At 69.5% G+C, this 57671-nt stretch carries 51 protein-coding genes (1 of these 51 running past the window's edge); 38 read left to right on the forward strand and 13 right to left on the reverse strand.

Annotated elements, in window-relative coordinates:
• Positions 1-184 precede the first annotated feature (184 nt).
• The 8 genes from B0293_RS10890 (at position 185) to B0293_RS10925 (ending at position 9339) form a co-directional block, all read left to right on the forward strand.
• Entirely contained in the window at positions 185-2080 is a 1896-nt protein-coding gene (locus B0293_RS10890; protein WP_005153426.1) for a hypothetical protein, read from the forward strand.
• On the forward strand, positions 2073-3062 hold the full coding sequence (locus B0293_RS10895; RefSeq protein WP_005153428.1) for an HAD-IIA family hydrolase: 990 nt from the start codon (positions 2073-2075) through the stop codon (positions 3060-3062). Before B0293_RS10890 ends, B0293_RS10895 begins: the two co-directional genes overlap by 8 nt.
• 76 nt (positions 3063-3138) lie before the next feature.
• Complete coding sequence (locus tag B0293_RS10900) at positions 3139-3318, forward strand: hypothetical protein (RefSeq protein ID WP_005153430.1); 180 nt, start codon at positions 3139-3141, stop codon at positions 3316-3318.
• Between the two features lie 4 nt (positions 3319-3322).
• Positions 3323-4138 (forward strand): TlyA family RNA methyltransferase, encoded by an 816-nt coding sequence (locus B0293_RS10905; protein ID WP_005153432.1) that lies wholly within the window; start codon positions 3323-3325, stop codon positions 4136-4138.
• A complete protein-coding gene (locus B0293_RS10910; protein ID WP_005153433.1) occupies positions 4135-5046 on the forward strand; it encodes an NAD kinase in 912 nt (303 codons plus the stop codon). Before B0293_RS10905 ends, B0293_RS10910 begins: the two co-directional genes overlap by 4 nt.
• A gap of 54 nt (positions 5047-5100) precedes the next feature.
• Positions 5101-6948 carry a DNA repair protein RecN gene (gene recN, locus B0293_RS10915; protein WP_085939611.1) on the forward strand — a complete coding sequence of 616 codons (1848 nt, stop codon included), beginning with the start codon at positions 5101-5103 and terminating at the stop codon, positions 6946-6948.
• Between the two features lie 262 nt (positions 6949-7210).
• The gene (gene steA / locus B0293_RS10920) at positions 7211-8395 is read left to right on the forward strand and encodes a putative cytokinetic ring protein SteA (RefSeq protein WP_005153437.1); all 1185 of its coding nucleotides are present in this window, start codon (positions 7211-7213) and stop codon (positions 8393-8395) included.
• Positions 8392-9339: a copper transporter gene (locus tag B0293_RS10925; protein WP_005153439.1), complete on the forward strand. Its 948-nt coding sequence runs from the start codon at positions 8392-8394 to the stop codon at positions 9337-9339. Before steA ends, B0293_RS10925 begins: the two co-directional genes overlap by 4 nt.
• Positions 9340-9400: 61 nt before the next feature.
• Here the strand turns inward: B0293_RS10925 and B0293_RS10930 are convergent, their stop codons facing one another.
• Both B0293_RS10930 and B0293_RS10935 read right to left on the reverse strand, forming a co-directional pair.
• A complete protein-coding gene (locus B0293_RS10930; protein WP_039916306.1) occupies positions 9401-10123 on the reverse strand; it encodes an aspartate/glutamate racemase family protein in 723 nt (240 codons plus the stop codon).
• On the reverse strand, positions 10123-11565 hold the full coding sequence (locus tag B0293_RS10935) for an NCS1 family nucleobase:cation symporter-1 (protein WP_005153443.1): 1443 nt from the start codon (positions 11563-11565) through the stop codon (positions 10123-10125). The genes B0293_RS10930 and B0293_RS10935 overlap by 1 nt, the downstream gene beginning before the upstream one ends.
• 149 nt (positions 11566-11714) lie before the next feature.
• Between B0293_RS10935 and B0293_RS10940 the strand changes: the two genes are divergently transcribed.
• Both B0293_RS10940 and B0293_RS10945 read left to right on the forward strand, forming a co-directional pair.
• A complete protein-coding gene (locus B0293_RS10940) occupies positions 11715-12392 on the forward strand; it encodes a GntR family transcriptional regulator (protein ID WP_005153445.1) in 678 nt (225 codons plus the stop codon).
• A gap of 23 nt (positions 12393-12415) precedes the next feature.
• Positions 12416-13351, forward strand: coding sequence for an aminoglycoside phosphotransferase/kinase family protein (locus tag B0293_RS10945; RefSeq protein WP_005153448.1), 936 nt, complete (start codon positions 12416-12418; stop codon positions 13349-13351).
• Here the strand turns inward: B0293_RS10945 and aroA are convergent.
• Positions 13348-14634, reverse strand: a complete 1287-nt coding sequence (gene aroA / locus B0293_RS10950; protein WP_039916308.1) for a 3-phosphoshikimate 1-carboxyvinyltransferase — start codon at positions 14632-14634, stop codon at positions 13348-13350. The two genes, B0293_RS10945 and aroA, sit on opposite strands and share 4 nt — an antisense overlap.
• Positions 14635-14722: 88 nt before the next feature.
• Here aroA and B0293_RS10955 point away from each other — a divergent pair, with 88 nt between their 5' ends.
• Complete coding sequence (locus tag B0293_RS10955) at positions 14723-16423, forward strand: CTP synthase (protein WP_077241294.1); 1701 nt, start codon at positions 14723-14725, stop codon at positions 16421-16423.
• Complete coding sequence (locus tag B0293_RS10960) at positions 16420-17046, forward strand: NUDIX domain-containing protein (RefSeq protein ID WP_005153455.1); 627 nt, start codon at positions 16420-16422, stop codon at positions 17044-17046. Before B0293_RS10955 ends, B0293_RS10960 begins: the two co-directional genes overlap by 4 nt.
• Before the next feature lie 72 nt (positions 17047-17118).
• Here the strand turns inward: B0293_RS10960 and B0293_RS10965 are convergent, their stop codons facing one another.
• Positions 17119-17610 (reverse strand): DUF1707 domain-containing protein, encoded by a 492-nt coding sequence (locus B0293_RS10965; protein WP_005153457.1) that lies wholly within the window; start codon positions 17608-17610, stop codon positions 17119-17121.
• A gap of 118 nt (positions 17611-17728) precedes the next feature.
• Between B0293_RS10965 and xerD the strand changes: the two genes are divergently transcribed.
• The 7 genes from xerD to B0293_RS11000 all read left to right on the forward strand — a co-directional run bounded on the left by xerD (position 17729) and on the right by B0293_RS11000 (position 24539).
• Positions 17729-18631 (forward strand): site-specific tyrosine recombinase XerD, encoded by a 903-nt coding sequence (xerD, locus tag B0293_RS10970; protein ID WP_005153460.1) that lies wholly within the window; start codon positions 17729-17731, stop codon positions 18629-18631.
• A gap of 92 nt (positions 18632-18723) precedes the next feature.
• Positions 18724-19758 (forward strand): ParA family protein, encoded by a 1035-nt coding sequence (locus tag B0293_RS10975; RefSeq protein ID WP_005153462.1) that lies wholly within the window; start codon positions 18724-18726, stop codon positions 19756-19758.
• Positions 19755-20180, forward strand: coding sequence for a hypothetical protein (locus B0293_RS10980; protein ID WP_005153468.1), 426 nt, complete (start codon positions 19755-19757; stop codon positions 20178-20180). Before B0293_RS10975 ends, B0293_RS10980 begins: the two co-directional genes overlap by 4 nt.
• Entirely contained in the window at positions 20180-21115 is a 936-nt protein-coding gene (locus B0293_RS10985; RefSeq protein WP_005153471.1) for a segregation and condensation protein A, read from the forward strand. The genes B0293_RS10980 and B0293_RS10985 overlap by 1 nt, the downstream gene beginning before the upstream one ends.
• Positions 21112-21831, forward strand: coding sequence for an SMC-Scp complex subunit ScpB (gene scpB / locus B0293_RS10990; RefSeq protein ID WP_005153473.1), 720 nt, complete (start codon positions 21112-21114; stop codon positions 21829-21831). The genes B0293_RS10985 and scpB overlap by 4 nt, the downstream gene beginning before the upstream one ends.
• Complete coding sequence (locus tag B0293_RS10995) at positions 21821-22573, forward strand: pseudouridine synthase (protein WP_005153474.1); 753 nt, start codon at positions 21821-21823, stop codon at positions 22571-22573. Before scpB ends, B0293_RS10995 begins: the two co-directional genes overlap by 11 nt.
• 97 nt (positions 22574-22670) lie before the next feature.
• The gene (locus B0293_RS11000; RefSeq protein ID WP_039916309.1) at positions 22671-24539 is read left to right on the forward strand and encodes a Xaa-Pro dipeptidyl-peptidase; all 1869 of its coding nucleotides are present in this window, start codon (positions 22671-22673) and stop codon (positions 24537-24539) included.
• A 188-nt stretch (positions 24540-24727) separates the two neighbouring features.
• On the opposite strand, the gene B0293_RS11005 is transcribed toward B0293_RS11000, so the two are convergent.
• From B0293_RS11005 to B0293_RS11015, 3 genes are read right to left on the reverse strand one after another with little or no spacing between them, the layout of a single operon-like run.
• A complete protein-coding gene (locus B0293_RS11005; protein ID WP_005153477.1) occupies positions 24728-25924 on the reverse strand; it encodes a cation:proton antiporter in 1197 nt (398 codons plus the stop codon).
• A gap of 6 nt (positions 25925-25930) precedes the next feature.
• Positions 25931-26413: a cation:proton antiporter regulatory subunit gene (locus B0293_RS11010; RefSeq protein WP_005153480.1), complete on the reverse strand. Its 483-nt coding sequence runs from the start codon at positions 26411-26413 to the stop codon at positions 25931-25933.
• Between the two features lie 15 nt (positions 26414-26428).
• Entirely contained in the window at positions 26429-26821 is a 393-nt protein-coding gene (locus tag B0293_RS11015; protein WP_005153481.1) for a DUF4267 domain-containing protein, read from the reverse strand.
• Positions 26822-27030: 209 nt separating this feature from the next.
• Here B0293_RS11015 and cmk point away from each other — a divergent pair, with 209 nt between their 5' ends.
• The 12 genes from cmk (at position 27031) to B0293_RS11075 (ending at position 44954) form a co-directional block, all read left to right on the forward strand.
• On the forward strand, positions 27031-27735 hold the full coding sequence (gene cmk, locus B0293_RS11020; RefSeq protein WP_039916310.1) for a (d)CMP kinase: 705 nt from the start codon (positions 27031-27033) through the stop codon (positions 27733-27735).
• On the forward strand, positions 27732-28406 hold the full coding sequence (locus B0293_RS11025; protein ID WP_005153484.1) for a lysophospholipid acyltransferase family protein: 675 nt from the start codon (positions 27732-27734) through the stop codon (positions 28404-28406). The genes cmk and B0293_RS11025 overlap by 4 nt, the downstream gene beginning before the upstream one ends.
• A gap of 3 nt (positions 28407-28409) precedes the next feature.
• Positions 28410-29879, forward strand: a complete 1470-nt coding sequence (der, locus tag B0293_RS11030; RefSeq protein ID WP_005153485.1) for a ribosome biogenesis GTPase Der — start codon at positions 28410-28412, stop codon at positions 29877-29879.
• A gap of 260 nt (positions 29880-30139) precedes the next feature.
• Positions 30140-34042 (forward strand): Pls/PosA family non-ribosomal peptide synthetase, encoded by a 3903-nt coding sequence (locus B0293_RS11035; protein WP_005153488.1) that lies wholly within the window; start codon positions 30140-30142, stop codon positions 34040-34042.
• A 198-nt stretch (positions 34043-34240) separates the two neighbouring features.
• Complete coding sequence (locus tag B0293_RS11040) at positions 34241-35650, forward strand: M1 family metallopeptidase (protein ID WP_005153494.1); 1410 nt, start codon at positions 34241-34243, stop codon at positions 35648-35650.
• Positions 35651-36120: 470 nt separating this feature from the next.
• Positions 36121-36834 carry a hypothetical protein gene (locus B0293_RS11045; protein ID WP_005153498.1) on the forward strand — a complete coding sequence of 238 codons (714 nt, stop codon included), beginning with the start codon at positions 36121-36123 and terminating at the stop codon, positions 36832-36834.
• Positions 36797-37651, forward strand: a complete 855-nt coding sequence (locus B0293_RS11050; RefSeq protein ID WP_005153500.1) for a tyrosine-type recombinase/integrase — start codon at positions 36797-36799, stop codon at positions 37649-37651. The genes B0293_RS11045 and B0293_RS11050 overlap by 38 nt, the downstream gene beginning before the upstream one ends.
• 91 nt (positions 37652-37742) lie before the next feature.
• On the forward strand, positions 37743-40037 hold the full coding sequence (locus tag B0293_RS11055; protein WP_005153503.1) for a glycosyl hydrolase family 95 catalytic domain-containing protein: 2295 nt from the start codon (positions 37743-37745) through the stop codon (positions 40035-40037).
• Positions 40034-42328: a glycosyl hydrolase family 95 catalytic domain-containing protein gene (locus tag B0293_RS11060; protein WP_005153505.1), complete on the forward strand. Its 2295-nt coding sequence runs from the start codon at positions 40034-40036 to the stop codon at positions 42326-42328. The genes B0293_RS11055 and B0293_RS11060 overlap by 4 nt, the downstream gene beginning before the upstream one ends.
• Positions 42329-42387: 59 nt before the next feature.
• Positions 42388-43371, forward strand: a complete 984-nt coding sequence (locus B0293_RS11065) for a peptidylprolyl isomerase (protein ID WP_005153507.1) — start codon at positions 42388-42390, stop codon at positions 43369-43371.
• Positions 43372-43381: 10 nt separating this feature from the next.
• Positions 43382-44218 (forward strand): 8-oxoguanine DNA glycosylase OGG fold protein, encoded by an 837-nt coding sequence (locus B0293_RS11070; protein WP_005153509.1) that lies wholly within the window; start codon positions 43382-43384, stop codon positions 44216-44218.
• Between the two features lie 10 nt (positions 44219-44228).
• Positions 44229-44954 carry a hypothetical protein gene (locus tag B0293_RS11075; protein ID WP_005153510.1) on the forward strand — a complete coding sequence of 242 codons (726 nt, stop codon included), beginning with the start codon at positions 44229-44231 and terminating at the stop codon, positions 44952-44954.
• Here the strand turns inward: B0293_RS11075 and B0293_RS11080 are convergent.
• Together B0293_RS11080 and B0293_RS11085 are read right to left on the reverse strand one after the other, a co-directional pair.
• Positions 44909-45883, reverse strand: coding sequence for an amidohydrolase family protein (locus B0293_RS11080; protein WP_005153512.1), 975 nt, complete (start codon positions 45881-45883; stop codon positions 44909-44911). The genes B0293_RS11075 and B0293_RS11080 overlap by 46 nt on opposite strands.
• Positions 45880-47073 carry a multidrug effflux MFS transporter gene (locus B0293_RS11085; RefSeq protein ID WP_005153514.1) on the reverse strand — a complete coding sequence of 398 codons (1194 nt, stop codon included), beginning with the start codon at positions 47071-47073 and terminating at the stop codon, positions 45880-45882. The genes B0293_RS11080 and B0293_RS11085 overlap by 4 nt, the downstream gene beginning before the upstream one ends.
• A 54-nt stretch (positions 47074-47127) precedes the next feature.
• Here B0293_RS11085 and B0293_RS11090 point away from each other — a divergent pair, with 54 nt between their 5' ends.
• A complete protein-coding gene (locus B0293_RS11090) occupies positions 47128-47607 on the forward strand; it encodes a MarR family winged helix-turn-helix transcriptional regulator (protein WP_005153515.1) in 480 nt (159 codons plus the stop codon).
• Positions 47608-47613: 6 nt separating this feature from the next.
• On the opposite strand, the gene B0293_RS11095 is transcribed toward B0293_RS11090, so the two are convergent.
• Positions 47614-48642, reverse strand: coding sequence for a sensor histidine kinase (locus B0293_RS11095; protein ID WP_005153516.1), 1029 nt, complete (start codon positions 48640-48642; stop codon positions 47614-47616).
• A gap of 17 nt (positions 48643-48659) precedes the next feature.
• Complete coding sequence (locus tag B0293_RS11100; protein ID WP_005153517.1) at positions 48660-49319, reverse strand: response regulator transcription factor; 660 nt, start codon at positions 49317-49319, stop codon at positions 48660-48662.
• A 100-nt stretch (positions 49320-49419) separates the two neighbouring features.
• Between B0293_RS11100 and mptB the strand changes: the two genes are divergently transcribed.
• On the forward strand, positions 49420-50790 hold the full coding sequence (mptB, locus tag B0293_RS11105; RefSeq protein WP_005153518.1) for a polyprenol phosphomannose-dependent alpha 1,6 mannosyltransferase MptB: 1371 nt from the start codon (positions 49420-49422) through the stop codon (positions 50788-50790).
• A gap of 52 nt (positions 50791-50842) precedes the next feature.
• On the opposite strand, the gene B0293_RS11110 is transcribed toward mptB, so the two are convergent.
• Together B0293_RS11110 and B0293_RS11115 are read right to left on the reverse strand one after the other, a co-directional pair.
• The gene (locus tag B0293_RS11110) at positions 50843-51667 is read right to left on the reverse strand and encodes an NAD-dependent epimerase/dehydratase family protein (RefSeq protein ID WP_005153519.1); all 825 of its coding nucleotides are present in this window, start codon (positions 51665-51667) and stop codon (positions 50843-50845) included.
• 35 nt (positions 51668-51702) lie between these two features.
• Positions 51703-52521 carry an IclR family transcriptional regulator gene (locus B0293_RS11115; RefSeq protein ID WP_005153520.1) on the reverse strand — a complete coding sequence of 273 codons (819 nt, stop codon included), beginning with the start codon at positions 52519-52521 and terminating at the stop codon, positions 51703-51705.
• Positions 52522-52675: 154 nt separating this feature from the next.
• On the opposite strand from B0293_RS11115, the gene B0293_RS11120 reads away from it, so the two are divergent.
• The 5 genes in view from B0293_RS11120 to B0293_RS11140 are tightly spaced (at most 47 nt apart) and all read left to right on the forward strand, a layout consistent with a single transcriptional unit that may run on beyond the window.
• Positions 52676-54187 carry a sodium:solute symporter family protein gene (locus B0293_RS11120; RefSeq protein WP_005153522.1) on the forward strand — a complete coding sequence of 504 codons (1512 nt, stop codon included), beginning with the start codon at positions 52676-52678 and terminating at the stop codon, positions 54185-54187.
• 47 nt (positions 54188-54234) lie between these two features.
• On the forward strand, positions 54235-55218 hold the full coding sequence (locus B0293_RS11125) for a 5-dehydro-4-deoxyglucarate dehydratase (protein ID WP_005153524.1): 984 nt from the start codon (positions 54235-54237) through the stop codon (positions 55216-55218).
• A 2-nt stretch (positions 55219-55220) separates the two neighbouring features.
• Positions 55221-56477 carry a glucarate dehydratase family protein gene (locus tag B0293_RS11130; RefSeq protein ID WP_005153525.1) on the forward strand — a complete coding sequence of 419 codons (1257 nt, stop codon included), beginning with the start codon at positions 55221-55223 and terminating at the stop codon, positions 56475-56477.
• 4 nt (positions 56478-56481) lie between these two features.
• Complete coding sequence (locus B0293_RS11135) at positions 56482-57630, forward strand: hypothetical protein (protein ID WP_005153526.1); 1149 nt, start codon at positions 56482-56484, stop codon at positions 57628-57630.
• A 14-nt stretch (positions 57631-57644) separates the two neighbouring features.
• On the forward strand, positions 57645-57671 hold the beginning of the coding sequence (locus B0293_RS11140) for an aldehyde dehydrogenase (NADP(+)) (protein WP_005153541.1). It continues 1431 nt past the right edge of the window; only the first 27 of its 1458 coding nucleotides appear in the window; it begins with the start codon at positions 57645-57647; the stop codon falls past the right edge of the window.

The raw sequence follows: 57671 nt of genomic DNA on the forward strand, positions 1-57671 counted from the left end.
AGTAGGACACCGCCGGACTAACTTCAGGACAGGGTCCTGACCAGGGTCGAGAACCCCTAACAGGTTCTCCCCGGTCAGGGCCCTGTCTCTTTTCATGTCCATGGACGGACTAGAATGGTCCGTTGGCTCGCCCGACGGGTGGGCGCAAGTGTCGAAAACTTTTTCAATAGTGGCAGGAGGCCAGGTGTCCGAGTTCGGTCGACGTGACTCAGATGATGGCGCGTCCGGCCGGTCGGGTCGCCGGGACGACAGTCCCCGCGGAGGCCGGTCTGACGCGCAGCGAGGTGACCGGCGTGGTTCCGCCGGCGGCAGGCAGGACCGGGGCGGCCGCGACGGCGGCTACCAGGGCCGCCCGCGCCGTGACGACCGCGGTGCCCGCGGCACGAGCAGCTATTCCGGCAAGCCCGGCCGCGGCGGCGACGGTCCCCGTGACCAGCGCTCCGGTGGCAGCCGCTTCGGTGGCCAGGGCCGCGACGAGAACCGTCCGCGCTACAACGACGACCGGTCCGGCGGCCGCGACAGCCGTGACAACCGCGGTGGCGGTTACCGGTCCGACGATCGCCGTGACAGCCGGGGAAGCGACCGCGGTGGTTACCGATCCGACAACCGGGACAGCCGTGACAACCGGGGCGGTGGCTACCGCTCGGACGACCGTCGCGACAACCGTGGCGGCGACAACCGTGGTGGTTTCCGGTCCGACAACCGCGACAACCGCGACAGCAGGGACAACCGCGGGGGCTACCGTTCGGACAGCCGCGGCGGTGACAGTCGCGGTGGTTACCGCTCCTCCGACAGCCGTCCCGAGCGTCGCTACGACAACCGGTCCGACAATCGTTCGGACAGCCGCTCGGACAGCCGCTCCGAAGGCCGGTACGAGAAGCGTTCCGACAGCCGCCCGGCTCGTTCCGGCCACGGCTCGGACAACCGCGGTCGTTCCGACGACCGCCCGTCCGGCAACCGGTACGAAGGACGCCCCCAGGGCAAGTCCTATGGCGACCGCGACAACCGGGGCGGCGACGACCGTCGTCCGTCTTACCGCGACCGCGACGACCGCGGCGGTTCCCGTTCCGGTGGCTACAACGGCGACCGCCGTGGTCCGTCCTCGGGCGACCGTCGTCCCAGCAGCGGCGGCTACGAGCGCAAGTCCTACGGCGACCGCGACACCCGTGACAACAGGGGTGACCGGGACAACCGCGGTGACGACCGTCGTGGCGGCTACCGCCCTTCGGGAGACCGCCCGGAGAAGCGGTACGACGACAGGCGAAGCGATTCCCGCGGCGGCGAAGGCCGGTTCGAGCGCAAGCGCGACGACCGTCCCCAGCGCGACCGTTCCGAGGGCCGCAAGGACTTCCGCTCCTCGCCGCGCACCGAGGACAAGCCGGTCGACGACGAGACCTTGGCGCGCGAGCTGCTCGAGGCCCCGGAGCTTCCCGAGGGCATCGAGTTCTCCGACCTCGACGAGGAGGTCCGCCGGGAACTCCGCACGCTGCCCAAGGCGCTCGCGGAGACCGTCGGCAAGCACCTCGTGGCCGCCGGTGGCCTCGTCGACGAAGACCCCGAAGCCGCGATGGAGCACGCCAAGTACGCGAAGGCCAAGGCGTCGCGGGTCCCGATCGTCCGTGAGGCGCTCGGCCTGGTCGCCTACCACGCGGGCAACTGGTCCGAGGCCCTGTCCGAGCTGCGGGCCGTCCGCCGGATGACGCGGGCGGACGACCACATCGCGATCATCGCCGACGCGGAGCGGGCCATCGGCCGTCCGGAGCGGGCTCTCGATCTCGCGAAGGAGGTCGACAAGGAGCGCCTGTCCAAGGCGACCCAGATCGAACTCGCGATCGTCGCGGCCGGCGCGCGGCGCGACCTCGGCCAGCTCGACGCCGCCGTCGTCTCCCTCCAGGGTGACGACCTCAAGGCGGAGAAGCGGGATCCGTGGAGCGCCAGGCTGTTCTACGCCTACGCCGACAACCTCGCCGCCGCCGACCGCAAGGACGAGGCGATCCGATGGTTCCTGAACGCGGCAGAGGCCGACGAGGAGGACGAGACCGACGCCGCCGAGCGCGCCGCGGAGCTCACGAATGGCTGACGCCCTCTCGGCCGGGTACGACGCGGTCCTGTTCGACCTCGACGGCACGGTCTATCACGGCAGCAAGGTGGTCCCGGGCGCGCCGGAAGCACTCCGGGCGCTCCGGGACCACGGCACCGCCGTCCGCTGGGTGACGAACAACGCCTCCAAGGCGCCCGCGGAGGTCTCCGCGCATCTGGAGGCACTCGGACTCCCCGCGACCCCCGACGAGGTCCACACGAGCTCTCAGGCCGCCGCCGCCCTGCTGGGTGAGCGGCTGCCTCAGGGCGCCGTGGTCCTCGTCGTGGGCACGGAGTCCCTGGCCTCCCAGATCGAGTCCGTCGGCCACAAGACGGTCCGGGAAGCCGGTCCGGACGTGGCGGCCGTGGTGCAGGGGCACTCCCCGGAGAACACCTGGGCCGCGCTCGCGGAGGCGTGCCTCGCCATCCGCGCGGGCGCGCTGTGGGTGGCGACCAACGTCGACGCCACCTTGCCGACCGAACGCGGTCTGCTGCCGGGCAACGGCTCGATGGTGGCCGCCCTGCGCACCGCCACCGGCGTCGAACCGCTGGTGGCTGGCAAGCCGGCACCGCTGCTGTTCACCACGGCGGCGCGGGACGCGGGTGCGGAGCGCTCGCTCGTCGTGGGCGACCGGCTGGACACCGACATCGAGGGCGCGGTCGCGGCCGGGATCGACGCGCTCTGCGTCCTGACCGGTGTCGCGGACGCGAAATCCCTGGTCGAGGCGAGGCCGGAGGAGCGTCCGCGGTACCTCGCGGCCGACCTGTCCGGGCTGAGCAGCCGGGCGGAGCTGCTCGAAATCGGGCCCAAGGACGGCTGGCGGGTCACCGCACAGGGTGACGTGCTCGAAGCCGAAGGTGAAGGCGACGCCCTGGACCTGTTGCGCGCGGTGTGCGCGGTGGCCTGGGAGTCGGGGATCACCGAGGTCCGCGGTGTGGGCGACACCGCCCGCGCCGCGCTCGGCGAGCTGCGCCTCGCCTGACCAGCGCTGCTAACTTGGTGGGGTGCAAGACCACTTCCACCCCGTTCCGCGACCCCCGGTCCCCGGCCCGCCGCCGGTGCCGGGGCCGCCGCCTGACCAGTTCGCGCAGCAGGACACGGATCCCCGCGCCGGGATCGACGAAGCCGTCGCGGGTCTCGACGACCTCGCCGCGCTTCCGCTCTCGGAACACGTCGAGCGTTTCGAAGCCGTGCACACCGAACTGACGGTGGCGCTGTCCACCATCGACAAGGTCTGACCGCGTGCCCAAACGCGCCCGCCTGGACGCGGAGCTCGTCCGGCGGGGTCTCGCCCGGTCCCGCGAGCAGGCGTCAGCGCTGATCGCCGAGGGCAAGGTCACCGTGCGCGGGATGGTGGCCACCAAACCCGCGACCGGGGTCGAATCCGGCGCGCCGATCGTGGTGCGCGACGGCGACGACCCCGGCTGGGCCTCCCGCGGCGCGCACAAACTGCTCGGCGCGCTCGAAGCCTTCACCCCGCAAGGTCTTTCCACCGAAGGAAAGCGCTGTCTCGACGCGGGCGCGTCGACCGGTGGCTTCACCGATGTCCTGCTGCGCAACGGCGCCGCCACGGTGATCGCCGCCGACGTCGGCCGAGGCCTGCTGGACTGGCGCCTGCGCACCGACGACCGCGTGGTCGTCCTCGACAAGACGAACGTCCGCAACCTGACCCCGGAGGACCTCGGCGGCCAGGTCGACCTCGTGGTCGGCGACCTCTCGTTCATCTCGCTCAAACTCGTGCTGCCCGCGCTGGCCGCCTGCGCGCGGGACGGCGCCGATCTGGTGCCGATGGTGAAACCGCAGTTCGAGGTGGGCAAGGACCGGCTCGGCAGCGGCGGCGTCGTCCGTGACCCGGAGCTGCGGGCCGAATCGGTGCTGGGCGTGCTCGCCGAGGCCGAGAAGCTGGACCTGCGCCTGCGCGGCGTCGTGGCGAGCCCGCTTCCCGGGCCGTCCGGGAACGTCGAATACTTCGTCTGGCTTACCCGCGGGGCGGGGGAGACCCTCGGCACCGACGCCGAGCGGCTCGTCCGGACCGCAGTCCTGGAGGGACCCCAATGAGCGATCGCGAGGTGCTGCTGGTCGTGCACCCGGACCGGGACGCGACCCGGGACGCGGCACGCGAGGTGTCGGCCCGGTTCGCCAAGGCCGGGGTGCGGCTTCGGGTGCTCGACGAGGATGTCCGGGAGATGCTGGAGGCAGACGGCGGGATCGGCGCGCCCTGCACGGTCATGGCGCCGGAGCAGGACCCGGCCGCCGGCACCGAGCTGGTGTTCGTGCTCGGCGGCGACGGCACGCTGCTGCGGGCCGCGGAACTGGCGAGGCCGAACGGCGTCCCGGTCCTCGGGGTGAACCTGGGCCGGGTCGGCTTCCTCGCCGAGGCCGATTCGGACAAGCTCGCCGACACCGTCCAGCGGGCCGTCGACGGTGACTACCAGGTCGAAGAGCGGATGACCGTCGACGTCGTGGTCAGCGTCGACGGCGAGGAGACCGTCAGGACCTGGGCGCTCAACGAGGCCAGCGTGGAGAAGAGCTCGCGTGAGCGCGTGCTGGACGCGCTCATCGAGGTCGACGGAAGGCCCGTGTCGTCCTTCGGCTGCGACGGCGTCCTGTGCGCCACTCCGACCGGCTCGACGGCGTACGCGTTCTCCGCGGGCGGGCCGATCATCTGGCCGGACGTCCAGGCGTTGCTGGTGGTCCCGAGCAACGCGCACGCGATGTTCTCCCGGCCGCTGGTCGTCTCGCGCGACTCGGAGATCACCGTCGCCATCGATCCGGACGGCTCGCCCGCCGTCCTGACCTGCGACGGATCGCGGACCTTCGATCTTCCCGCCGGCGCGGCCGTGCGGGTCACCTGCGGCCGGGTGCCGGTGCGCCTGATCCGGTTGTGGGAAGGCCCGTTCACCGACCGGCTGGTGCACAAGTTCTCGTTGCCGATCAAGGGCTGGCGGGAGCGACACGCCCGCTGACGAGATGTCGTGAAAGGGCCTTTGAGGACAACTTTCGTCGTCAAGGCCCCGTTCATGACGTGGCGGGTGCGGGAATGGTCGGGGTGGGCCGCTACGGTGGGCGTCGTGCTGGCCGAGATGCGCATCCAGGGCCTCGGAGTCATCGAGGACGCCCTGCTGGAACTGCACGCGGGCTTCACCGTGGTCACCGGTGAGACGGGTGCGGGCAAGACGATGGTCGTCAGCGGGTTGCACCTGCTCTCCGGCGGCCGAGCCGAAGTGTCCAAGGTGCGGACGGGAATGCTGAAGGCCTTCGTGGAAGGCCGGTTCGAGCTGGGCGGTGCCGAGGGCGCCACCCGGATCGTCACCGACGCCGGGGCGGAGGTCGACGAGGACGGCAGCGTCATCGCGCTGCGCGCGGTCTCGGTCGACGGCCGGTCCCGCGCCCACCTCGGTGGCCGTTCGGTGCCGGTCGGCGTGCTCGCCGACCTGTCCGAGCAGCTGATCGCGGTCCACGGGCAGAACGATCAGCTGCGGCTGCTGCGGCCCGCCGAGCAGCGAGCGGTGATCGACCGGTTCGCCGGTGAGGCCGTCGCCGAACCGCTCGAGCAGTATCGAGCCGTGCGGGACGAATGGCTCGCCGTCGTCGCCGAACTGACCGAGCGCTCCACCCGCTCCCGTGAGATGGCCCAGCAGGCGGATCTGCTGCGCCACGGGCTCACCGAGATCGACGCCGTCGCGCCCGAACCCGGCGAGGACACCGAGCTCACCGAGCAGATCAAGCGGCTCGCCGCGGTCGACGAGCTGCGCGGTGCGGCCAGTGCGGCGCACGCCGCCGTCGCCGGTTCGCCGGACGGGGACCCGGACGTGCCGGGCGCGCTGGGGCTGATCGGCGAGGCGACCCGGCACCTGACCGGTTCCGAGGACGCCGTGCTGCGTGACCTGGGGCCCAGGCTGGACGAAGCCTCGGTGCTGCTGTCCGAAGTGGGCGCCGAGCTGGGCAGCTACCTCGAAACGCTCGACGCCGACCCCGCGCTGCTGGAGAAGGTGCTCGCGCGCCAGGCCGACCTGAAGCGCCTCACGCGCAAGTACGCGGCCGATGTGGACGGTGTGCTCGCGTGGGCGGACGACGCCCGCCGCCGGATGTCCACGATGGACACCTCGGAGGAGGCGCTGGCCGAACTGGCCAAACGCCGCGACGAACTCGCCGTCACCCTGGCGGAACACGCCCTCACCTTGTCGGAAGCGCGGATCGAGGCCGCCGCCGAGCTGGCCGAGGCGATCACCGCCGAGATGTCCGGGCTCGCCATGGGCCAGGCGGAGATCGAGATCACCGTCGAGCGCCGCACCGTCGACGAGAGCGACGCGCACGCGGTGAAGGTCGACGGCAGGCTGGTGCACGCCGGTCCCGACGGGGTCGACGACGTCGAACTGCTGCTGCGGGCGCACAACGGCGCTCCGCCCCTTCCGGTGCACAAGGCCGCTTCCGGCGGTGAGCTTTCCCGCGTGATGCTGGCGATCGAGGTCGTCCTCGCGCATGCGGACACCGTGCAGACGCTGGTGTTCGACGAGGTCGACGCCGGGGTCGGCGGCCGTGCGGCGGTCGAGATCGGCAGGCGGCTGGCGCGGCTGGCGCGCAGCCACCAGGTCCTGGTGGTCACGCACCTGCCGCAGGTGGCCGCGTTCGCCGATCAGCATCTGGTGGTGGACAAGGGCACCAGCGGCGGGGTGACCCGCAGTGGCGTGCGCGTGCTCAAGCAGTCGGAGCGCGTCGTCGAACTCGCCCGGATGCTCGCCGGAATGGAAAGCACCGAGACCGGCCGGGCGCACGCGGAGGAATTGCTCGCCGTGGCGGAGGCCGACAAGAGCGCGCCGGACAAGCCCAAGGCCCGTCGCGGCGGAAAGCGAAAGAAGTCGAAGTAAGCTCCACCTGCGTGAGTCCGTGAAGGCCTCCTTCCCTACCTTCAGGGTAGTGAAGGAGGCCTTCATTGCTTCTCTCGCTCTGGCCGGGTCGAGGTACTCGGTAAGTGTTGCGAAAGCCCCTTTCGCAACCTTCAACGTTGTGAAAGTGGCTTTCGCAACGTTCGTGGCGGGAGGCCGCGGCCGGACCGGTGTGGGTTAATCGGTGTGTCTTCATCGGCGTGGCGGACGCAGAAGGCCGCGCGGATTTGTCACTATCGGTCGCATGAAGCTCACCGGCTTGCTCACGCGTAACCAAGAGACCCTCCCCGGGATCATTGGCGTCGCCAGGGTCGACAGGCGCACGCGTGAGCTGCTCCGCCGGCTGAGCCCGGGTGACATCGTGGTCCTCGACCAGCTGGATCTCGACCGCTCGACGGCCGATGCCTTGGTGGAGGCCGAAGTCGCCGCGGTGGTGAACGCTTCGCCGTCGATCTCCGGCCGGTTCCCCAACCTGGGCCCGGAGATCCTGCTCGAAGCGGGCATCCCGCTGGTCGATTCGGTCGGCGGCGAACTGCTGCGCAAGGTGAAGGACGGCACGAAACTCCGCGTGCACGAGGGCGTCGTCTACATCGGCGAGCGGCAGATCGGATCGGGGATCCAGCAGACGCGCGAGAGCGTCGCGGACCAGATGATCGAGGCCAAGGCCGGGATGTCGACCCAGCTGGAGGCGTTCTCCGCGAACACGATCGAATTCCTGCGCCGGGAACGCAGCCTCATCCTCGACGGCGTCGGCGTTCCGGAGATCCGGGTCCCGCTGCGGGACCGGCACGCGCTCGTGGTGGCGGGCGGCAACGGGCACGCCGAAGACCTCAAGAAGCTGAAGAAGTACATCTCCGAGCACCGGCCGGTGCTGATCGGTGTCGACGCCGGGGCCGACACCCTGCGCGCGCAGGGCTACCAGCCGGATGTCATCGTCGGCGACCCGCACGGGATCGGCGCGGAAACGCTGCGCAGCGGCGGCGAGGTCGTGGTCCCGGCGCAGCCGGACGGGCACGCGCCGGGTGTCGAGCGCATCCAGGACCTCGGGATCGGCGCGGTCACCTTCCCCGCGACGGGCAACGCCGAGGACCTGGCGCTGCTGCTGGCCGACGCGCACGAGGCGAGCCTGGTGGTCACCGTCGGTTTCCAGGCGACGCTGCGGGAATTCCTCGACCACGGCCGGTCCGGGTCGAACCCGTCGACGTTCCTCACCCGGCTCAAGCTCGGTACGAAACTGGTCGACGGCAAGGCCGTCGCGACGCTGCACCGCAGCCGGGTGTCCATCGGCGCCATCGTCCTGCTGGTCGTCGCGACCTTGGTGGCCGTCGCGGCCGCGCTGCTGGTCTCCGACGTGGGTTCGGTCTATCTCGACTGGATCCGTGAGACCTGGAACTCGTTCATCGCCTGGGGCAAGGGACTCTTCACGTGATTTCTCTGCGGTACCACATCGTTTCCATCGCCGCCTGCTTTCTGGCGCTCGCGCTCGGGGTGGTGCTCGGCTCGACCGCGCTGAACGGTTCGCTGCTTTCGGGCCTCGCCAGCCAGAAGGAGGATCTGGGTTCCCAGGTCGCGGATCTGGAGGCGCAGCGCAATTCCCTCAACGCCCGGCTCAGCGACGCGGACACCTTCGCCGGCGCGATGGGGCCGAAGGTCGTCGCCGGTCAGCTGGACAAGCGTTCCGTGGTGCTGGTGACCACAGAGGACGCGAAGCCCGCGGACCGCGACGCGCTCAAGCAGCTCGTCGGGCAGTCTGGTGCCGCCGTCACCGGCGAGATCCAGCTGACCGAGGCGTTCTCCGACCCGATGCGGTCCGACCAGCTGCGTGACGTCGTGACGCGGTTGCAGCCCGCCGGGGTCCAGTTCCCGACCGCGGGCGACCCGGGCACCCTCGCCGGCGCCCTGCTCGGCTCGGTGGCGTTGCTGAACAAGGACAACGCGCAGCCGCAGTCCACGCCGGTGGAACTGGCGGCCGCTCTCGGCGGGCTCACCGACGGCGGTTTCCTCAAGACCGGTGGCGACGTGAAGCCCGCGCAGCTCGCGATCGTGCTCACCGGCTCCAAGTACACCGGTGACGGCGCCGGTGACCGCGCCTCGACCGTCGCGCGGTTCGCCGCGCAGCTCGACCGTTCCGGCGCGGGCACCGTCCTGGCGGGCGACGCGGGATCCGCCGACGGCACCGGCGCGATCGGCGTCGTCCGCGCCGACACCTCGTCGACCTCGATCCTGTCCACTGTGGACAACGCGGAGACCGCCGCCGGCCGGGTCGCCACGATCATGGCGCTGCGCGAGCAGCTCGAAGGCGGCGCCGGCCGCTACGGCATCGCGGGCAACGCCCAGGCTCCCGCTCCCGGGATCGCCGCCGACGGCAACTGACGCTTCCGCATTCAGTCCTCTGGACGCGGTACTTGCGTGTGCAAGGACCGCGTCCAGAGGACTAAATGCGTGGAGGGGGAGTGGGCCAGACGCGGGACTTGGGGAGCGGGCGGGCGTAGGAGCCGGCCCGGCTGGTCTTGAGATCGAGGGCGACCAGGGATTCGGCCAGGCGGACCGCGGCGGCGACGCCGTCGATCACCGGGATGTCGAGCATCGCGGAGATCCGCCGGTCCAGTCCGGTCATCCCGGCGCAGCCGAGGACCAGGACCTCCGCGCCCGCGTCCCTGGCCCGGCGCCCGGCGGTCAGGAGCGCCGATTCCGTCCGGCGTTCGTCGGTCAGTTCGAGGACGCCGAGCCCGGCGCCGACGACGCCGACACAGTTCTGGGCGACACCGGACGCGTGCAGACTGTCTTCGATCAGCCCGCAGGTTCTGTCCAATGTGGTCACCACGCCGTAGCGTCTTCCCAGCAGACAGGCCAGATGCGCGGCCGCCTCGGTGATGTCGACGACGGGGACGTCGAGGAGTTCCCTGGCGCCTTCCCGGCCGTGCTCGCCGAAACCGGCCATCACGAGCGCGTCGAAGGGTTCGTCCAGCCCGTTCAGGAGGTCGAGGACGGCCGCGGCGCTCAGGAAGCTGTCCAGCCAGCCTTCCGCGGATTCCGGGCCCCACGACGGCGTTCTGGCCAGGATTTCGGTGCCGGGGCTCGCCGCGGCACGGGCGCCCGCCTCGATCTCCTTGGTCATCGCCTCGGTGGTGTTGCAGTTGGTGACCAGGATCCGCATCACGCGACCCGCTGTTTCCGAGAAACGGCGAAGTACAGCGCGGCCGCTGAAGCGGTGCCGATGAACCACGAGTACGGCGCGGCGGGGGCGAAGAACGGCACGAGGGCGATGACCGCGGACAACGCCGCCGTCGGCAGGAACGTGACCATCGCCCGCGGGTTGAACCCGCGGTTGTAGTGGTACGGCGAATCGGGCCCGGCGACGAACAGCTTGCCGACGTCGATCCGGCCGCGCTTCACCAGGTAGTAGTCCACGATCATGATGCCGAACAGCGGACCGAGGAAGGCGCCGAGGCCGCCGAGGAAGTAGTTGACCACTGCGGGGGAGGAGTACAGCTTCCACGGCAGCACGCACAGCGCCGCGACCGCGCTGATCATCCCGCCGATGGTGAAGGTGATCCGTTTCGGCCAGATGTTGGCCAGGTCGTAGGCGGGGGAGACGAAGTTCGCGACGATGTTCACGCCCATGGTGGCGATCGCGAAGGTCAGCGCGCCGATGATCAGCACCGGTGTGTTGTCGATGCGGGCCAGTAGTTCGGCCGGCTCGGTGATGGCCTCACCGAACACCTGGAGGCTGCCGGCGGTGACGAGCACGGACAGCAGCGCGAACGCCGTCGAGTTGATCGGGAGGCCCCAGAAGTTGCCGCGTCGCACCGTCTTCTGGTTCGGGGCGAACCGGGAGAAGTCGCAGAAGTTGAGCATCAGGGTGCCGTAGATCGACAGGATCAGGCCCACCGCGCCGAACCACTGCCGTACTTGCTCCCCTGTGGACAGTGCCTTCGGGTTGCCGGTCAAGGAGATGTTCCAGTCCGCGGCGGCCAGGACCCACACCGCGAGGGCGATCATCACGATCCAGATGCCCGGACCGCACCAGTCCTGGAACTTGCGCACCGCTTCCATGCCGCGGGTGAGCACCAGCGCCTGCGCGAGCCACAGCGCGATGAAGCAGATCCAGCCGAGCGCGTGCAGGCCGAGGAAACCCACCTCTGTCAACGGTTTCAGTCCGGGATCGATCGCGAGCACGAGCAGCGTGATGGCCACGGAGGCGAGGTAGGTCTGGATGCCGTACCAGAAGATCGCGATGATCGCGCGGATCAGCGCGGGCAGGTTCGCGCCGAAGGTGCCGAAACTGATGCGGGCGACGACGGGGAAGGGGACGCCGGTCCGCTGTCCGATCCGGCCCATCAGGTTCATGCCGAAGTAGATGAGCACGAAGCCGGTCAGCAGCGCGGTGAACACCTGCCAGGCCGAGAGACCGAGGACGAACAGGCCCGCCGCGAAGGTGTAGTTGCCGAGGTTGTGCACGTCCGACATCCACAGCGCGAAGATGTCGTAGACCTTCCAGCGCCGGTCTTTCGCCGGGGCGAGATCCTCGTTCCAAAGGCGGGGATCGGGCTGATCCGCGGCGGTCGCTTCGGTCCGGGTGGCTGGGGCGGCGGTCATGCGGGCCTCCGATCGACGGGCAGCTCCGGTCGATTTGGTATCCCAAAATTTGGCATCCCAAATATCACCCCGCGGTGGCCCGTCGTCAAGGTTTCTGCCGATAAACTCGGGTTACGGGCTGTTACGGCAGTGTTGAAAGAGGGGGTCGAGTGGCCGAGGAAGGACCGCGGCAGCCGCTGGCCGCGACCCGGCAGCGGGTCCGGGACGAGCTGCGCGAACGGATCCTCACCGGACGGCTGAAGCCGGGGGACCGGCTGGTCGAACGGGAGCTCGCCGAGGACCTCGGCGTCTCGCGGGTCCCGGTGCGCGAGGCCATCCGCAGCCTGGAGGCGGAAGGGTTCCTCGCCGTCCAGTCACCCCGGCGCATCGTCGTGCGCCGGCTGGCCAAGGCCGACGTCGAGGAGCTGTTCGACGTCCGGGAGGCGCTCGAAGGGCTCGCCGCCGGGCTGGCCGCCGAACGGGCGGGCAAAGCGGGACTCCGCGCGCTCGAACGTCTCCTCACCGACGCCGCCCGCGCCACCGAAAGCGGCGACCCGGCCCGCATCACCGCGCTCAACACCCGCTTCCACGACGAGATAGTCGCGCTGGCGGGCAACGGCCTGCTGCACGAGATCCTCCGCCCGCTCGAAGGCAGGCTGCGCTGGCTCACCAGTCAGAACGAGCACTGGGGCGAGCTGCTCGACGAGCACCGCCGCCTCTACGACGCGATCGCTTCGGGCGACGCGGACCGCGCGCGGGCCCACGCCGTCGAGCATGTGCGGGTCAACCGGCAGGTCACGCTGAAGACGCTGTTCCCGGAGGACGACGGAGAACGCTCCACCGGCTGAATCGGACATGCCAGACTTCCGGTATGATCACCGACGAACAACGGGCCGCCCGCACCGCGCGGGCGGTGGCCGCCGCGGTCTCCGCGGGTCGCGACCTCGGCGTCGCCGTCACCGAACCCGAGGTCCTGTACGACGTCTTCTCCGTCATCGTGCGGCTGGCGCCTTCGCCGGTCGTGGTCCGCGTGCCGACCGTGCTGCCGCGCACGACCACACTGGAGACGCAACTGATCGACCAGCGGCGTGAGCTCGCCGTCGCCACCTGGCTCGGCGAAAAGGGGCTTCCGGTCGTCAAGCCGAGCCCGCTGATCCCGGCGGAACCCGTCCAACGCGACGGGTTCTCGATGACGTTCTGGGAACTCGTCGAGTTCGTCGAGGACGCGAACCTGGCCGTGGCGTACACGGCGAAGCTCGTCGCGCAGCTGCACGCCGCGCTCCGCGACTACCCCGGCGAGCTGGCGTTCCTGGACGGCCTCGACCCGTTCATCCCCGACGGTCTCGCGCAGCTCGAAGGCCGGCCGGATCTGCTCGACCCCGCCGATCTCGACCGCGCCCGTCGTGAATGGGAAGTCCTCCGGCCGCTGCTCGAATCGGAGGAGGCGTTCGCGAAGGCGTTCCCCGGCGTCACCGTGCAGCCCATCCACGGCGACTCGCCGGGCTACAACCTGATCGTCACCACCGAAGGCGATCTTTACTCCGACTTCGAACTGGTCAAGCGAGGCCCGGTCGAGCGCGACCTCACCTTCAACGGGCCCGAGAGCATCGAGGCGTACAACGCCGCCGCCGGAGAACTCGGCCTGCGCGAGGTCGACGAACGCGCGCTGCGGGCCCTCGAAGCGGTGGGCCTGCTCCAGGTCGTCGCCTGCCTCTCGATGGCGCCGGATCTGCCGATGCTGGTGGACGGCATGAAACCGATGCTCGACCTGTGGCGTGCCGCGCCCTTCGCGGGCGGGCTCGGTTAGCCGAGCATCGAGGTCCAGGCTTCGGAGAATCCGGGGAAGGTCTTCCCGACCGTCTCCGGGTTCTCCACCTCGACGCCTTCGACGCGCAGCCCCAGGACGGCCGCCGCCATCACCAGGCGATGGTCGTCGTAGGTGTGGAACTTCCCGCCGTGCAGCGGTGCCGGCGTGATCCGGAGCCCGTCCTCGGTCTCGCGGACGTCGGCGCCGAGCGACGAGAGTTCGGTGGCCAGCGCGGTCAGCCGGTCGGTTTCGTGGCCGCGCAGATGCGCGACCCCGGAGATGATCGAGGGTCCCTCGGCGAAGCACAGCAGCGCCGCGATCACCGGCGTCAGTTCGCCGACGTCGTGCAGATCCAGTTCGACACCGGGAATCGTGCCGCTGCCGGTGACCGTCAGGCCGCCCTCGTCGAGCTCCGCGGTCGCGCCGAGGACGGGCATCAGGCCGCGGAGCCAGTCACCGGGCTGCGTCGTGCGCTGCGGCCAGCCCGCGATCCGCACCGTGCCGCCGGTCGCGACCGCCGCGGCGACGAACGGCGCCGCCGTCGAGAGATCCGGCTCGACGATGTACTCGGGGCAGGAAAGCCTTGTCGGGGCGACATGGAACTCGGCGCCCTCACGGTCCACAGTGGCCCCGAAGCGGCGGAGCATCTCGGCGGTCATCGCGATGTGCGGCTCGCTCGGCACCGCGCCGCCGACGAGGCGCACGGTGACGCCCTGCTGGAACGACGGTCCCGCGAGCAGCAGCGCGGACAGGAACTGGCTCGACGCCGACGAGTCCAGGTCGACCTTGCCGCCCCGCAAGCCGCCTTCGCCGTGGACGGTGAACGGCGGCGCCTCGCGACGGTCGTCATCGATGCGGGCGCCGAGGCCGCGCAACGCCTTCAGCAGCGGCCCGATCGGACGACGGCGAATCGCCTCGTCGCCGTCGAACAGCGCCGGGCCGGTGCCCAGCGCGGCGAGCGCGGGGGTGAACCGGGCGACCGTGCCCGCGTTGCCGAGTTCCACCCGGACGGTCTCCTCGGGATGGACGCGGCCGGGGCCGAGCGGGTGCACGAGGTAGCCGCCGATGCTGCCCTGCGAATGGGCGCCGAGGGCGTAGATGGCGCCGAGCATCAGCCGCGCGTCCCGGGAGTCGAGCGGGGTCCGCACCCGCGTCGGCGCGCTGGCGAGCGCGGCGAGGACATAGGCCCGGTTGGTGATCGACTTCGAACCGGGGACGCGGATGTCGGCGTCCAGCGGGCCTTCCGCGACCGGTGCGGTCCAGGTGTCGTGCGCGTCTGTCACGTCGCGAGGGTAGCGGTTTTCCACTCCATCGGACGCTTGCGGCGTGGCCGGTGAGCGCTTCGGCGGGCGTGCGATAAGGTGGAAGCCCGTGGGACTTCAGTCGCGGGCTACCAAGTATGTCTTTGTCACCGGAGGCGTTGCCTCCTCTCTGGGTAAGGGACTCACGGCTTCCAGCCTGGGTCAGCTCCTTACCGCACGTGGGCTCCGGGTCACGATGCAGAAGCTGGATCCGTACCTCAATGTCGATCCAGGCACCATGAACCCGTTCCAGCACGGTGAGGTGTTCGTCACCGACGACGGCGCCGAGACCGATCTGGACATCGGGCACTACGAGCGTTTCCTCGACCGGGCTCTCGACGGCAAGGCCAACGTCACCACCGGGCAGGTGTACTCCGAGGTGATCGCCAAGGAGCGCCGCGGTGAGTACCTCGGCGACACCGTGCAGGTCATCCCGCACATCACCGACGAGATCAAGGCCAGGATCACCGCCGCCGCGGGCGCGGACGAGGACGGGAACAGCCCGGACGTCGTGATCACCGAGGTCGGCGGCACCGTGGGCGACATCGAGTCGCTGCCGTTCCTGGAGGCCTGCCGTCAGGTCCGCCACGACGTCGGCCGCGACCAGTGCTTCTTCCTCCACGTCTCGCTGGTCCCGTACCTCGCCCCGTCGGGCGAGCTGAAGACCAAGCCGACCCAGCACTCGGTCGCCGCGCTGCGCAACATCGGTATCCAGCCCGACGCGCTCGTCTGCCGCGCCGACCGTGAGCTGCCGGAGGACCTCAAGCGCAAGATCGGCCTGATGTGCGACGTCGACACCGAGGCCGTCATCGCCTGCCCCGACGCGCCGTCGATCTACGACATCCCGAAGGTGCTGCACCGTGAGGCGCTCGACGCCTACGTGGTGCGCCGCCTCGGGCTGCCGTTCCGCGACGTCGACTGGACCGTGTGGGGCGACCTGCTCGACCGCGTGCACAACCCGTCGGAGACGGTGCGGGTCGCGCTCGTCGGCAAGTACATCGACCTGCCGGACGCGTACCTGTCGGTGACCGAGGCCCTGCGCGCGGGCGGGTTCGCCCACCGCGCCAAGGTCCAGATCTCCTGGGTCCCCTCGGATTCCTGCGAGACCCCGGCAGGTGCGGCCGCCGCGCTGTCCGATGTGGACGGTGTGCTGGTGCCCGGCGGATTCGGTGTCCGCGGCATCGAGGGCAAGGTCGGCGCCATCGCCTACGCCCGGACGCACGGGCTGCCGCTGCTGGGGCTCTGCCTCGGCCTGCAGTGCATGGTGATCGACGCGGCTCGGAACCTGGCGGGCATCAAGGACGCGAACTCGGCCGAGTTCGAGGACGGCCCGAACCCGGTCATCTCCACGATGGCCGACCAGCGTGACGTCGTCGCGGGTGAGCGCGACATGGGCGGCACGATGCGGCTCGGCGCCTACGTCGCCAAGCTCAAGCCGGGCTCGCAGGTCGCGAAGGCGTACGGCACCACCGAGGTCTCCGAGCGGCACCGTCACCGCTACGAGGTCAACAACGCCTACCGCAAGCGCCTTTCCGACGCCGGTCTGGTGTTCTCGGGTACCTCGCCCGACGACCACCTGGTCGAGTTCGTGGAGCTGCCAGCCGACAAGCACCCGTTCTTCGTCGGCACCCAGGCGCACCCGGAGCTCAAGAGCCGCCCGACCCGTCCGCACCCGCTGTTCAGCGCGTTCGTGAAGGCCGTCGTGGACCGCAAGGTCGCCGAGCGGCTGCCTGTCGAGCTGCCCGAAGCCGCTCAGACGGGAGCCCGGTGACCGAGCCCGGCAAGCACGAATTCACCGTCGCGTCCACAAGGGACGTCCACATCGGACGTGTCGTGGGGCTGCGGGTCGACGAGGTCGTGATGCCCGGCGGCGGCACCGCCCGGCGTGAGGTCGTCGAGCACCTCGGCGCGGTCGCCGTCGTCGCACTGGACGCGGACGGCGCAGTCACGCTGATCCACCAGTACCGCCATCCGGTCGGGCGGCGGCTGTGGGAACTGCCCGCCGGCCTGATCGACAAGGCGGGGGAGGACCCCGTCGGGGCGGCCAAACGCGAGCTGGTCGAGGAGGTCGGGCTCAGCGCCGAGCGCTGGGAGACCCTGGTCGACGTCGCGGCGTCGCCCGGCTTCACCGACGAGGTCGTCCGCGTCTATCTCGCCCGCGAACTGTCCGAAGTGGACAGGGAGGTCCTCGGCGAGGAGGAGGCCGACCTCGTCATGCGGAAGTTCCCGCTCGCCGAGGCGGTCCGGATGGCGCTGGCGGGCGAGCTGGTGAACGGGGCGACCGTCGGCGGCGTGCTGGCCGCGCACACGGTGCTTTCGGGGGCGGCTTCGACGCGGCCTTCGGACGCTCCTTGGGAGACCAGGCCGACGAAGTTCGCTTCACGAGGTCTCTGAACCTCGCCGAAGTACATGAAGGCCCCCTTCCTTGCGCCTATCGCAAGGAAGGGGGCCTTCATGTACCGCAAGTCAGTCGCGGAGACGGCGGCCCTGTGCGTCGGTGCCGCCGTTCGCCAGCAGCACGATCCCGTCGACCACCGGCCAGACCACCCCGATGCCGCAGGTGAACGCCACAACCGCCAGCTGGGCGAGCGCGAGCCCGATGTGGCCGGTGTAGAAGCGCCCGATCCCGAACGGCAGCACGATCTGGAGCACCCCGGCGGCGACCTTCGACTTCGGTGAGTACGGCAGGATCGCGACGGGCTGCTGGTAGGCGGGCACGAACGGCGGCGGCTCGAACCGCGGCGGAGGTGCCAGGTACGCGGGATGCGGCGCGGGCAGGTCCTGGAACAGCGGCCGGAGTTCGCCGAGCGTCACGGCCTCGTACGCGGCGAGGACACGACCCTCGTATTCGTCCGGCGTGATCCTCCCCTGGCTGTAGTGGTCGCCGAGCAGACGCGCCGCCTCTTCGCGCTCGGCGGTGCCGACGCGCATCTCCTCCGGGTCCGGTTGCTGGGACATGCTCCCAAGGTAGCCCGTTTCACACCCGCGACGCGGTACGCGCGCTTGCCACCAAGAAGTTCTCGGTGGGCTCTAGAGTGTCCGTGTGTCACGGGCTGGCGGTGCCGGAGTCGCCCAGGTGGTCGCCGCTTACCTCGACCATCTGGTGGTCGAGCGCGGAACCGCGAGGAACACCCTCGACAGTTACTCCCGCGACCTGCGCCGGTACACCGCCTATCTCGGCGGCGCCGACGTCGAACGCTTCACCGACGTCACCTCGGCGCACATCACCTCGTTCGGCGCCGCACTGCGTGAAGGCGATGAGGAGCATCAGCCGCTGGCCGCGTCTTCGGCGGCTCGCGCGCTGGTCGCGGTGCGGGGGCTGCACAAGTTCGCGCACGCCGACGGCATCACCGAGAACGACCCGGCCCGCGAGGTCCGCCCGCCCGCGGCGGCCAAGCGGCTGCCCAAGGCGCTGCCGGTCGACGACGTGCTGAAACTGCTGGAAACCCCGCCACCCGAGGGCGAACGGCCGCTGCGGGACCGGGCACTGCTGGAACTGCTCTACTCCACCGGGGCGCGGATCTCCGAGGCCGTCGGGCTCGACGTCGACGACATCGACGACGCCGAACGGACCGTGCTGCTCGATGGCAAGGGCGGCAAACAGCGCATCGTGCCGATCGGCCGTCCTGCGCTCGAAGCGGTGCACGCGTACCTTGTCCGCGCGCGGCCGGCGCTCGCCGTCCACGGCAGGGGGACACCGGCGATGTTCCTGAACGCGCGCGGCTCCCGGCTTTCCCGGCAGAGCGCGTGGCAGGTCCTCAAGGACACCGCGGAATCCGCGGGCGTCACGGCGGGCGTTTCCCCGCATACGTTGCGCCATTCCTTCGCGACGCATCTTCTCGAAGGCGGCGCCGACGTCCGCGTCGTCCAGGAACTGCTCGGCCACGCCTCGGTGACCACCACCCAGGTGTACACGCTGGTCACGGTCAACACGCTCCGCGAGGTCTACGCCACGGCACACCCCCGCGCACTCGGCTAAACGACCCGGTCGATCCCGGCGTGCCTCGTTGGCTCGACTCGTGAATCGCGCATAGGCTGCCGAGGATCCTGCCGAAGAGGAGCTTTCGCGTTATGTCGACACCGAACGAGCCGGCGAAGCCGTCCGCGTCCGCCGGTTCGGCTGCCGCGAGCCTCAGCCAGGTGACCATCGCAACCCCCGCCGAACACGACGGCGACGAACCGTCGGAGGACACGATCTCTTCCCGCGGCCGCAAGGCCAAGCGCGCCAAAGATGCCAAAGATGCCAAAGACGCCAAGCAGCAAGAACGCGACGTCGACGCCATCGGCCCGACCGGCCGTCCGTATCGCGAGATCCCCGATCCGCCGCCGCTGGAACGGCACGGCCCCGCACTGGTGATGGCCATGTGCAACCAGAAGGGCGGGGTCGGCAAGACCACCTCGACCATCAACCTCGGCGCGGCGCTGGCCGAATGCGGCCGCCGGGTACTGCTGGTCGACTTCGATCCCCAGGGCGCGCTTTCGGTCGGCCTCGGCATTCAGCCGCACGAGCTGGACCAGACGGTCTACAACGTCATCATGGAGCGCTCGGTCAGCATCACCGACGTCATCCGGAAGACCCGGGTGGACGGCGTCGACCTGCTGCCGAGCAACATCGACCTGTCCGCGGCCGAGGTCCAGTTGGTCGCAGAGGTAGGGCGCGAACACACTTTGTTACGGGTCCTTCGTCCGGTCATGAACGACTACGACTATGTTCTTGTCGACTGCCAGCCCTCGCTAGGCCTGCTGACGGTGAACGCACTGACCGCCGCGGACGGTGTGATCATCCCGCTGGAGTGCGAGTTCTTCAGTCTGCGAGGCGTAGCGCTCCTGATCGACACGATCGAGAAGGTGCAGGAACGCCTCAACCCCAAACTGGACATCACCGGGATTCTCGCCACCATGTACGACCCGAGAACCCTGCACTCGAAGGAGGTCATGGCGAGAGTGGTGGAGGCATTCGGCGACACCGTGTTCGACACGGTGATCAACCGCACCGTGCGGTTCCCCGAGACGACGGTCGCGGGCGAGCCGATCACGACCTGGGCTCCCAAATCAGCCGGCGCGGCGGCCTATCGCGCGCTGGCACGCGAGGTGATCGCTCGGTGAGCAGGCGAGCTTCCCTGCCCGGAGCGTCCGAACTCTTCAGGATCACCTCCAGCCCGGCCCTCGATCTCCCGCCCGCGCCCGCGCAGCCCGCCCCCTCGACGGGGAACGGCAACGGGAACGGTTCCGGGGACGAAGCCGGGCACGCGCACAAGGACCGGCTGACCCATGCCGCGCGCAGCGGATCGGGACGGACCAAGCACGACGCGAAGATCACCGTCTACGTCTCCGGCGACGAACTGCTGGCGATGGAGCAGGCCAGGCTGAACCTCCGGGCGAAGCACGGGCTCGTGCTCGACCGCGGCAGGCTGGTCCGCGAGGCGGTGGCCGTCCTGCTGGCCGACTTCGACGCGGCAGGCGAGGAGTCGGTACTCGTCCAGCGATTGCGGGCGGGTGCCGAGGACGGGAAAGAGACCGAGAACTGATGGACGACCCGGCCGAGGCTGCTCCCAGCGGCCCGGAGCCGGTCGAGCGGACAGAAGCAGAAGAGACCCCTGTCGTGCACGAAACCGTGCACGGCGGGATGGTCCCCGAAGGACTGGCCAGTGAAGAGCTGAGCACGTCCAAGTTCAAGGTGCACCTGGAGAACTTCGAGGGGCCCTTCGACCTGCTGCTCCAGCTGATCTCGCAGCACCAGCTCGACGTCACCGAGGTCGCGCTGCACCGGGTCACGGACGATTTCATCGCCTACACCCGCGCGCTCGGCACGGACTGGAATCTGGACGAGACGACCGAGTTCCTGGTCATCGCGGCCACCCTGCTCGACCTCAAGGCGGCGCGGCTGCTGCCCGCCGCCGAGGTGGAGAGCGAGGACGACCTCGCCCTGCTCGAAGCACGGGACCTGCTGTTCGCGCGCGTCCTGCAGTACCGGGCGTACAAGCAGGTCGCGGCGCTGTTCGGCGAGCTGGAGGCCGGCGCGCTGCGACGCTACCCGCGGTCGGTCGCGCTCGAAGACCGGTTCATGGGCTTGCTGCCCGAGGTGATGCTGGGCGTCGACGTCGGGAAGTTCTCCGAGATCGCGGTCGCGGTCTTCAAACCGAAGCCACCGCCGACGGTGTCGATCGCGCACATCCACATGGGCCGGGTCTCGGTGCGCGAGCACGCCGCGCTGCTGCGGCTCAAGCTCGCGGAAAAGGGCGAAGCGACCTTCAGCGAGCTTGTCGAGGACTGCGAGCACACCGTCGAGATCGTGGCGCGGTTCCTCGCGCTGCTTGAGCTGTACCGGGAATCCTCGGTCCAGTTCGAACAGCTGGAGGCACTCGCCGAACTGCACGTGCGCTGGACCGGCGGGTCCGTGGCGGAGGCGTCGGTGGCGGCCGAACAGGACCGCGCCGCCGTCGAGGACGAGGAGTACGGGTGAGCCCCGAAGAGACTGAGAACACCGAAGCCCCCGAGACGCCCGAAGAGGCTTCGGCGCCTGAGGTGCCTGAAACGACCGACAACGCCGATGCGCCTATCGACGAGCCCGAGCCCGAAGCGGAACCGTCTGCCGACGAAGGGCTCGTCGCGGCCGGTGACGGCGACTACCCCGACGTCACCTCCGACGAGGCGCTCGAATCGGCGCTGGAGGCGTTGCTCCTGGTCGTGGACTCGCCGATCAACGAGGAATCGCTCGCCGAGACCGTCGGCCAGCCCGTGTCGCGGGTGACCGTGGCGCTGCGCACGATGGCGCAGAAGTTCACCGACCGGTCGAGCGGAATCGACCTGCGCCGAGTCGGCGAAGGGTGGCGGTTCTACACTAGGGACGTCTATGCCCCGTTCGTGGAGAAGCTTCTGCTCGACGGCCAGCGTTCCAAGCTGACGCGAGCCGCACTGGAGAGCCTCGCCGTGATCGCCTATCGGCAGCCGGTGACCAGGGCCAGGGTCGCCGCCGTCCGAGGGGTGAACGTGGACGGGGTGATCAGGACGCTGCTGGCGCGCGGCCTGATCGAGGAGATGGGGACCGACCCCGAAACCACTGGCACGCTGTACGTGACGACCGAGCTGTTCCTGGAGCGACTGGGCCTGTCGTCCCTGGCCGACCTTCCGCCCATCGCTCCGTTGCTACCCGAAGTGGACACCATCGATGACATCTGACCCGCATCCCGACGGCATTCGGCTGCAGAAGGTCCTTTCGCAGGCCGGCGTCGCCTCGCGGCGCGCGGCCGAGGACCTGATCGTGCGCGGTCGCGTGAGCGTGGACGGCAAGGTGGTCACCGAACTCGGCCGCCGGGTCGATCCGGACAACTCCGTGATCCACGTCGACGGCACCCGCGTCCAGGTCCGCGAAGACCTCGTCTACCTCCTGCTGAACAAGCCCAAGGGCGTGCACAGCACGATGAGCGACGACCGCGGCCGCCCGTGCGTCGGCGACTACCTGCGCGGCCGGTACGAGGAGACGCCCGGCATCGTCCACGTCGGCAGGCTCGACGAGAACACCGAAGGTCTCCTGCTGCTCACCAACGACGGCGACCTCGGCCACCGGCTGATGCACCCGTCGTTCCGCGTGCTGAAGACCTACTTCGCCGAGGTCGAGGGCATCGTCCCGCGTGGACTCGGCAAGGAACTGCGGGCGGGCTTCGAGCTGCCGGACGGCATCGTGAAGGTCGACCAGTTCCGGGTCAAGGACATGCTGGCCGGGCGGACCCAGATCGAACTGGTCATCCACGAGGGACGCAAGCACATCGTGCGGCGGCTGATGGCGGCCACCGGGCACCCGGTGCGCAAACTGGTCCGGACCGCGCTCGGCGACGTCCAGCTCGGCGCGCAGCGGTCGGGCTCGATCCGGCGGCTGAACCGGGGCGAGGTCGGCTCGCTCTACCGCGCCGTCGACCTGTAACCAAGACTTTCCGCTCTACTGCGCTCGCGATCATCGCGTTTAGCTCTTCCTGACGGGCTTTCAGCCGACGGGGAAGGGCCAAACCGTGAAATCAGTCGTGCTGGCAGGGATTCTGGCGGTCGCCGCGGCGGTGGTCGCGGCGCCGCAGTCCGCGGCGAAACCGCGGGGCAGCGAACCGGTCTACGACTTCGCCCAGGCCGTCCGTGAGACGGCCTGGGTCGACATCGGTCTCGACGGGGACGGCGACGGCCGCTCGGACCGGGTCGCCGCCGACATCATCCGGCCGAAGGAACCGGCGGCGCAGGGCAAGAAGGTCCCGGTCATCATGGACGCGAGCCCGTACTACTCGTGCTGCGGACGCGGCAACGAGAGCGAGCTCAAGACCTACGACTCGGCGGGCAGGCCGGTCGGCTTCCCGCTCTACTACGACAACTTCTTCGTGCCCCGCGGGTACGCGGTGGTCCTGGTGGATCTGGCCGGTACCAACAAATCCCGCGGCTGCACCGATATCGGCGGGCCCTCGGACATCAACTCGGCGCGCAAGGTCGTCGACTGGCTCAACGGCCGGGCGAACGGCTTCACGACGGCGACCGGATCGGCCAAGGCGAACGCGTCGTGGTCGACGGGCGCTGTCGGCATGATCGGGAAGTCCTACGACGGCACGGTCGCCAACGGCGTCGCCGCGACCGGTGTCGACGGGCTCAAGACCATCGTGCCGATCGGCGCCATCAGTTCCTGGTACGACTACTACCGCTCCGACGGCGCGAGCCTGCGCCAGGGCAGCCCGGCGGGGCTGGCGCAGACCGTGTCCCAGCGCAACGGTGGCCAGAATTGCGGTGCGGCGAACCAGAAGCTCACCGCGGGCGCGACCTCGAACGGCGACTACAACGCCTTCTGGCTCGACCGGGACTACGTGCAGAGCGCGTCGAAGGTGAAGGCCAGCGTGCTCGCCTCGCACGGACTGGGCGACCTCAACGTCAAGACGATCAACTTCGGGCAGTGGTGGGAAGCGCTGAACGTCGAGCGCAAGATCTGGCTGACGCAGGCAGGCCACGTCGACCCGTTCGACTACCGGCGTTCGGCGTGGGTCGACACCCTGCACAAGTGGTTCGACCATTACCTGCTCGGCGTCGACAACGGCATCGAGAAGACCCCGGGCGCGAGTGTGGAACGTGAACCCGACGTCTGGGTGGACCAGGCCGCGTGGCCCGCGGGGAACGCGGTCACCTTGCGTCCCGCGTCCGGCGGCACTCCGGGCGTCGGCACCCTCGGCACGACCGCGGGAACGGGGACCGCGTGGTTCACCGACTCGTCCGGCCAGTCTTCGAACGGCTGGGCCGCGAGGCCGACGGAGACCGCGAGCGGACGCGTGCTGTTCAGCACCGGCGCGCTGGCGAAGGACCTTCAGGTGTCCGGGACGGCGAAGGTGACTGTGACCGCGACGCCGTCGACGTCCACCGCACGGCTCTCGGCGATCCTGGTGGACTACGGCCCGGCGACCATCCGGAACTACACCGGGTCGAAGGAAGGCATCAAGAACGAGCTGACCCAGTCGTGCTGGGGTTCGAGCGCGACGGGCAACGACGCCTGCTACCTGAACACGAGCACCGACGCGGTCTCGGTGGGGCTGAACATCATCAGCCGCGGCTGGGCGGATCTGGCCAACCACAGTTCGCTGAGCCAGGAGTCGCCGCTGACGCCGGGGCAGCCGTACACCATGACGTTCCGGCTGGCGAGTACGGATCACGTTGTCCCGCAAGGACATCAGCTCGCGTTGATCATCGGCGGGACGGACGGCTCGTTCATCTCGGGTCCGTCGCAGTACCCGAAGATCACGGTGGACCTCGGCAAGACGTCGCTGGCACTGCCCGTCGTGGGCCCGGGTCCGTCTGCCGTTCCGGCGGCGCTTCCGGTGGCTCCGGTGGGGATCGCTCCCGCCACCGTTTCGGGGCTTGAGCGCGGGTAAGCGACTCAGGTCCGGTCCGTGAAGGCCTCCTTGAGGGACTCTGGGTCCCTCAAGGAGGCCTTCACGGAATCGCCGACCGCCACGTTCGCCCCACGCGCACCAGCAGTCACAGCGATAGCGCGTGAAGGCCCCCTTCCCTCGGCTCAGCCGAGGAAAGGGGGCCTTCACGCGCAATGAGGTGGGAGCCGTCAGCCGGTTTGGGAGGCGGGGCTCTTCGAACCGAAAGGCTTCCGCTGCAAGGCGCGTGCCACCGGTTCCACGATCCGCGCGGCCGTCGGGCCGAGGATCGCCATCAGGAGCACGTACGCCGTCGCGAGTGCCGCGAGTTCGCCGGTCACGGCTCCCGCCGCCACCGCCAGGCCGGCGATGACGATCGAGAACTCGCCTCGGGCGACCAACGCCGCTCCGGCACGAGCCCGGCCCATGTTCCCGATGCCTTGTCTTCGCGCGGCCCACCACCCGGTGCCGACCTTCGTGAGCGTGGTCGCCACCGCCAGGACGACCGCCCAGCCGAGTACGGGCGGGATCGACGCGGGGTTGGTGTTGAGCCCGAACACGACGAAGAACACGGCCGCGAAGAGATCGCGCAGCGGTTCGAGCATGTGCGTCGCGTTCTCCGCCGTCGAACCCGAGATAGCGATGCCGAGCAGGAACGCGCCGACCGCCGCCGACACCTGCATCGCCGAGGCGACACCGGCGACCAGCAGTGCGGCGCCGAGGACCTTGAGGAGGAAGACCTCGCGGTCCGGGCTGTCCACCGCCGCCGAGACGTACCGGCCGAACTTCAGCGCGATCACCAGGACGACCGTGATCACCAGCAGCGAGATCCCGACCGCCTTCATGCCGCCGAGGAAGCTCACGCCGCCGAGCACGGCGGTGAGGATCGGCAGGTACAGCGCCATCACCAGGTCTTCGAACACCAGGATCGACAGCACCACCGGCGTTTCCCGGTTACCGAGCCGTCCCAGGTCGCCGAGTACCTTCGCGATGATCCCGGACGACGAGATGTACGTGACGCCCGCCATGACGATCGCGCCGATCGGCCCCCAGCCGAGGATGAGCGCGACGATCGCGCCCGGCGCGGCGTTGAGCACGATGTCCACGACGCCCGCCATCCACGAGCGTTTCAGCCCGGTGAACAGTTCGGCCGCCGAGTACTCCAGGCCCAGCAGGAGCAGCAGCAGGACGACACCGATCTCGCTGGCGAGGTGGGTGAAGTCGCCGATGTCGCCGAGCGGGATGAGCCCGCCCTGCCCGAAGCACAGGCCACCGATGAGGTACAGCGGGATCGGGGACATCCCGATCTTCCCGGCGAGGCGTCCCAACGCGCCCAGCCCGAAGAAGACCGCCCCGAGTTCGATCAAGGACAGTGCGGTGTGATCCATCCGCGATCAGCCGTACTTCAAGATCTTGACGGCGGCCTCCAGCCCCTCGGACGTCCCGACCGCGACGAGCACGTCGCCCGCGGTGAGGTTGAAGTCCGGGTTGGGGGAGGGGTGGACCTGACCGGCCCGCATCACCGCGACCACCGAGACGCTCGTCCGCGTGCGCATGGCCGTGTCGCCCAGCGTCCGGCCGTCGAACGGCGACGACGCCTTGATCGGCAGCTGCTTGGTGTTGATACCAGGCAGATCCCGGTGCTCTTCGGTGAGCTGGGCGACCAGCTGGGGCGCGCCGAGCAGGTTCGCCAGCGCGCCCGCCTCGTCGGTGGTGAGCGGAAGTGAGGCCAGGCAGGCGTCGGGATCGTCCGTTTTGGACACGATCAGCTCGACGTGTCCATCGCGATGGGTGACCACACCGACACGGCGGCCGTGGCGGGTGGCGAAGTCCTTACGGACGCCTATTCCAGGGAGCGGGGTCACTTCGACGTTCACGTGAACAACAGTAACTCACTGTCCGTTTTGCGCCGGGCGGATCAGGAACATCGCCGAGAGGAGCACCATCACGGCGGCGGTCGCACCGTGGATGCCGAACGCGGCGCCGGGGGAACCGTTGTGGGTCAACACGATCAGCATGTCGCCGACCGGGATGAACGCGAGCGCGAGGAGCCCCCAGCCCACCGCGCGGACGTTCCGGAACAGGAGCAGGGCGAGCAGCACGAGCGCCGTTCCGATGTCGCGGACGCCCTTGACCGCGAGGATCGGATCGCCCTCCGCGGGCATGGACGGCAGCCCGAAACCGCCTGTCTGGGTCGCCGGGAAGAACACGTAGCCGGTGCCGAAGTACAGGACGAAGAGCACGAGGGCGGCGGACAGGGTGTAGGCGATCTTGATTCTGGTCATGGTCTCCGACTCCGAAAACTAGCAGCGCTAGGAACGATGTAGACGCTAGCAATAGTGACGATAGATTGTCTAGCGGTGCTAGCAAGTAGATCTGGCCTCTTCGCCGTGGGCGGTCGAGGCGTGTCGTTCGCCACCAGGCAGAATGGACGTCGATCAGATGAGCGACGGATGAGCTGAGGAGAGTTTCGGTGGCGGGAGCCCTGCGTGGTGTGGTCGCGATGGACGGCCCGTCCGGGACCGGGAAATCCACGGTTTCGCGGAAGCTCGCGACGAAGCTCGGCGCCGGCTACCTCGACACGGGCGCGATGTACCGCATGGTCACCCTCGCCGTCCTGCGCGCCGGAACCGACCTGGCCGACGCGGACGCGATCGCCGACGTCGCCAGGAAGGCCGAATTCGGTATCGGGACCAGTCCCGACGAAGCGACCGTGACACTCGCGGGCGAGGACGTCTCCGCCGAGATCCGCGGCGCGGACGTCACCACCGCCGTGTCGCCGGTTTCGGCCGTCCCCGCGGTCCGCGAACTGCTGGTCTCCCGGCAGCGCGAGGTCATCGACGAGGTGCTCGGCCGGATCGGCGGGATCGTGGTCGAAGGCCGCGACATCGGCACCGTCGTCTCACCGGAAGCCCCGCTCAAGATCTTCCTCACCGCTTCGGCCGAGGTCCGCGCCGCGCGTCGCAGCGCGCAGGACTCCGCCGCCGGTCGCGAGTCCACCGTGGATGTCGCGAAGGCGGCCGTGGAACGGCGCGACCGGCTGGACTCCACCCGGGCGGCGTCGCCGCTGCGCGCGGCCGAGGACGCCGTCGAGGTGGACACTTCGGCGCTCAACATCGACCAGGTGATCGTCGCTCTCGCGGAACTGGCCTCGCACCGCGGTCTGCTCGAAGGCTGCCCGGCCGAGGTCACCAGGTGACCGCGAAGGGACTGCCCGAGGGCGCGAGCGACCCGTTCCACACCTTCGGCAGGGGGATCTCGAAGTTCATCGTCCGGCCCGCGTTCCGCGTCCGGGTCCATGGCGCCGAGCGGGTTCCGGTGTCCGGGCCGGTCGTGTTCATGGCCAACCACAGCTCGATGACCGAACCGGCGCTGCTGTTCGGAATGTTCTCGCGGCGCACCGCGTTCCTGGTCAAGGCGGAGCTCTTCAAGGGCTTCGTCGGCTGGTTCTTCCCGAAACTGGGCCAGATCCCGGTGAAACGGGGCGCGGTGGACCGCAAGCCGCTGATGGCGGCGGTCAAGGTGCTCGAGGACGGCGGTGCGGTCGGGATCTTCCCCGAAGGCACCCGCGGCCTCGGTGACGCCGAAAACTTCGAGCGCGGCGTGGCCTTCCTGGTCCGCGCCGGGAACGCGACCGTGGTTCCGGTCGCCACTCGGGGGACGTACAAACCCGCCGGCGCCAAGAGGCGTTGGCGGCCACGCGTCGACATCCTGGTCGGCGAACCTTTCACTCCCGAGATCGGGAAGGGAAGGACAGGGCTGGAGGAGGGAACCGAGCGGCTTCGCCTCGCGCTCGCGGACCTCGTGAAGGCACTGGACGAATGGCGCTTGGAGCACGGGCTCCAAGACACGCGACAGAATGTGAAGTAAGCGATGACAGAGCTTGACGGAGTCGGCGAGGTCGACGGCTCCTGGTCCGACGAGTCCGAATTCACCGCGCTGGACGCGCAGATCGCCGCGGGCGAGGCCGAGGAGGAGGCGCAGCTCGCGCAGCCGGTCCTCGCCGTCGTCGGCAGGCCGAACGTGGGCAAGTCGACCCTGGTCAACCGCATCCTCGGCCGCCGTGAGGCGGTCGTGCAGGACGTCCCCGGCGTGACCAGGGACCGCGTCGCCTACGACGCCTTCTGGGCGGGCCGCCGGTTCACCCTGGTCGACACGGGCGGCTGGGAGCCGGACGCGACCGGGCTGCAGGCCTCCGTCGCCGCGCAGGCCGAGATGGCGATGGCCACCGCCGACGCGGTCCTGCTGGTCATCGACGCCAGCGTCGGCGCGACCGCCACCGACGAGGCTGTTTCCAAGGTCTTGCGCCGCTCGAAGAAGCCGGTGCTGCTCGCCGCCAACAAGGTCGACGACGATCGCCTGCTCGCCGACACCGCGTCGCTGTGGTCGCTCGGCCTCGGCGAGCCGTACCCGGTCAGCGCGCTGCACGGGCGCAGCTCGGGCGACCTGCTCGACGCCATCGTCAAGGCGCTGCCGTCGATGCCGCGTGACGGCGACCGCGCCACCGCCGGTCCGCGCCGCGTCGCGCTGGTCGGCAAGCCGAACGTGGGCAAGTCCAGCCTGCTGAACAAGCTCTCCGGCGAGGAGCGGTCCGTGGTGGACTCGGTCGCCGGCACCACCGTCGACCCGGTCGACTCGCTGGTCGAGCTGGACGGCGAGACCTGGCGGTTCGTCGACACGGCGGGGTTGCGCAAGCGCGTCAACTCGGCCAACGGCGCGGAGTACTACGCCTCGCTGCGGACCAAGACCGCGATCGACGCGGCCGAGGTCGCGATCGTGCTGTTGGACGCCGCCGAACCGCTGTCCGAGCAGGACCTGCGGGTGCTGACGATGGTCGTCGAGGCGGGCCGGGCCTGCGTGCTCGCGTTCAACAAGTGGGACCTCGTCGACGAGGACCGCCGCCACGCCATGGTCCGCGAGCTGGACCGCGGTCTGGTCCGGGTGCCGTGGGCGGACAAGGTCAACATCTCGGCGCTCACCGGCCGGTCCGTGCGCAAGCTCGCGCCCGCGCTGCGGACCGCGTTGAAGTCCTGGGACCAGCGGGTTCCCACCGGTCAGCTGAACGGCTGGCTGGCCGACCTCATCGCCGCGACCCCGCCGCCGGTGCGTGGCGGCAAGCAGCCGAAGGTGCTCTTCGCGACCCAGGCGGGCATTCGGCCGCCGACGCTGGTCCTGTTCACCACCGGATTCCTCGAAGCGGGCTATCGCCGGTTCATCGAACGCAAGTTCCGTGAGCGATTCGGCTTCGAAGGCAGCCCCGTTCGGGTGAATGTCCGAGTGCGGGAAAAGAAGCAACGGCCCAAGGTCGGCGGAAAAGCGGCGGGTAAACCGAAGACCCGCTGAATTCCCACGATGTAGGTGATTATTTCACTGGGTGGACACGCCGTGACCTCGGGTTTCGGCGTGCTCGCCGGTGAGCTTCGACACTCTGCCGAGACCCTCCCGAGATATGCCGTTCACCTGCGGTAAAGTGATAGGTCTGCTAGCGGGCGCCTCATTCGGAGAGCGAGCCCGAATGACGCACTTCGCGAAAGGTGTGTGATGGGCTTGCGCGCCCAGGGGTTTGTTATGCCCACCGCTGTCCTGCCCGTGGTGAACGCCCGATGACGCTGACCGCCGATTCCCGGCCGATCGCCTGTGTCGCCGACGTCACCGTCGCCCCGTCCCCGGCGCCCGTCGCCGACCGTGCCCTTTTCTGGTCCGGTCTCGGCGCCGGTGAGCGCACCCTGATCGACATCCTCGCCGAGACCGCCGCCCGCCACCCCAACGCGGGCGCGATCGACGACGGCGAGACCACGCTGTCCTACCGCAAGCTCGTCGAGGAGATCGACACCTACGGCCGCAAGCTGACCGCCAACGGCGTCGGCGTCGGCGACCGGGTCGGCGTCCGGATCTCCTCCGGCACCGCGGAGCTCTACGTCGCGATCCTCGCCATCCTGTCCGTCGGCGCCGCCTATGTGCCGGTCGACGCGGACGACCCGGACGAGCGCGCCGAACTGGTCTTCGGCGAGGCCGACGTCGCCGCGGTCCTCACCGACGGCGGCGCGATCACGGTTCTCGGCTCGCCGAGCGGCGTCGAGGGCTCGCCCTTGCCGTCCGACGACGCCTGGATCATCTTCACCTCCGGTTCGACGGGCAAGCCGAAGGGCGTCGCGGTCTCGCACGCGTCCGCGGCCGCCTTCGTCGACGCCGAAGCCCAGTTGTTCCTCACCGACGAGCCGATCGGCCCCGGCGACCGCGTGCTCGCCGGCCTGTCCGTCGCGTTCGACGCGTCCTGCGAAGAGATGTGGCTCGCCTGGCGGCACGGCGCCTGCCTGGTCCCGGCGCCGCGTTCGCTCGTGCGCACCGGCGTCGACCTGGGCCCGTGGCTGGTCGCGCAGGGCATCACCGTCGTCTCGACCGTTCCGACGCTGGCCGCGCTGTGGCCCGCCGACGCGCTCGAGGACGTCCGCCTGCTGATCTTCGGTGGCGAAGCCTGCCCGCCGGAGCTGGCCGAGCGCGTCGCCGTCGAAGGTCGCGAAGTCTGGAACACCTACGGCCCGACCGAGGCCACCGTCGTCGCCTGCGCCGCGCAGATGACCGGCGAGGGACCCGTCCGGATCGGCCTGCCGCTGGTGGGCTGGCAGCTCGCCGTCGTCAACGAGGCGGGCGAGCCGGTCGCGATGGGGGAGACCGGCGAGCTGGTCATCGGCGGCGTCGGCCTGGCCCGCTACCTGGACCCGGAGAAGGACGCCGAGAAGTTCGCGCCGCTGCCCTCGCTGGGCTGGCGTCGCGCGTACCGCAGCGGTGACATGGTCCGCGCGGAGGCCGAGGGCCTGCTGTTCCTCGGGCGGCTCGACGAGCAGGTCAAGCTCGGCGGCCGCCGCATCGAACTCGGCGAGGTCGACGCCGCGCTCCAGGCGCTGCCCGGGGTGCAGGGCGCCGCCGCCGCGATCCGCCGCACCAAGGCGGGAAACCAGGTGCTCGTCGGGTACGTCGTGCCCGCGGAAGGTGTCGAATTCGACCACGACGAGGCCGCGACCCGGCTGCGCGAGCAGCTGCCCGCCGCGCTCGTCCCGCTGCTGGCGCTGGTCGAAGACCTGCCGACGCGGACCTCCGGCAAGGTCGACCGCAACGCGCTGCCCTGGCCGCTGTCCACTGTGGACGCCGCGAAGTCCGGCCTGTCACCGACGGAGAGCTGGCTCGCCGAAGGCTGGGCGGAGATCCTGGGCGTCTCGGTCGACAACCCGAAAGCCGACTTCTTCACCAACGGCGGCGGCAGCCTGACCGCCGCCCAGCTGATCGCGCGGATCCGCACCCGGCACCCGCAGGTGTCGGTGAACGACATCTACGCCAACCCGAAGCTCGGCGCGCTGGCTACCCTGCTGAACGCGCTCAGCGGCGAGAAGACCGAACGCCGCGACATCGCGCCGACCCCGCGCAAGGCCGGGATCATCCAGTCGCTGCTGATGATCCCGCTGATGGGTCTCGTCGGCCTGCGCTGGACGACGATCGCCGCGACGCTGTCGAACGTGCTGTCGCTGGCCGGGTTCGCCTGGGCGCCGACGCTGAACTGGGTGTGGATCGCCGTCGCGTGGGTCGCGCTGTTCAGCCCGGCGGGCCGGATCGCGATCTCGGCGACCGGTGCGCGGCTGCTGCTGCGCGGTGTCCGTCCGGGCAGCTACCCGCGAGGCGGGAGTGTCCACTTGCGACTGTGGACGGCCGAGAAGCTCGCCGAGTTCAGCGGCGCGGACAGTGTCGCGGGCGCTTCCTGGATGACGACGTACGCCAAGGCACTCGGCGCGCGGATCGCGAAGGACGTCGACCTGCACTCGCCGCCGCCGGTCACCGGCATGCTGAAACTCGGCCGCGGCGCGGCCATCGAGCCCGAGGTCGACCTGACCGGGCACTGGGTGGACGGCGATCTCGTGCACATCGGCAAGATCCGGATCGGCGCCGACGCGCGGATCGGCGCGCGCAGCACGCTGTTCCCCGGCGCGCGGATCGGCAAGGGCGCGGAGATCGCGGCGGGGTCGACCGTCCGCGGCAACGTGCCCGCCGGGCAGCGCTGGGCCGGTGCTCCCGCCGCCCGCGCCGCCAAGGACGCGCTGAAGTGGCCGTCGAGCCGCCCGCCGCGTTCGCGCTTCTGGGCGTCGGTCTATGGCGCGACGTCGGTCGCGCTGGGTCTGCTGCCCGCCGTCGCCGCCCTGCCCGCCGTCGCGGTGCTGGGCTACGCGATCGCCGGAGCGCCCTCGCTGGGCGCCGCGCTCGGCCAGGCGTTGTTGTTCACGCCGCTCGCGACCGTCGCGTACTTCCTGACGTACGCGCTGCTCGTGCTCGTCGGAGTCCGGTCGCTGAGCATCGGCATGGTCGAGGGGTACCACCCCGTGCACGGCCGCGTCGCGTGGCAGGTCTGGGCGACCGAACGGCTGATGGGCATGGCGCGTGAAGGGCTGTTCCCCTTGTACGCCAGCCTGTTCACCCCGGTGTGGCTGCGGATGCTCGGGGCGAAGGTCGGCCGCAACGTCGAGGCGTCCACCGTCCTCGCGCTGCCGAAGATGACCCAGGTCGACAGTGGCGCGTTCCTCGCGGACGACACCATGGTCGCCACCTACGAACTCGGCCACGGCTGGCTGCACGTCGCGCCGGCGCGCATCGGCAAGCAGGCGTTCCTCGGCAACTCGGGGATGGCCGCGCCCGGTCGTTCGGTGCCCAAGCGCGGTCTGGTCGGCGTGCTGTCGTCGGCCCCGCTCAAGGCGAAGAAGGGCTCGTCGTACCTCGGGATGCCGCCGCTGCCGGTCCGCCGGTCGGTCGGCGAGGCCGACACGAGCCGCACCTACACGCCGCCGCTGCGACTGAAGGCGGCCCGCGCGCTCGTCGAGCTGTGCCGGATCGTGCCGGTGATGTGCGGCGTCGCGCTGACCGTGCTGGTCGCCGCCGGGATCTTCGCGCTGGCGTCGTCCTTCGGTTTCCTGGTCGCGGTGCTGCTTGGCGGGCCGCTGCTGCTCGCCGCCGGTGCCGTCGCCGCGCTGACCGCCACCGCGATGAAGTGGCTGCTGGTCGGCCGGTTCCGCGCGGTCGACCATCCGTTGTGGAGCTCGTTCGTCTGGCGCAACGAACTCGCCGACACCTTCGTCGAGGCGCTCGCCGTGCCGTGGCTGATCGGTTCGCTCGGCGGCACCCCGCTGCTGCCGGCGTGGCTGCGGACCATGGGCGTCAAGATCGGCCGCGGCGTGTGGCTGGAGACGTACTGGCTGCCCGAGTCGGACCTGGTGCGCCTCGGCGACGGCGCGACGATCAACCGCGGCTGTGTCGTGCAGACGCACCTGTTCCACGACCGGATCATGACGATGTCGCCGGTGACCCTGGACGAGGGAGCGACGCTCGGGCCGCACGGTATCGTGCTGCCTGGCGCGAGCATCGGCGCGCGGACGACCGTCGGACCGGGGTCTCTGGTGACCCGGGGCGACGCGGTCCCCGCCGACTCCCGCTGGCTGGGCAATCCCATCTCGGCCTGGACGAAGTAGAGACAGTTGGCGGAGCTGAGGTGTGTTCGGAATGGTGACCGCAGAGGTGAACCCGCCCCTGCCGAAGGCCCCGCTATCGCGGTGGCAGGGCGCTCTGTCCGCTCACCGCGTCGGTCCTCTGCCAGGTAGCGCCCTGCCGACGTCGATCGCGGCCGCGGGTTCACTGACGGAAACAATGGGAAGCGGGGTCTTTCGCGGGTGATTTCGAAGGCCTCCGCGCAGCCCTCGCCCGGCGCGGACACCTCCGGCGACTCCTATCTGCCCCGTCACGGTAACGGCGGTTACCGGGTCCGGCACTACGATCTGGAGCTGGACTACAAGATCGGTCCCAACCGGCTGTCGGCCTCCGCGGCCATCACCGCGGAGGCGACGCAGGCGCTGTCGCGGTTCACGCTGGACTTCGGCGAGTTCCGCATCAACCGGGTCCTCGTCAACGGGAAACCGGCGAAGTACACGCGGCGCGCGCACAAGCTTCAGGTGAAGCCCGCCAAGTCGCTGGCGCTAGGTAGCGAGTTCCTGGTGGAGGTCCACTATGTCGGCAACCCGAGGCCGCTTCCCGGGCTGTGGGGCGACATCGGCTGGGACGAACTGACCGACGGCTCGCTCGTCGCGAGCCAGCCGGTCGGGGCGCCGTCGTGGTTCCCGTGCAACGACCATCCGGCGGACAAGGCGACCTACCGCGTCGCGCTGACGACGTCGTCGCCGTACCTCGTGGCCGTCACCGGGAACCTGGTGTCGCGGCTTTCGCGAGCGAGCACCACCCGGTGGGTCTTCGAGCGCCCGGAGCCGACTCCGACGTATCTGATGAGCGTCCAAATAGGACGGTACGACGACGTCGAACTGGTCTCGGGTCCGCAGCCCAGTTGGCTTTCGCAGCCGTCGGTTTCGGCGTACCGGATCAGTCTCGACGGTGACTCCGTGCTCGCCTCGGTGCCGCAACGGGCCGCCGTGCCGCCGCGCCTGCGCCGGGCGTTTTCGCGCGATTTCGGGCGGCAGGGCAAGATCATGGACGCGCTGCAACGGCTGTTCGGGCCGTATCCCTTCGGCGAGTACGTCATCGTGGTCACCGACGACGACCTCGACGACCCGATCGAGGCGCAGGGCATGTCGATCTTCGGCGCCAACCACGTCGACGGGCGGCGCACCCACGAACGGCTCGTCGTGCACGAACTGGCGCACCAGTGGTTCGGCAACAGCCTGACCGTCGCCGACTGGCGGCACATCTGGCTGAACGAAGGCTTCGCGACGTACGCGGAATGGCTCTGGTCCGAGGAATCCGGCGGGCAGACCGCGCACGCGTGGGCGAAGACGTGGCACGCGCGGATGAAGGCGAAGCCCGCCGATCTCCGCCTCGCCGACCCTGGGGTCTCGCGGATGTTCGACGAGCGGGTGTACAAACGCGGTGGCCTTCTGTTGCACGCCTTGCGTTGTCTCGTCGGCGACGAGGTCTTCTTCCCGCTGGTGAAGGCTTGGGCGGTGGAGAACCGGCACGGTCTGGTGACCACCGCTGCTTTCGTCGCTCTGGCTGAACGCTTCGCTGGGCGCTCGCTGGCCTCCTTCTTCGATGCCTGGCTGTACGCTCCGGCGCTGCCTCCGCTTCCCGCTTGAGGGTTCCCAATGTCGCATTTGAGACGCTCAGCGTCTCAAATGCGACATTGGGAACCCCTCGCGGGAGTTGTCCACAGGGAAGCGTGCGGGGACGAGTTGTCCACAGGGGCGGGAAATGGGGCTGGCGGGGGCAGGCCGGGAGATCCACTATCGCTGGTGTGGTGTTGACCGGCGAATGGACCCGCGAAGCCCTCTACAAGGCAAGCCGTGGTGGAGTGATCACTGTCGCGCGGCTGGTGGAACTCGGTGTCCCGAGGAAGACGTGCTACCGGCGATGCCGCCCTGGGCAGCCATGGCGGCGTTTGCTGCCGGGCGTTCTCTTGCTCGAGTCGGGACAGCCGACACGACGGCAACTCGCCGACGGAGCCTTGCTTTACGGTGGGCCTGAAGCGCTCGTTACCGGCCTCGAAGCTTGCCGCCGGCAAGGCTTGAGAGGCCCGAGAATCGCGTCGGACGGGATCCAGCTCCTCGTGCCCGCTTCCTGCAAGGTCAGCACTGCCGGTTACGTGACCGTCGAGCGGACCACTCGGATGCCCCGGCGGGTGGTGGTGGACGGGGTGGCGATGGCCCCGCTCGTCCGGGCGGTCCTCGACCAATGCCGCCGTTTCACCGCGCACGATCCGGTCCGGGCGCTGCTGACAGAAGCCGTTCAACGAGGCGGGCTGAATCCCGAAGACCTCATCCTGGAACTCGAAGCAGGCAGCGATCGCGGAAGCGCGCTGCCCCGCGAGGTCCTGCGGGATGTGCTGAGGGGAGCGAGGTCGGTCGCGGAAATCGACGCGATGGCCGTCTGGCGCCGGACCGGTCTCCCAGAACCGTTGTGGAACCACGAACTGAGGGATTCCGGTGGTCGGTACATCGGGACTCCCGACGGCTATTTCCGGAAAGTCCAGCTCGCGTGGGAGATCGATTCGTACGACTTCCACTTCGCGCGGGCCCAGTACGCGAGCACGCTCGAACGGAACAGCCGCTACACCGCCGAGGGGATTTTCGTGCTTCAGACGCTTCCGAGCCGCTTGCGATCCGAACCCGACAAGGTCGCCGCCGAACTCGTGGCCGCCTTCAACGCCGCCGAGCAGGCTCTCGCTAATTCGGTGGTCCCCGCCCAAGACGTCTCGCTAACGTCCTCCTCACAAGGGAGGGGCGATGAGAAGGAAGAGTCCGCAGGAGAAGAAGCGGCTTAGCTACGCCAAAGATCGTCGCAACAACTATGGCGAGAACGACAAGTCCTCGCGCAAGAACATCCCGCGCCACAAGCGGCGCGTGAACCGGGCGAACCGGCACCGTGATCAGCATGCCCTCAGCGGAGCCCGCGGCGCGGTGGACATCGAGGGAGCGGCGACCGCCGAGGAGAACCTGCTGAAGGTCCGTCCTCAGCGGTGGCGAAAGTGGCCGGACGCCACGCTCGGCGTGGTAGTCGGCGGAACGCTCGGGGAGATCAGGGAGCGGCAGGAATTCGAGGCGGAGACGTTATCGCCGCTGAGCGACGACGACCTGCGCGGAATGCTGACGGCGGCGATCCGGCTCTTGTCGGTCAGGAGAGCCTTGCTCGTCAACCTGATGTACTACTCCGGTCTTCGTGCCGCCGAGGTGACCGCGTTGGACGTGGGGGATGTTTCCGCCGAGGCGGTCACTGTGCGGGGAAGACGGCGACGGACTATCCCGCTTCCGGTCGAGCTTCGCCCTTTGCTGGAATCGTACCTTCGTGTGCGTGCCGAGCGACCGGGGGTCGCCGAGAATCCGGCGTTCTTCATCGACGCCTGCGGTCGTCGTGTGCCGCCCGCGTCGGTCAACGGTCTCGTGCAGACCTTCGGGATTTTGATCGGACTGCCCGGAGTGTCCGCCCGGACCTTGCGCAAGACGTACGCCGTCAACCTTCTCCGCACCGGGATCGACCTCGACGAAGCCGCCGAGTTGCTCGGTCACGCTTCGTCTGACGCCACTCGCGCCTATCTCGCCAACCGACCGATAGGTCGGATGTCTCTACCGCTTTCCGGGTGAGCGAGCTGGCCAAAGCTGGACTATCTCTGGAAACATGCCGGTCGCCAGGGCTTGATCTACGGTAAACGTAGTATGAATCTGGAGGCGACCCATGGGCGGGCTGTCCAGGCGATCGATGCTGAAGGCTGCCGCGGGGACCGCCGCGCTCGGCGGTTTGTGGGCCCAAGGGGCCGCTCCAGCGCAGGCGCAAGAACAAGCGTCCGGTGACGTCCACCGAAGAGTGGTCGACGACGCGCGCATGGTCTGGAAGCGCATGCCGAAGGGCTGGCAGGAAGGGCCGTTCCTCGCCAACGGCTTCCTCGGCGTCCAGTTCTACGCGGGCGCGCAGCCGAACGTCCTCAAGGTGATGCTCAGCCACTCCCGGGTCCAGGATCAGCGCGGCCAGTGGGAGGCGGGCATCGGGTATTCGCGGCTCCCGATCGGCTACCTCACCCTCACCTTCGCGGGCGCGATCACGGCGGTGGACTGGCATCTCGACCTGTACAACGCCGAACTCGGCGGCACGATCACGACCACGCAGGGGGCCGTGCGGTTCTCCGCGCTGGTCCACAACGACCAGGACCTCCTGCTCGTCTCGCTCACCGGAGCGGCGGCGGACTGGGGGTTCACACCGCTCAAATCGGCGACGACCAGGACGATCCGCAAACCGCCCGAGTACACGGCCAATCCCGATCCGAAGCTCGCCAGTGCGGGCGAGGTCCGGTATTGCGAGCAGCCACTGCACGCGGGCGGCGGGTATACGACGGCGTGGCGTGAGCGGACCATCGGCACACGACGGCTCCTGGCGGCGACGGTCGCGTACGGATTTCCCGAGCCGACGCACACCGCCGAGGCGATCAGCCGGGTCAACCGGGCGTCGGCGGCGAACCCGGATCTGCTGGTCGCCGGCCATCGGCGCTGGTGGAACGCCTTCTACCGGCGCAGTTTCGTGTCCGTTCCGGACAAGCGGATCCAGCGGTTCTACTGGATCCAGTTGTACAAGACCGCTTGCGCCACTCGCAGAGGCGGTCCGGTCGTCGCCGAATGGGGGCCGTGGTTCCCGGAGGTCGGCAACAGCTGGACGGCGGTGTGGTGGAACCTCAACGTCCAGGTCACGTACCCGATCGTCAACAGCAGCAACCATCCTGAACTCGACGCGGTCACCGCGACCTTCCGCCGCGACCACGCCAACCTCGAACTCTCGGTGCCTCCCGCCTACCGGGACGGGGAAACGTACGCCCTTTCGCACCCGGGGGACTGGCGGCTGCGGCCCGGCGGCACCCGCGCGGTCGGGATCCCCGGCCCCGAAACGAAGAACGACCAGACCGGCAACCTGATCTGGGGCCTGCACAACGTCTGGCTCTCGTACCGGCACAGCATGGACGTCCGCGTCCTGCGCGACGTCCTGTATCCGACGCTCGCCAAGGCGCTCAACTACTACCGCCACTTCCTCGCCACCGGACCGGACGGTTCGCTGCACCTGCCGATGACGCGGTCGCCCGAGTACGCCGACGCGGCCGACTGCACGTACGACCTGTCGCTCATCCGCTGGGCCGCGCGGACCCTCGTCGAATCCGCGGCCAAGCTGCGCATCGACGACCCGAGGGTGCCAGCGTGGCGGGAGATCGGCGAGAAACTGGTGCCGTACCACCAGGATCCCGTGCAGGGAGTACTGATCGGCGATGGTGTCCCGCTCGCCGAATCACACCGGCACTTCTCGCATCTGCTCTGGCTCTATCCGCTGCGCGAGAAGCTCTGGGATCGTCCCGGCGACCGGGACGTCATGCGCCGTACTTTCGCGCATTGGGTCGGTAATCAGGACAAATGGCACGGCTACAGCTTCGCGGCCGCGTCGTCGATGAGTTCCGTGATGGACGCGCCCGAGGAAGCGTTGCGCTACCTGAAGATCTTCCTCGACGGGACGGTCGTGGCCGACACTCAGCTCACGCCGAACACGATGTACCGCGAAGGCGCCAACCTCGCGATCGAGAGTCCGATCACCGCCGCGCAGTCCGTTGTGGACATGCTCCTTCAAGGCGATCACGGCGTTCTCAAGGTCTTTCCGTCGGTTTCGTCGACCTGGCCGGACGCGTCCTTCGAAAGCCTGCGCGCGGAAGGCGCCTTCCTCGTGGACGCGTCCCGCGAGAACGGCGCGACCGAATGGATCCGCGTCCACAGCGAAGCGGGGGAGCCGCTCACACTTCACCACGGGATCCCCGGCGACATCGACGTGCGTGACCGTCGCGGGCGGAGACTCCCTTGGCGGGCCGAAGGTCCAGGGAGGATCTCGATCGCGCTCGGCCGCGGCGGGACGGCCGTCGTCACGCGGCGCGGTGCGCGTCCGTCGCTGGAGCCGCGCGATGTGCCCGGCGACCGCGAAACTCCGGCTTGGGGACTGGCCCGATGACGGACATCAGGCGCAGGACGGTGCTCGGCGGAGCGCTGGCGGGTGTGGCGGCGGCCGGGTTCGCGCCGTCCGCTTCGGCGGTGGAGAACGACTTCGCGCTCGGCGGCCTCGACTGGCCCGGCTTCCTCGCCTCCGCGGACCTGATCTGGCGGAAGATGCCGAAGACCTGGTACGAGGGCCCCTTCCTCGGCAACGGTTTCCTCGGCTCGGGCATCTACGCCGAACCGGGAAAGAACGCCGTCCGGTTCAACGTCCAGCACAGCGAGGTGCAGGATCACCGGCCCGAGTTCGGTTCCCTGTTCGGCCTCGCGCGGTTGCCGATCGGTCATTTCACCCTCGAACCGGTCGGTGCCATCACCGGGATCGACTGGCGGATGGATCTCTGGAACGCCGAACTCAGGGGCACGATCACCACGGCGGCGGGCAGCCTCTCGGTGCGGGCGATCGTCCACACCGGACAGTCGCTGCTGGCCGTCGAGATCGAGCCGACCGAAGGCGAGCGCGCCTTCGCGTGGGTCTTCCATCCGGCCGAGGCGGTGAGCCCGAGAACGGATCCGAAGTTCGGGAAGCCGCCGCCCGCGGGTTACGTCGCAAACCCGCCCGCGACACTGGAAACCAGTGGTGACAGCAGGCTTTCCGTGCAGGGCCTGCTGGCGGGCGGGGAGCACGTCACGGCGTGGCGCGAGGTCGCCAGGGGATCGAAACGCACGCTGTACACGTCCGTGGCCTGGTCGCATCCTAAGAGGACAGCCGCGAGAGAGGCGCTGAAGACCATCCGGCGGGCCGAGTCGTTCGACGTCCTCGCGATCGATCACCGTCGCTGGTGGCACGACTACTATCGGCGGAGCTTCCTGTCCATTCCGGACACCCGGATCCAGAGCTTCTATTGGATCCAGCTGTACAAAGTCGCCGCTGCCGCGCGCCGGGAGGCGCCGGTGATGGCGACCTGCGGCCCCTGGCTGGAGCCGACCCCGTGGCCCGCGACGTGGTGGAACCTCAACGTCCAGCTGGAGTACTGGCCCATCCACGGCTCGAACCACCTGGAGCTGGACGCGGTCAGCCGCGCACTCGGCGAGTATCGCGCGAACCTGACGAGCCAGGTCGCCGAGCCGTACCAGCACGATTCCGCGGGCATCCCGCGCACGACCGACATGACCCTGCTCAACGGCGCGACCGGGACGAACTCGGGTTTCCCGGTCGGCGTCCCCGGCAAGGAGACACCGACGCCGGAGGTCGGCAACCTCACCTGGGCGCTGCACAACGTCTGGCTTTCCTATCGGCACACGATGGACCGGCGGCTGCTGCGGGACACGCTGTTCCCGTTGCTGCGCAAGGCGATCAACTACTACCTCCACTTCCTCACGCCCGGCTCGGACGGGAAGCTGCATCTGCCGGCGACGTTCTCCCCGGAGTACGGCGTCAACGCGCCCGACTGCAACTACGACCTCGCGCTGATCCGCTGGGGCTGCAAGACCCTGCTGGAATCGGCGGCGGAACTGCGGATCGACGACCCGCTGGCGCGGCGGTGGCGGGAGGTCCTGGCCACGCTGGTCCCGTATCCGGTCGACGCCAACGGTTACATGATCGGCGCCGGCGTGCCGTTCGCGAAGTCGCATCGGCACTACTCGCATCTGCTGCAGATCTACCCGCTGTACGAGATCACCTGGGAGCGGCCGGAGCACCGGCACGTCATCGAGACCTCGCTCGACCACTGGGTGGGCTTCGAGGGCGCGTTGCAGGGCTACACGTTCACCGGTGCCGCGTCGATGTCGGCGCAGATGCTGCGCGGCGAGAAGGCGGAGTTCTATCTCGGAGAGTTGCAGCGGCGCTACATCCAGCCGAACACGATGTACAGGGAATCCGGCCCGGTGATCGAGACGCCGCTCTCGGCCGCGCAGTCGATGCACGACATGCTCGTCCAGAGCTGGGGCGGTGTCATCCGGCTGTTCCCGGCCGTGCCCGCCCAGTGGGCGGACGCCGCGCTGCGTGACTTCCGGACGCAGGGCGCGTTCCTGCTCAGCGCGTCACGGCAGGGCGGCAGGACGCGCTGGGTGAAGGTCATCAGCGAGGCCGGGGCGCCTTGTGTGCTGCGGACGGACCTGGAGGGAGACCTGACCGTCCGCGACCGGTGGGGGAGGCCGAAACGCTGGCGGCGGCTGCCGAACGGCGATGTCCGGATCGACCTGCGGCGCGGCGAGGAGGCCGTCGTGCACCGCGCGGGCGACCGGCCCGACCTCGAGATCCGGCCTGTTCCTGCCAACGGGGACGCCACGCCGTGGGGGATGCCGTGACTCGTCCGCGGTGATACGCGAGAGTGGTCCTGTACTTCCACTGGATGACAGGAGCACAGATGTCCCAGCCGCCGCAGCCGGGCGAACCCGAAGGTCAGGTGCCCGGTCCCGGGGCTCCGCAGGGGCAGCCGTACCAGCAGCAGCCGTATCCGCAGCCCTATCCGCAGCAGCAGGGCTGGTACGGCGTACCGCAGCAACCGCCGCAGCCGCCGCCGTCGAACAAGACGGCGCTCTGGGTCGGGCTGGGGGTGCTGGGACTGGTCGTGGTCGTCGTCGTGGCGATCACCGGTTTCGTGGCGCCGGGGTTCTTCCTCTCGGACTCGAAGAGCACGGGAGCGGTCGCGTCGTCGGCACCGTCGTCGGCTCCGACGTCGAGTGGGCAGGAAACGACGACGACGCAGAGCCCGGTGCGGATCCCCACGGACCGGGCTCCGGTGCCGAAGCGCTCCACGCCGCTGGCGGATCCGACAGAATGCGCGTATCCGGCGGACACCGGTGGCGGCGAGGTGCCCAAGAAGGCCACTCCGCCCACTGCGGGTCCGACCCCCGCGTCCGGCACGGCGGCGGTCACGCTCAAGACGACCGCCGGCGACATCGGGCTGACCCTGGACCGCGCGCTCGCGCCGTGCACCGTGGCGAACTTCCTGTCGCTGGCGCATCAGGGGTACTACGACGGCACCCCGTGCCACCGGCTCGCGACGTCGGGGTTGCAGATGCTCCAATGCGGCGACCCGGCGGGCACCGGCATGGGCGGGCCGGGGTACACGATCCCGGACGAGGTGTTCCCGGAGATCAAGTACGGCCGCGGGATCCTCGCCATGGCGAAGACCCAGGCGCCGAACTCGGGAGGCAGCCAGTTCTTCATGGTGTTCGGCGACGCGGAACTGCCGCCGGACTACACGGTTTTCGGGACCATCTCCGACGCGGGCCTGCAGGTGCTGGACAAGGTCGCGCGGGGTGGGCTGGACGAGTCACAGGGCGCCGGGGACGGGTCGGGGCCGCCGCGGATTCCGGTGAAGTTCCAGTCGGTCGCGATCGGCTGAGGAGAACGGCGTGACACCACCGGACAGGCCGGTCCCGTCGGCGTTGAGAACCGCCGTCCGGCAATGGCGCGAAAACGGCGAACCGCCGCAGCGGGCTTCCAGCTGGTCCCGCGGCTCCTGGCTCAAGTACTTCCCAGGCAGGCAAGCGTTCCTGGACTCCTTGCCGGACAGCGTCGATCGAGCCGAAGCCGCCCGGCACGCCGCGGACGCCGTGACACCGGAGGGTGCCGAACAGGCGTTTCTGGTCGCGATGATCTGGGGATACGGCCCGGTCGGGTACGGTCCCTGGCGCACCGCGCGGGTGCTGACCGAGAATCCGCACGCGGCCGACCGGCTGGCGGAGGTGGCGGTCGTCGCGCGGGACAGCGGTGGCCTCGACGCGTTTCGTGCTCTGGCGCACGAGCCACTCCGGTACCTGGGGGTGGCGTTCGGTACCAAGTACCTCCGGTTCGTCACGGCCGCCTTGCCCGTCGAAACCGCTCCGATCCTGGACGCCGTTGTCCGCCGCTGGCTCGCGGCTCACACCGGCTGGCACCCGAACATCGACGAATGGCGGCCAGCCGTCTACGAGAAGTACGTCGCGTGGCTTACCGCATGGTCCACGGAGTTCGACCTGGACGCGGACATGGTGGAGCAGATGATCTTCGGTTCGGCCATCACGCAGGAAGGGTCGGCGCTCTGGGGCGAGCAGTGGGCGAGCACCGCCGGGTCACCCGCGCGGATGGCGAGGGCCGCGCTCCTCGACCTCCATCGGTTGTTCGAAACCGCCGATTCCCAGGCCGCGCTGGAAGCCAGGGAACACCTGGACGAACTGGATCGGATCATCCAGCGTGGCTGGACGATGTGAAGATGTCCTGATGGGCTCGGACTGGTCTTGGACGTTGACGCTCCCCGATGGAGCGTTGAGTCCGGCGGCGATCGAACGGCTGCTGGACCTGGCAGGCACGTTCGGCCTGTCGCCCCATCGGCCGGACGGCGGGCACAACGGTTTCGACAACTCCCCGGGGCATGAGGGCGAACACCGTGTGCTCAACAGGGACCAGTTGGTGCGCGGCCTTGCCGAAGGGACCTGGAGCACCAACCTGTGGACCCGGTCCGAGGTGGACGTCTGGCTGTCCACCGTTCCCAGCGGGCAGACGGTGTCCCTGTCGCTGGATTCGTGCCACTGCCGGAGGATTCCGGACGCCCGGGCCGAGCCGTTTCGAGAGCTGCACCGCCGGCTCACCGAACTGTGGACGGCCATCGCGGGGGAGACCGGTGCGCTGTTCGGCCGCGTCGAGGACGAGCGGTCGCTGGAGCAGATCTGGTCCGAGCTGCCCGGTCCGCTTCCGGATGTCTCCGCGCCTCCCCTGGGATCCTGGCCGGACTGGCTGAGCTGGCACACCTACTTCGACGCCGCCCGGTATCGGATGTTGTCGCCCCTGCCCGCCGAACTGGACGTTCGCCGGACTCCCGACGGGGGAGCGGTGATCGTGCTGGCGGCTGATCCCGCCGCCGTAGATCCTCTGGAGTTCGCCCGGCTGCACCGTCGCTACCGTCAGATGCCGAACAAGGCCGAAGCGTTGCCCGACGAGAACTTCTGACGGTCCACATCGGACGGTAGTTCGCCGAGGAAGGAGTCGATCTCCTCCCGCGTCGGATGCTGGAAGGGATAGTCGGTCGAGAAGATCAGCCGGTCGATCGACGTCACCGACAGGGCGTGCCACAGCAGCGCCGGGTTGAACATGCCGGAGGTGGTGATGAAGAAGTTCGACCGCAGGTAGTCCGAGACCGGCCGCCGCAAGCCACCGATCCGGGACAGGCTGTCCGCCCGGTCCAGCCAGAAAAGCAGCATCTCGCCCCAGTGGCCGAGGACGACCTGCAGGTCCGGATGCCGGTCGAAGGTGCCCCGCAGGATCAGCCGCAGCGCGGCGGTCGCGGCGTCGAGGTGCCAGCCCCAGCCGAACGTGGCGAGAGCGAGATCGGTCATGGTGTCGAAGCCGCGGTACGACGCGTCGCGGACGGCGGCCGAGGGCAGCTGGGGATGCAGGAACACCGGCTGGCGGAGTTCCGCCGCCGCCGCGAAGAAGTCGTCGTAGGCGGGGTCGTCGAGGAAGCGGTCGCCCGATCGGCCGTAGACCATGGTGCCCACGTGCCCGAGGCCGGCGGCCCGTTCCAGTTCACCCGCGACCTCCGCCGGTGCCGACATCGGCAACGTGGACAGGGAACGGAAGCGTGCCGGGTGTGCGGCGACGGCCGTCGCGGCGACGTCGTTCGCGGTGCGGCTCAACCGCAGCGCTTCTACGGCGGGCAGCGACTGGGTTCCCGGCGGTGTCAGCGCCAGGACCGCCACGTCGATGCCCTGCGCGTCCATGGTCGCGATCCGGCCCGCGCCCAGATCCCGCAGCCGCTCTTGGTGGTCCCCGAGATCGTTGAAGGCGAGGCTTTCGTCGCGGGCTTCGGCCGGAAGAGCGTCGAGGGCGTCGGTCAGCTCCGGCAGGATCCAGTGCTCTTCGATCGCGATGAGCGTCATTTCTTCACCTTTTCCGTCAGGTTCAGGCAGGGGATCGCCGCGATGGCGGCGAGTACGGCGATGGTGATCGCCATCGGCGCCGCGGAATGCCCGTCGCCCACGCTGACGAGCGGCGAGACGACGGCCGCGAGCCCGAACTGCGTCGCGCCGAGGACGGCAGACCCGGTTCCCGCGGCTCCGGGCACCGCGTCGAGGGCGATCGCCGTGGCGGGCCCGAGGATGAACCCCAGTGCCGAGACCGCGAAGAAGATCGGCACCGGCAGCAGCGCGACACCGATCGGCAGCAACGCCATGGCGAGCAAGACGGCCGCGGCGACGACGAGCCAGATGACGCCGCCGGTGAGGACGTGGCGCGGTTCCCTGCGGTGCAGCAACCGAGACGCCGCCGCGCTGCTCAGCACCAGGCCGAGCGCGTTGAGCGCGAACATCAGGCCGTAGCCGACGGCGCTCATGCCGATGACCGACTGGTACAGGAAAGGCGACGCGGAGATATAGGCCATCAGCACGCCGAACGAGAAGACGAGCGTCAGCGTGGGGGACAGGTACGCGCGGCTCCGAAGTGCCCGGAACCCGCTGCCGCCGGAGGTCCCCCTCCTTTCCTTCGGCAGGCTTTCCCGCACCATCGTCGCGGATCCGGCGAGCATCGCGACGGCCAGTCCCACCAGGACGCCGAGGATTCCGCGCCAGTGGATCGCGTCGACCAGCAGGCTGCCCAGCAGCGGTGCGACCACCGGCGCCACCCCGCCGACGATCATCATCAGGCTGAACGCGCGGGCGGCGGCCCGGCCGGTGGCCAGATCGGCGATGACCGCGCGGCCGATCACCATGCCCGCGGCGGCGCTCAGTCCTTGCAGGAGCCGCGCGGCCAGCAGAACGGTGATCGTGGGCGCGAGCGCCGCGAGAAGGCTCGCGGCGACGAACACCGCCGAGCCGGCCAGCAGCGGTCCTCGCCTGCCCCAGCGGTCGGACAGTGGGCCGAAGATCAGCTGCCCCGCCGCGAGTCCGAGCAGGAACGTCGTGAGGGTCAACTGGATCGCCGTGTCGCTGGTTTCCAGGTCGACGGCCATTTGTGGGAACGCCGCCAGATAGAGGTCGATGCCGAACGGGGCGACGCTGGCCAGCAGGGCGAGCACGAGCAGCAGCGGTACCGGGATGGTGCCGCGGGACCGAGTGTCCACCGATGTGTCCACCGATTCTCCTGTCAGGTGATAGCTATCAACTGACAGCAAATGTACCATTGCCTGGTGGACGATGAGCAAACGTCGCGGCTGTTCGAACTCGCCGACCTGATCCTGGCGGTGGGCCGCCAGATCCACGCGTCCAAGGAGTTCGCGAGCAGAGAGTTCGCGTCCGAGTCGTGGACGCCGCTGGAGAGCGCCGTGATGCGGTTCATCGACCGGAACCCGGGCACGTCGGCCCGCGCCGCGGCGGAGGCCACCCAGCTGATCTCCAGCAACTTCAGCAGGGCGGTGCGAGGGCTGGAGAAGAAAGGCCTCGTGCACCGGGAAACCGACCAGGACGACGCCCGGCGGATCCGGCTCTATCCGACCACCCGCGCGCACGAGAACCTGCGGCAGCTCCGCGAGATCTGGAGCGGGCTGCTCGACGGGATCGTGTCCGATCCGGACGAGATCGAGGCCGTCACGTCGGTCCTCCGGCGGATCGAAACGCAGCTGACGGCTAAATCCCTGGCCACCCCGGACACCACCGGGAAGTCCGGTTAGCGAGGGTCAGGGCAAGATCACGTCGACCCGCAGGCCGCCGTCCTCACCGGGTACGGCGGACACCCGGCCGCGGTGCGCGAGGGCGATCGAGCGCACGATGGACAGTCCGAGCCCGGCTCCGTCACGGTGGTTCGTGCGATCGGCGGCGAGGCGGCGGAACGGCTGGAACAGCGTGTCGACCGATTCGGCGGGCACGCGCTCGCCGGAGTTCCGGACGCTCAGCGCGGGTTCGTCGCCGACGCTCAGCTCGATCCAGCCGTGCGGATGGTTGTACTTGATCGCGTTGTGGACCAGGTTGACGATCAGCCGTTCCAGCAGGAGCGGGTCACCGGGCACGGTGCGCTCGGCGATTTCACGGCGCACGGTGAGCTCGTTCTCGGCCAGTCGCTCGTCGAACTTCGCGAGCACCGAATCCACCAGTTCGTCCAGGCGCACCGGGATCGTGCCGGGCAGTCCCCGGTCCGCCTCGGCCAGCACCAGCAGCCCCTCGATCAGCCGTTCGTTGCGGTCGTTGACCACCAGCAGCTGGGCCGCCAGCCGCTGGACGTCCTCGCCGCCGCCGGTGACCATCGCGACTTCGGCGAGCGTCCGCTGCACCGCGAGTGGCGTCCGCAGCTCGTGTGACGCGTTCGCCGCGAATCGGCGCTGTCCTTCGAAACCGACCGCGACCCGGTCGAGCATGCTGTTCACCGCGACGGCCAGCTCTCGTACCTCGCAGTCGGTCTGTTCGAGCCGCATGCGCTGACCGAGGTTCTGCGGACCCAGCTGTTCGATGGTGGCGGTGAGATCGGGCAGCGGCCGCAACACCCACGATGCCACCGGACGCCTGATCAAGATCACGAGCACGGCCGTCGCGATGAGCGGCAGTGTCCACAGGAGCCCGCCCACCGTGTCGGCGCAGCCGGTGTCCCGCGGGCAGAAGTCGCGGTCCACGAAGGTCCCGAGCACCAAGCCCGCCGACTTGGCGAGCGGGTAGAGCAGCAGCAGGAGTGCGATGAACGCGCCGAGGAGGACGAGTTCGAGGCGGCCACGCACCGACGCCCGCGACCGCCTCAGGTACCCAGCCGGTAGCCCGCGCCGGGCACGGTGTGGATCACCTGCGGTGTCCCGAGTTTCTTCCGCAACGTCATCACCGTGACCCGGACGGTGTTCGTGAACGGGTCGGCGTGCTCGTCCCATGCCTTCTCCAGCAGCTCTTCCGCGCTGACGGTCCGTCCTTCGGCCCGCAGCAACACTTCCAGGACGGCGAACTCCTTGGGAGACAACGGCAACGGCCGCCCGTCCCGCGACGCGAACCGTTTCGCCGGGTCCAGTTCGACCCCGGCCCGGTCGAGCACCGGCGGCAGCGCCGGACGGGCTCTCCTGGCCAGCGCGTGCACCCGGGCGACGAGTTCGGCGAAGGCGAACGGCTTGGTGAGGTAGTCGTCCGCGCCGAGGCCGAGCCCGTCGACGCGGTCCCGGATGCCCGCCGCGGCGGTGAGCATCAGGACACGGGTCTCTCCGTCACCTTCGACGATTCTCCGGCAGACCTCGTCGCCGTGCACCAGCGGGAGATCGCGGTCGAGCAGGACGACGTCGTACCGGTTGACCACGACCCGTTCGAGTGCCGCGTCACCGTCGTAGCAGACGTCCACCGCCATTCCGAGGTGCCGCAGGCCCTCGGTGATGGAGTCCGCCAGCATCCGCTCGTCTTCGGCCACGAGTACCCGCATCAACCATTCCCCACGTGCCTCAGCAGAACACTGGTCGGATAAAGAGCCGATAAAAGTCGATCTTAACGGCCCTGGATCACCCGCCGCCTAGAGCTGTCGCATGATCTTCATCGGAAAGAGCGCGGCCGTGGGACTGGGCGGGTCCGTACTGGTCTCGCTCGGCGCGTTCGGGGCGGGCGCGACACTGCGGCACGGTCCCGCGCTGTCCGGGCACGGCCGGATGTTCGCCACCGCCCTGCTGTATCTCGGCCTCGCCCTGATGCTGGCGGCTTGGGTCCGGTTAGGACAGTCGACGAGCGCGCGCGAGGTCGTGCGGACGGCCTGGCTGTGGTGCGTCCCGCTGCTGTGCGCGCCGCCGTTGTTCAGCACGGATCTGTACACCTACCTCGCGCAGGGCGCGGTGGCGCACGCCGGCCTCGACCCGTACACGCACGTTCCCGCGGAGGTCCCCGGTCCGATCACCGGCAACGCCGCGGGCGGCTGGTCGTACATCTCGTCGCCGTACGGGCCGCTGCACATCCTGATCGTGAAGGGCGCGCTCGCCGTCACCGGTGAGAACCTGGTGCTCAGCGCTTTTCTTACCCGGCTGGCGATGGTGGCCGGTCTGGCCTTGCTCTGTGCCGCTTTGCCCGTCCTGTGCGGGCGTCTCGGTGCCAGGCCGGAGCGAGCGCTGTGGCTGACGGTGGCGAATCCGCTGATGGTGCTCTGCGTGGTTTCCGGTGGGCACAACGATTTGCTGATGGTCGGACTGCTCGCGGCCGGTACGGCGCTCGTGCTCGCCCGGGCGCCCGGGACCGGGTTCGCCTTGGTCGCGCTGGCCGCCGCGGTGAAGATCCCCGCGGCCGTGGCGCTGCCGTTCCTGGTGTGGGTGTGGGCGGCGCGGCGACCGGGTGCGCGTGGTTTCTTCTTCGTGTCCGCGTCGGCAGTGTCCATTGTGGTCTTCACGTTCGGGCTGTGCACCGTCGCCGCCGGGGTCGACCTCGGCTGGATTCGTTCGCTCAGCGGGAATTCGTGGCTGGAACCCTGGCTGTCGATCCCGACGGCGCTCGGGAAGATCGTGCGGGCGGTGTCGCCCGGTGTCGTGGACGCCGTCGCGGTGTGCCGGATCGTGGGCTGGATCGTCCTCGCCGGTTTGGTGACGTGGATGTGGTGGCGTTCGCGGGCGGGTGGCGCGACGGCGGTCCGCGGGGTGGCGGTGGCGTTGCTGGCGGCGGTGGTGCTGACGCCGGTGGCGTTTCCTTGGTACTTCGCCTGGCCGTTGGTCCTCGGGGCGGCGACCGTGTGGCCGAGCTGGTGCGTCGCGGTCGCGGCCGCCGCCTCGACGTGGCTGGTGGTGAGCACCCACCCCGATGGGGCGACCTTGTTGCCGCCGTGGGGATTCGGGGTGATGGTGGTGGTCTCGGCGGGCGTCGGTGTGCTGACCGCGCGGGTCACGCCTTCTCGGCCAGCTCTTCTAGTGCCCCGAATGTGACATTGGGGACGTTGAGTGTCCCCAATGCCACATTCGGGGCGTCGGAAGCCGGTCAGAGCGGGTTGTAAGCCCCCAGCGGAGCGGTGCAGAACGGACCGCCGACGTACTCGGCGGCCACGCCGGTCGGACCGGGCTGGTCCGCCAGCTGGTCGGCGTAGGTTTCCGCGTTGTCGAGCGACTTGTAGCCCAGCTCCTCGGCCTCGGCGAGCGAGTAGATGCGGCGCGTGTTGTCGGAGACGCCCCAGATCAGCCGGTAGCCGGGGGAGGGGTAGCTCAGGCAGGCCTCGAACAGGCGGGCGCCGTCGTCGGGGGAGAGCCAGGTGGTCAGGCCGCGCGGGCCGAGGACGAGCGGGTTTTCGAAGCACGAGCCGATCCGGATGACGATCACGTCCATGCCGAACCGCGAGTGGTACAGGCTGCCGAGCGCTTCGATGGCCGCCTTGCTGACGCCGTAATACGTGTCGGGCCGGGGTGTGGAGTCGGCGGGGAGACCGTTCTCGCCCGCCTCGTCGTTGCGGCGGAAACCGACGGAATGGTTGCTGGAGGCCAGGATGACGCGCGGCACACCCGCCGCCCGCGCGGCTTCGAGGACGGTGTGGGTGCCGTTGATGTTGACGTCGAGCGTGGCTTCCCACGAGCTCTCGCGACTGTGTCCGCCGAGGTGGATCACCGCGTCGACACCCGCGCACGCCTTCGTCATCGCCTCCGGGTCGGTGACCGACGCGGTGATCAGCTCGACGTCCTCGCCGCCCGCGGCTTCGGGCTGCGCGGCCAGGTCGAGCAGCCGCAGCACCCGGCCGGAACGGCGCAGCCTCGACCGCATCAGGGTGCCGACGATGCCCGCCGAGCCGGTGATCAGGACGCGCTGGTCTGCCATGTGAACCCCTTGTCAGTGAAGGAAAGTAAGGATGGTCAGCGGATGCCGGCGCGACGCAGTTGCTGGCCGAGTTCCGCGGTGATTTCGGCGAGGAGCTCGCCGACGCGCTGGGCGTCGGCGTCGGTGACTTCGGTGACCGGCATGGAGCAGCTGATCGCGTCCGTGCCGGGGATGCGGTACGGGATCACGGCCGCGACGCACCGGACGCCGAGGCTGCCTTCCTCGATTTCCGCCGCATAGCCGCGTTCGCGGGTCTTCGCGCATTCGGCGTGCAGCGCTTCGGCCGAGGTGATGGTGTTCGGAGTGAGCGCCGACAGCTCTCCGGTCAGGAGCCCGTCGATCTCGTCGTGCGTCAGTTCGGCCAGCAGGGCCTTCCCCAGTGCGGTCGCGTGGGTGGGCAGCGTGCGGCCGACGCGGGACACGAGATGCGTCGAGTGCCGGGACTCGCGCGTCTCCAGATAGACGACGTCGGTGCCCTCGCGGCGCGCGAAGTGCGCGGTGAAGCCGGTCTTCTCCCGGATCCGCTCCAAGGCCTCGGTCGCGTACGGGACGACCGGGTCGCGGTCCAGGTACGCCGTACCGCAGATCAGCGCGCGGACGCCGAGACGGTAGCGGGCGGTGTTGGTGTCGACTTCCAGCCAGCCGGCTTCGAGCAGCGTGCGGAGCAGTCCGTGCAGGCTCGACCTGGGGAAACCGGTCCGCGCGTGGAGATCCGACAAGGAGAGCCACACGTCGTTCGCGGCGAAGGTCTCGATGAGATCGATCGCCCGCCGGGCCGATTTGACCCCGGCGGGTTCCGGCGCGGCGGACGCGCCGTTCTCCACCGGGACAGCGGGGGCTTCCTGCTGCGGCATCCGCACTCCTCCAACCGGCCGTTGACTTGTGACCCTGGCCATATTAGCGTCCCGAACAGCGTTCTTATGGATGAACATAATCACTATAACAGACTCCGTTCATGGATGTGAACAGGTCGGGCTGGACCTTCGTGAACGCGGAAAGGAGTCAGCGGTGCATTTGCTGGACTGGATCATGGTGTCCGCGTATTTCGTGCTGATGGTGGTGATCGGGTTGTGGTCGCACAGCCGGGTCAACACGGTCAGCGACTTCTTCACCGCCGGCGGGAAGATGCCGTGGTGGCTGGCCGGGATCTCCCACCACATGTCCGGCTACAGCGCGGTCCTCTTCGTCGCGTACGCGGGCGTCGCCTACACGGACGGCATCACCGTCTACTTCTGGGGCATGGCCAGCATCGGTATCGGCGTCGGCATCGGCAGCTGGCTGTTCGCCTCGCGGTGGAACCGCCTGCGCTCGAAGCTCGGCGTCGCCTCGCCGCTCGAGTACCTGGCGAAACGCTTCAACGTGCCCACCCAGCAGGCGCTGGCCTGGAGCGGCAGCCTCCTGAAGATCTTCGACATCGCGGCGAAGTGGTTCGCGGTCGCGACGATCCTCAACGTCTTCGCGGGCGTGCCCTACACCTGGGGCATCATCATCACCGGTTCGATTACGCTGATCTACTGCACCGTCGGCGGTCTCTGGGCCGACGCGCTCACCGACTTCGGCCAGTTCGTCATCCAGGCCATCGCGGCGATCGTGATGCTGTGGGTCGTGCTGGACAAGCTGGGCGGCGTCTCGGGCCTGTGGACCGTGTGGGGGGACCTCCCGCCCGCCCACCTCAACCCGACCACGTCGAAGTTCACCACCGTGGTGTTGCTCGTCTACGTGCTGGTGAAGACGCTGGAGTACAACGGCGGTATGTGGAACCTGGCGCAGCGCTACATGGCCGCGCCGAACACCTACGAAGCCCGTCGCGGCGCGCGGCTCTCCTCGATCCTGTACCTGGTGTGGCCGCTGGTCATGATGTTCCCGATGTTCGCCGCCCCGCTGCTGATCCCGAACATCTCCAACCCCAACAACGCCTACGCGATCATGACCACGACGTTCCTCCCGCCGGGGCTGGTCGGGCTGGTGCTGGCCGGGATCTTCTCGCACACCATGGCGATGGTCTCCTCCGACGCCAACGCGATCTCCGCGGTCATCACCCGCGACATGATGCCGGTGCTGTGGAAGAAGGCCCGGAACTTCACCGAATCGCAGGGCCTGCTCGCCGCGCGGATCTCGACGGTGATCTTCGTCGTGCTGACCATGGCGGTGGCCACGCAGGCCGAGAAACTCGGCGGTGTGCTCGGTATCGTGGTGCTCTGGGTCGCGGCGCTGATGGGCCCGATCTCGGTACCGCTGCTGCTCGGCATGCTCCCGGCGTTCCGCCGCTCCGGTTCCCGCGCGGCGCTGATCTCGTGGGCGGGCGGTCTCATCGCCTACGCGATCGCCTACTACGGCTACAACGCCACCCTCGCGGTCACCGTGTCCACCCCGATCCTGGTCTCGCTGGCGCTGTTCATCGGGCTCGGCTACCTCATGCCCGAGCGCAAGGCCACCACCGACGAGATCATCGACAACATCGACCGTGACGACGAAGTCACACCCCGCAAGTCGCAGGACGGCACCACCGTGCCCGCCTGACCGGGACCCGAACCCGGGATCAACCGATAAGAACGAAAGAGAAATCCATGGCGCAGACCAAGTTCGAAGCACGTTTTCCCGCTGAGAACTCATCGGCCCGAGTTGAGCTCGACGGCCTACTGGCGTTCCCCCTGACCCCCTTCACCGAGGGGCTGGAACTCAACCTCGACGCGTTCGCGGAAACCGTCGAGAGCCACGTGGCCGCCGGAGCCGGCGCGCTGTTCGTCGCCTGCGGTACGGGCGAATTCAGCTCGCTGTCCCCGGAGGAGCACGCAGCGATCCTGCGCAAGGCTCGTGAGGTCGTCGCCGGGCGGGTACCGGTGTGGGTCGGCGCGGGCGGCGGTGCCGCGACGGCGCGTGCCGGGATCGCGGCGGCGGAGGCGGGCGGCGCGGACGGCGTCCTCCTCCTGCCGCCGTACCTGGTGACCGGTCCGCCTGCCGGGCTGGTCGACCACGTCCGGTACGCCGTCGGGGATTCCTCGATCCCGGTGATCGTGTACCACCGTTCCACCGGCGTGTTCACCCCGGACTCCGCCGTGGAACTGCTCGACATCCCGTCGGTGGTCGGTCTCAAGGACGGCTTCGGCGACGTCGAGCTCATGAGCCGGATCATCACCTCGATCCGCTCGGCCGGCACCGACCGCGCCCGGGATTTCCTGTTCTTCAACGGTCTTCCCACGGCCGAGGTCTCGGCCCGGGCCTACGCCGCGATCGGCGTGGCGCGTTACTCCTCGGCCGTGCACTGCTTCGCCCCCGAGATCGCGGCGCGCTTCCACCGCGCGCTCGCGGAGAAGGACGACGCCGTCATGGAGGCGCTGCTCGCCGGGTTCTACCTGCCGCTCGTGGCGCTGCGGGACGAGGGACAGGGCTTCGCCGTGTCGCTGGTCAAGGCCGCCGCGCGGTCGCGCGGGGACAAGGTCGGCTCGGTCCGGCCGCCGCTGGTCGAGCCGACCGCCGACCAGGTCGCCCGCCTGGAGAAGATCGTCGACGACGGATTCTCCGTCCTCAAGTCCGTCGAGGCCGGTGCCTGAAGATGAAGGTTCTCGACGTCGTCCTGACTCCGGTCGCCTTCGCCGACCCGCCGCTGCTCAACGCGATGGGGGTGCACGAGCCCTTCGCGCTGCGCGGTGTCGTCCAGCTGATCTGTGAGGACGGCGTGGTCGGCCTCGGCGAGTCCTATGGTGACCTCGCGTTCCTCGACCAGGTCCGCAAGGTGCTGCCGGAACTCAAGGGACACGACGTGTTCGACCTGCCCGGCCTCCGCCGGAAGGTCGCCACCACGCTGGGCGAGGTCGTCTTCGCCGACGCTCACGGGCTCACCGGCGGGTTCTCCGTCAGCAAGACCGTGGCCAGTGTGTACTCGCTGTTCGAGGTGGCCGCGCTCGATGCGCAGGGCCACTACCTCGGCAGGCCGGTGGTGGACCTGCTCGGCGGCAAGGCGCGCGACGCCGTCGACTTCTCCGCCTACCTGTTCTACAAGTTCGGCGCCCACCTCGGCGCCGAGGAGGACTCGTGGGGCGAGGTGACCACGCCGGAGGCGCTCGTCGGCGAGGCACGACGGATGGTCGACGAGTACGGCTTCGGCTCCATCAAACTCAAGGGCGGTGCCTTCGACCCCGATCAGGAGATGGCCGGGATCCGCGCGCTCGCCGAGGCGTTCCCCGACCACCCGCTCCGGATCGACCCGAACGCGGCTTGGACCGTCGAAACCGGGATCCGGGTCGCCGAAGAACTCGACGGTGTCCTGGAGTACCTCGAAGACCCGACACCGGGTATCGAGGGCATGGCGCGGGTAGCCGAGAAGGCGAACATGCCGCTGGCCACGAACATGTGCGTCGTGCGCTTCGCGGACGTCGAGCCAGCCTTCCGGCAGCGCGCGGTCGGGGTAATACTTTCGGACCATCATTACTGGGGTGGCCTGCGGGACACCCAGGCGCTGTCCATCACGGCGGAATGCTTCGACGTGGGCCTTTCCATGCATTCGAACAGTCATCTCGGGATCAGCCTGGCCGCTATGGTGCACGTGGCCGCGGCGACGCCGCACCTGACCTACGCCTGCGACACCCACTGGCCGTGGAAGACGGCCGACGTCATCGCCCCGGGTGCGCTGGAGTTCGTCGACGGTGCGGTCGCGGTGCCCGACAAGCCGGGGCTGGGGGTCGAACTCGACCCCGACGCGCTGGCGCGGGCCCATGAAGACTATGTCCGAAGTGGACAGACCAAACGGGATGACGTGACCTATATGCGGAAGTTCGTCGGAAACTTCGAGCCGAACACAGCACGGTGGTGACGGGGTGAAGGTCACCGGATACGCCTATCCCTGGGACGTCGTCGACGATCCCGGGTTCGTCGAGCGCGTACGGGAACTCGGCGTCGACGAGGTCGCCGTCGCCGTGTCGTACCACAGCGCCCGCGCGGCGACGCCCTGGTCGCCCGAGCGCACCTCGGTCGTCGCGCGCCACGCGGCGCTGTACCGGCCGGTGCGCGACGAGGCCTGGGGTGAGCTGAAGCCCGCCGAGCCGGACTGGGTCGAAAGCCGCGACAGCGCGGGCGACGCCGTCCGGGCGCTGAACGAGGCGGGGATCCCGGCCGCGGCGTGGATCGTGCTGACCCACAATTCGCAGCTGGGCGTCCAGTTCCCGGACTACACCGTGCGGAACTGCTTCGGCGAGCGGTACCCGTGGGCGCTGTGCCCCGGCCAGCCCGCGGTACGCGAGTACGCGGCGAACGTGACGGCGGAAAGCCTCGCCGGACTCGACTTCGCCACGGTCGTCCTCGAAGCGTGCGGCCCGCTCGGCGCCGTCCACCAGCACCAGCACGAGAAGACCGACGGCGTCTGGTCGCCCGCGGTGGCGCGGCTGCTGTCGATCTGCTGCTGCGACGCCTGCCTCGACGCCTGGGCCGCGGCCGGTCAGGACCCGGCGAAGGCGCTGGGCAAGCTGCGGGCCGAGGTCCGACGGCTGATCGACAGCGGTGACCTCCGCGCGACCGAGGACAAGATCCTGCCCACGCTGCGGCAGGTCCTGCTCGACACGCGCCAGAAGGCGACCGACGCGCTGCGGCGTGACGTGCTCGCGAAGATCCCGTCCGGACCCCGGATCGTGCTGCACGGCGCGATGGACCCGTGGGTCACCGGCGCGCTGCCGGGGCTGACGCCGTCGGCCCCGGACGACGTCGACGCGGTGGTGCTGCAGAACTGGGCGCCCGGCCACCCCAGCGTGGGTGCCGTCGCGACGGCGCGGGCGAAGCTGCCGGAGAAGGTCGCCGTCGGCAGCTACATCACCGCGGTGGCGGCGAGCCCGGTGCCCGACATCGAGGCCTACACCACCGAACTCGGCAAGGCAGGCGCCACCGAACTGCACCTGTACCACCTCGGCCTCGCCGGCCCGGGGCGCTGGGCGGATCTCATCGCCGCCGTCAGCGCCGCGCAAGAACTCGTTTAGGAGAAAGCAGAACCATGAGCCAGGCAACGGATCCCGCCACG

Source organism: Amycolatopsis azurea DSM 43854 (assembly GCF_001995215.1).
Taxonomy (GTDB): Bacteria; Actinomycetota; Actinomycetes; order Mycobacteriales; family Pseudonocardiaceae; genus Amycolatopsis; species Amycolatopsis azurea.

Coding starts and splice junctions, on each gene's coding strand:
- B0293_RS10895 (WP_005153428.1), top strand. CDS start 2,073: ATGGCTGACGCCCTCTCGGCCGGGTACGACGCGGTCCTGTTCGACCTC.
- B0293_RS10910 (WP_005153433.1), top strand. CDS start 4,135: ATGAGCGATCGCGAGGTGCTGCTGGTCGTGCACCCGGACCGGGACGCG.
- recN (WP_085939611.1), top strand. CDS start 5,101: ATGACGTGGCGGGTGCGGGAATGGTCGGGGTGGGCCGCTACGGTGGGC.
- steA (WP_005153437.1), top strand. CDS start 7,211: ATGAAGCTCACCGGCTTGCTCACGCGTAACCAAGAGACCCTCCCCGGG.
- B0293_RS10930 (WP_039916306.1), bottom strand. CDS start 10,123: ATGCGGATCCTGGTCACCAACTGCAACACCACCGAGGCGATGACCAAG.
- B0293_RS10935 (WP_005153443.1), bottom strand. CDS start 11,565: ATGACCGCCGCCCCAGCCACCCGGACCGAAGCGACCGCCGCGGATCAG.
- B0293_RS10945 (WP_005153448.1), top strand. CDS start 12,416: ATGATCACCGACGAACAACGGGCCGCCCGCACCGCGCGGGCGGTGGCC.
- B0293_RS10965 (WP_005153457.1), bottom strand. CDS start 17,610: ATGTCCCAGCAACCGGACCCGGAGGAGATGCGCGTCGGCACCGCCGAG.
- B0293_RS10975 (WP_005153462.1), top strand. CDS start 18,724: ATGTCGACACCGAACGAGCCGGCGAAGCCGTCCGCGTCCGCCGGTTCG.
- B0293_RS10985 (WP_005153471.1), top strand. CDS start 20,180: ATGGACGACCCGGCCGAGGCTGCTCCCAGCGGCCCGGAGCCGGTCGAG.
- B0293_RS10995 (WP_005153474.1), top strand. CDS start 21,821: ATGACATCTGACCCGCATCCCGACGGCATTCGGCTGCAGAAGGTCCTT.
- B0293_RS11005 (WP_005153477.1), bottom strand. CDS start 25,924: ATGGATCACACCGCACTGTCCTTGATCGAACTCGGGGCGGTCTTCTTC.
- B0293_RS11015 (WP_005153481.1), bottom strand. CDS start 26,821: ATGACCAGAATCAAGATCGCCTACACCCTGTCCGCCGCCCTCGTGCTC.
- der (WP_005153485.1), top strand. CDS start 28,410: ATGACAGAGCTTGACGGAGTCGGCGAGGTCGACGGCTCCTGGTCCGAC.
- B0293_RS11035 (WP_005153488.1), top strand. CDS start 30,140: ATGACGCTGACCGCCGATTCCCGGCCGATCGCCTGTGTCGCCGACGTC.
- B0293_RS11050 (WP_005153500.1), top strand. CDS start 36,797: ATGAGAAGGAAGAGTCCGCAGGAGAAGAAGCGGCTTAGCTACGCCAAA.
- B0293_RS11055 (WP_005153503.1), top strand. CDS start 37,743: ATGGGCGGGCTGTCCAGGCGATCGATGCTGAAGGCTGCCGCGGGGACC.
- B0293_RS11060 (WP_005153505.1), top strand. CDS start 40,034: ATGACGGACATCAGGCGCAGGACGGTGCTCGGCGGAGCGCTGGCGGGT.
- B0293_RS11065 (WP_005153507.1), top strand. CDS start 42,388: ATGTCCCAGCCGCCGCAGCCGGGCGAACCCGAAGGTCAGGTGCCCGGT.
- B0293_RS11075 (WP_005153510.1), top strand. CDS start 44,229: ATGGGCTCGGACTGGTCTTGGACGTTGACGCTCCCCGATGGAGCGTTG.
- B0293_RS11080 (WP_005153512.1), bottom strand. CDS start 45,883: ATGACGCTCATCGCGATCGAAGAGCACTGGATCCTGCCGGAGCTGACC.
- B0293_RS11100 (WP_005153517.1), bottom strand. CDS start 49,319: ATGCGGGTACTCGTGGCCGAAGACGAGCGGATGCTGGCGGACTCCATC.
- mptB (WP_005153518.1), top strand. CDS start 49,420: ATGATCTTCATCGGAAAGAGCGCGGCCGTGGGACTGGGCGGGTCCGTA.
- B0293_RS11110 (WP_005153519.1), bottom strand. CDS start 51,667: ATGGCAGACCAGCGCGTCCTGATCACCGGCTCGGCGGGCATCGTCGGC.
- B0293_RS11115 (WP_005153520.1), bottom strand. CDS start 52,521: ATGCCGCAGCAGGAAGCCCCCGCTGTCCCGGTGGAGAACGGCGCGTCC.
- B0293_RS11125 (WP_005153524.1), top strand. CDS start 54,235: ATGGCGCAGACCAAGTTCGAAGCACGTTTTCCCGCTGAGAACTCATCG.
- B0293_RS11130 (WP_005153525.1), top strand. CDS start 55,221: ATGAAGGTTCTCGACGTCGTCCTGACTCCGGTCGCCTTCGCCGACCCG.